Below are 57,671 nucleotides of genomic sequence, written 5' to 3'. Positions count from 1 at the left end.
CGTCGGCCCCGGCAAGGTGGGCAGCGCGCTGCTGGCGCAGTTGCGGCTTGCCGCACCACGCCTGCTCCGCGACTGCCGCCTCGAATTACGCCTGCGCGCGGTGAGCGACAGCCGCCACATGTGGCTGGACTGCGACGACGAGGCCCTCAATGGGCGCACGCATGGTGCGCAGACCTGGCGCCCGGCGGAACTCGACGAATTCGCGGCATACGTCGCAGGCGATGGCGGCGGCCCCGCCGTGCTTGCAGACTGCAGCGCCAGCGACTTCGTCGCCGACCGTTACGCGGGTTGGCTGGCGGCAGGCATCCACGTGGTGACGCCGAACAAGCGCGCCGCCAGTGGCCCGCTGGAACGCTGGCGGCGAATCGGCGCGGCGGCGGGAGCGAGCGGCGCACGGTTGCACTACGAGGGGACGGTCGGTGCCGGACTTCCGGTAGTGCATACGCTTCGCGACCTGCTCGACACCGGCGATGAACTGGTGTCCGTCGAGGGCATGCTCTCCGGCACCCTGGCCTGGCTGTTCCATCGCTTCGATGGCTCCCTCCCCTTTTCCGCCCTGGTTCGCGAAGCGCATGCCCTGGGTTACACCGAGCCGGATCCACGGGACGACCTGTCCGGCATGGACGTCGCGCGCAAGCTCGTGATCCTCGCCCGCGAGGCAGGGCTGCCGCTCTCGCTCGAGGATGTGCGCATCGGCGGGCTCGTGCCTGACGCCCTGGTTCACGGTGACCGCGAGATGTTCATGGACCACCTCGAGGCGCTCGACGCGCCGATGGCGGCCCTGCTTGCCCAGGCGCGCGCGGCCGGTGGCGTCCTTCGCCACGTGGCCCGGCTGCACGGCCGGAAGGCCTCGGTCGGCGTCGAGGCGGTGGCACCCGATCATGCCTTCGCCCATGCCCGCCTCAGCGACAATGTGGTCCGTTTCACCACCCGCCGATACTGCGACAATGCACTGGTCGTCCAGGGACCGGGTGCCGGTCCCGACGTCACGGCGGCGGCGGTGTTCGCCGACCTGCTGCGCGTGGCGGGCGCGATGGGAGTAAAACGGTGCGCATGCTGAAAGAAGAATCCTCGTCGCTCGTCCGTACGGATCTCGCCGTCGCGGAGGCGTACGCCAGTGTCGGCAACGTCGGCATCGGCTTCGACATCCTCGGGCATACCGTGGCGGGTGCCGGCGATCGCGCGGAAGTGCGCCGCATACCCGAGCGGGAAGTGCGTATCGCCGCGATACGCGGCGTCGTCACCGACCTGCCGCACGACGCGCCCGCCAACACCGCCGGCGCGGCGCTGCTGTCGATGATGCGGGGCCTCGACCTGCCCTTCGGCTTCGAACTCATCCTGCACAAGGGCATCGCGCTCGGCTCGGGCATGGGTGGCTCGGCGGCGTCCGTCGTGGCCGCCGTCGTCGCCGCGAACGCACTGCTCGACGAGCCACTGCCGCGCGAAGCCCTGTATCCGTTCGCGCTCGACGGCGAAGTCGTCGCCAGCGGCAGCCGGCATGGCGACAACCTGGGGCCGATGCTCATCGGCGGGCTCGTGCTCGCCACCCACGCTCGCCTCGTGCGCATCCCCGTGCCCGCCGAGTGGCACTGCGCGCTCGTGCACCCACACGTGGTACTTGAAACACGCCGGGCCCGGGCGGCGCTGGCCGGGCACTACGCACTCGACGAGTTCGTGGCGCAGAGCACGAACCTCGCGCTGGTGCTCGCCGGCTGCTACACGGGCAACGCGGCGCTTCTACGGGAAGGTCTTTCCGACGTACTGGTGGAACCGCGGCGCGCACCGCTGATACCGGGCTTCGCCCAGGTGAAGCAGGCCGCGCTCGACCATGGCGCCTTCGGTGCCAGCATTTCCGGCGCGGGACCCAGCGTTTTCGGGTGGTTCGCGGACCGCGCCTCGGCCGAGGCGGCGTCGCGTGACATGCGCGGAGCCTTCGCGGCGGCCGGCCATGGCAGCGATGCCCTCGTCGCACCGATCGACGGCCCGGCTGCCCGTCTCCTGTGAGCATGCGTTATGTCAGCACGCGCGGTGGTGCCGCGCCCGTGGGACTTTCCGCCGCCATAGCCGCCGGCCTCGCGCCGGATGGCGGTCTCTACGTGCCCGAACGCATGCCGCGCATCGGTGCGCCTCCGCTGGACGGCTATCTCGCCGGCACCGCCGTGCGCATGCTCGAGCCCTTCTTCGAGGGCGACGCGCTTGCGCCCGAACTGCCCGCCATCTGCGCCGAGGCGTTCGCGTTTCCGGCGCCCCGGCGTGAGCTGCGTATCGACGGGGCACACCTCCTGGAGCTTTTCCACGGCCCGACGGCGGCGTTCAAGGACTTCGGCGCGCGTTTCCTCGCCGCCTGCCTGCGCCGCTTGCGCGGAGCGGCCGACCGCCCCCTGACGATCCTGGTCGCGACCTCCGGCGATACCGGCGCGGCCGTGGGTGCCGCGTTCCATCGCGTGCCGGGCATGCGTGTGGCCATCCTCTACCCCGACAACCGGGTGTCGCCACGCCAGGCCCACCAGCTGGGCAGTTTCGGCGACAACGTGCGCGCCTTGCGCGTCGAAGGCAGCTTCGACGACTGCCAGCGCCTGGTGAAGGGGGCACTGGGCGATGCCGATCTCCAGGCGGCGGTACCGATGTCTTCCGCGAACTCGATCAGCCTGGGGCGACTCCTGCCTCAGATGGCGTATTTCGGTCATGCGTCGCTGCACGCGAACGGCCGCATGCATACCATCGTTCCCACGGGTAACCTGGGCAACGCGATCGCTTGCCTATGGGCACGTGAGCTGGGCCTCCCGATCGGGGACGTCGTCTTCGCCTGCAACGCTAACGACACGCTGCCGGAGTTCTACGCCGGCCTGCCCTACCGCCCGCGCGACGCGGTGTCCACCATCGCCAATGCGATGGATGTCGGTGCGCCAAGCAATTTCGAACGCCTGCGACACCTTTTCGGCAGCGATGAGGCAACGCGCCGGAGCGGTCAGGCCCAAAGCGTGGACGACGCGGAGATCCGCGCCACCATCCACCGCCACGCCGCCAGCGACGGCGAGGTCTTCTGCCCGCATACCGCCGCCGGGGTCCGCGTCTTCGAGCGCCTTCGCCTTGCCGGCGACCGCCGCGAGTGGACGATCGCCGCGACGGCGCATCCGGCCAAGTTCGAGAGCATCGTCGAACCGCTCATCGGTCGGCGTGTGGAGGTACCGGAGGTACTGGAAGCGATGCTTCTGCGACCCGCATCGGCCGAGCCCATGGCCGCGGACGGCCGCACGTTCGCTGATTGGCTGCGTGGATGGTGACGCGATACCACTTGCGCCCAGCCCAGTACGGGGGCCGTTTGCGCCTGCAAACCACCGATTCCCACGTTTAGCCGTCCAGACGTCCTAGGAAATAAGTTTCGAACGTAAGTGTTGACACTCGCCAACGAACTGACTTACGTTCGATCACATGACGCAGCGCAACACCCATGGCCGCTTTGCCCTGAACCGACTTACGTCGGTCTGCGCTGAGCTGCGTCTCGGCAGCGGCCTCCTTCTTATTAACCTTGTACTTATTACCTGCGGAGGTGCGGGCTGAGGGCAAGTGTCCAGGTGAAATAAGAAGCAAACCTGAAGACTCCCAAAGAACCCCGCACCCGGTAACGGATGCGGGGTTTTTTACTGCCCGGCCCGCCTCATTCACGAGCGGAGCCAGACATGAATCCAGCACACCAGGGCAACACGGACGCCGTCGAGAGCGACGTAGGCGAACGCGTGCGCATCTTCGACACCACCTTGCGCGACGGCGAACAGGCCCCGGGCTTCTCGATGGACCGGCGCGCCAAGCTGCGCATGGCGCACGCCCTGGAAGAACTGGGTGTCGACATCATCGAGGCCGGTTTCCCGCACGCCTCGCCCGACGATTTCGCGGCCGTGGCGGAGATAGCGAGGACGCTGAAAACACCCACGATCGCCGCGCTGGCACGATGTCAGGACGTCGACATCGACAGCGCGGGCAAGGCACTGCAAGGCGCCAGGCGTTCCCGGATCCACCTCTTCCTCTCCACCTCTCCCCTGCATCGCGAGCACAAGCTCGGCAAAAGCCGGCAGGAAGTCATCGACATCGCCGCCGCGGCCATCCGGCGCGCCAGTGCCCTCGCCCACGAAGTCGAGTTCTCCGCCGAAGACGCCCTCCGTACCGAACCCGATTTCCTCGCCGAGATCTTCTCCGTTGCCGTGGAATGCGGCGCCAGCGTGCTCAACGCGCCCGACACCGTCGGTTACGTCACCCCTTCCGAAATCCATAGCATGTTCACCTACCTGCGCGAACACGTGCGTGGAGCGGACAAGGCAATCTTCTCGACCCACTGCCACGACGACCTCGGCATGGCCGTCGCCAACAGCCTCGCCGCGATCGCGGCGGGCGCGCGCCAGGTCGAATGCACCATCAACGGCATCGGCGAACGCGCGGGCAACGCCGCCCTGGAAGAGGTCGTGATGGCGCTGCACACGCGTCGGCCCCTCTTCGGCGTCGATACCGGCATCGTGACCCAGCGCCTGTTCCCGACATCGCGCCTGCTCGCGGAAGTCACCGGGCAGGCGGTACCGCGCAACAAGGCCGTCGTCGGCGACAACGCCTTCGCCCATGAGTCCGGCATCCACCAGCACGGGATGCTGAAGCACCGCGGCACCTACGAAATCATGCGGCCGCAGGACGTAGGCGCCAAGACCTCGCTGGTCCTCGGCAAGCATTCGGGCCGTCACGCTTTGCGCCAGCGGCTGGAAGAGCTGGAGTTCGAGATTGACGAGCCCACGCTCGACGCCGTCTTCGAGAGCTTCAAGAACCTGACAGACAGGCAGCGCTCCATCACCAACGATGACCTCGTCGCGCTGATGGACAAGCACCAGAACTATCACCAGACCGCCGCCGTCGCGGTCCAGTCCTAAGGAGTATCCATGGAAGCCCCGACGCACCTCTGGCATAACGGCCGCATCAAGGCCTGGGCCGACGCCACCGTCCACGTGGGCGCGCATGCGCTGCACTATGGATCCTCCGTCTTCGAAGGCGTGCGCGTCTACGCGACACCAGACGGTCCGCGCTACTTCCGCCTGGAAGAACACACCGAGCGCCTGTTCCACTCGGCGCGCGTGTACGACCTCGTCATGCCTTACGACGCGGCCACGATCAATCGCGCCTGTCGCGAAGTCATCGTCGCCAACGGCCTGCGCTCCGCCTATGTACGGCCGATCGTCTTCCGCAGCGGCTTCACCTTCAGCCTGGCACCGTCGCTGGACACGCCGGTCGATGTCGCGGTCATCGCGTTGCCGTGGGGTGCCTACCACGGGGCCGACGCGATCGAGAAAGGCGTCGACGTCTGTGTCTCGTCGTGGAATCGCGCCGCGCCGAACACCTATCCCAGCGGTGCGAAAGCCGGCGGCAACTACCTCAACAGCCAGTTGATCGCTCGTGAGGCGGTGAACGGCGGCTTCGCCGAAGGCATCGCGCTCGGCACCGACGGCTTGCTGAGCGAAGGCGCAGGCGAAAACCTCTTCGTGGTGCGCAAGGGCGTGATCCATACGCCGCCCGCCGCGTCGTCCATCCTCTGCGGCATCACGCGCGACACCGTGCTCACCCTCGCACGGGAGCGCGGTTACGACGTCGTCGAACAGCCCCTGCCACGCGAGATGCTGTATTTCGCCGACGAGGTCTTCATGACCGGCACGGCGGCGGAAGTGACCGCCGTGCGCTCGGTGGATCGCAAGCCGGTGGGCACCGGTCGTCCCGGACCCATCACGCGACAGCTGCAACAGGACTTCTTCGGCCTGTTCGACGGGCGCACGGAGGATCGATGGGGCTGGCTCACACCGGTCGAAGACGCCACCGCGGGGAGGGTCGCCGCATGAGCGCTCGTACCTTGTTCGACAAGCTGTGGGACGCGCACCAGGTGAAGGCGGAAACGGAAAGTACGCCGGGCGTCCTCTATATCGACCTGCACCTCGTCCATGAGGTGACCTCGCCGCAGGCGTTCGATGAATTGCGCGGCCGTGGCTTGAAGGTGCGTCGTCCCGATCGCACGCTGGCCACCCTGGACCACTCCACGCCGACGTTGCCGCCGGATGCGGCGGGCAAGCGCCCGTACTACACGAAGGAAGCCGAGGCGCAGGTCGCGAAGCTCGAGGACAACGTGCATGAGTTCGGCATCGACCTCATGGGCTGGGACAGCCCACAGCGCGGCATCGTGCATGTGGCGGGCCCGGAAGTGGGTGCGACGCAGCCCGGCATGACCATCGTCTGCGGCGACAGCCACACCGCCACGCACGGCGCCTTCGGTGCGCTCGCGTTCGGCATCGGCACGACCGAGGTCGGCCACGTGCTGGCCACGCAGTGCCTGCTCCAGCGCAAGCCCAAGTCCTTCGCCATCCATGTGGACGGCGCGCTGCAGACGGGCGTCACCGCCAAGGACCTCATCCTGCACATCATCGGGCGCATCGGCATCGGCGGTGGCACGGGCCATGTGATCGAGTACACCGGCGAAGCCATCCGTGCGCTGTCGATGGAAGAGCGCATGACGGTGTGCAACATGTCCATCGAGGCCGGCGCGCGCGCCGGCCTCATCGCGCCCGACGAAACCACCTTCAGCTGGCTGGCCGGCCGGGAGCGCGTGCCGAAGGGCGAGGCCTGGGACCGCGCCGTCGCGCATTGGCGGACGTTGCCGAGCGACGAGGGCGCGTCGTACGACCGCGAGGTGCGTATCGACGCCTCGGCCATCCAGCCGTCGGTCACCTACGGCACGCATCCCGGCATGGTCGTTCCCATCCATGCGCCGGTTCCCGCCGCGGCGGATGCGCTGGAGCAACGCGCCCTCGATTACATGCAGGTCACCGCAGGCAAGCCGATCGCCGGCGAGGCGGTCGATGTCGTGTTCATCGGCAGCTGCACCAACGGCCGGCTCTCCGACCTGCGCGCCGCCGCCGAGATCCTGCGCGGTCGACGCGTGGCCGGCACCGTGCGGATGCTCGTGGTTCCGGGCTCCGAGCAGGTGCGGCGCGACGCGGAACGGGAGGGTCTGCACGAGATCTTCCGCGCCGCGGGCGCCGAGTGGCGTGAGCCAGGCTGCTCGATGTGCATCGCGATGAACGGCGACCTGGCACAGCCGGGGCAGCTCGTCGTCGCCACCAGCAACCGTAATTTCGAAGGCCGCCAGGGCAAAGGCGCGCGCACGGTGCTCGCCAGTCCGCTCGTCGCCGCCGCCTCGGCCATCGCCGGCCGCGTCACCGATCCCCGCGAATACATGAACCAGGAAGCTGCCGCATGAGTCCCACCAGCCGTCCGCTCGCTTACGTGCATTCCCGCACGGCGGTGCTGCGCAACGAGAACATCGACACCGACCGGATCATCCCGGCGCGGTTCCTCACCACCACCGAGCGCACCGGCCTCGGCCGGCACTGCTTCGAAGACTGGCGCTATGCCGCCGATGGCAGCGACGACCCGGCGTTCCCACTGAACGCGCCGCAGGCGCGCGGCTGCAGCATCCTCGTCGCCGGCCACAACTTCGGTTGCGGCTCGTCCCGCGAGCATGCGCCATGGGCGCTGCTGGATTACGGCATCCGCGCGGTCATCTCCAGCGAGATCGCGGACATCTTCCGCGGCAACGCGTTGAAGAACGGCCTCGTCGCCATCGTCGTCAGTGAAGCGGAACACCGCTGGCTGCTGGACAACCCGGGCGTCGAGCTGCGCATCGACATCGCCGAAGGCACGATCCGTCTGCCCGACGGCGGGGTGGTCCGTTTCGACCTCGATGCCTTCTCGCGGCACTGCCTCTTGAACGGCGTGGACCAGCTCGGGTTCCTGCTGCAGCAGGAACGCGACATCGCCGCCTATGAACAACGCACGGAGGAAGCCGCATGAAGGCCTCGATCGTCGTACTTCCCGGCGACGGCATCGGCCCGGAAGTGGCCGCTGCCGGCGTCGCCGTGCTGCGCCAGGTCGCGCAGCGCTTCGGCCACGATTTCACCTTTACCGAGCACGCCATCGGTGGCGACGCCATCGACCGCTTCGGCGACCCGCTGCCCCCCGATACCCGCGCCGCCCTGCTCGCCTCGGATGCCGTGCTGCTCGGAGCGGTCGGCGGCCCGAAGTGGTCGGACCCGAATGCGAGCGTCCGCCCGGAGCAGGGCCTGCTCGCCATGCGCAAGTTGCTCGGTGTGTTCGCCAACGTGCGTCCGCTGAAACTGCATCCACGCACCGCCGCGCTGTCACCGCTGAAGGCGGAGCGCACGAAGGGCGTGGACCTGGTCTTCATTCGCGAGCTCACGGGCGGGATCTACTTCGGGGCGAAGACGCGGAGCGACAGCGACGCCACGGACGAATGCCGCTACAGCGTCGCCGAGATCGAGCGCGTCCTGCGCCACGCCTTCGAGCTGGCCCGGACCCGGCGGCGGAAAGTCACCTCGGTGGACAAGGCCAACGTGCTGGAAACCTCGCGCCTGTGGCGCTCGGTGGCCACGCGGGTCGCCGCCGACTACCCGGATGTCGAGCTGGAACACCAGCTGGTCGATTCGATGGCGATGCACTTGCTGACCCGTCCGGCCGAATACGACGTGATCGTCACCGAGAACATGTTCGGCGACATCCTCACCGACGAGGCCTCGGTACTGGCAGGCTCGCTGGGCCTGTCGCCGTCGGCTTCCATCGGCGGACCGGGCGCCGGCGTGTACGAGCCGATCCACGGCTCGGCGCCGGACATCGCCGGGCAATCGGTGGCCAATCCGCTGGGCACCATCCTCTCGGCCGCCATGCTGCTGCGCCATTCGCTCGGCCTTGCCGAGGAAGCCGCCGTCGTGGAAGCCGCCGTGGACCACGTACTCGAGCACGCCAACCTCACTCGCGATCTCGGCGGCAGTGCCACCACCCATGCCGTCACTCGCGCCGTCCTCGATGCCTGCACCGCCAAAGCGGAGGCCGCATGACCACGAAGAAGATCCCGATACGCACGCTGCGCAGCGACGCGATCAAGAGCGGCCCCGACCGCGCCCCCGCCCGGGCCATGTTGCGCGCGACCGGCCTGGACGATGAGGCGATCGCGCGGCCCATGGTCGCTATCGTCCACAGTTGGTCCAACGTCTCCCCGTGCAACCTCAACCTGCGCGAGTTGGCCGAGGCCGCCGCCGAGGGCGTGCGGGCGGCCGGTGGTACCCCGGTCGAGTTCAACACGATCGCCGTCACCGACGGCATTGCCATGGGCACGCCGGGCATGCGCTCGTCCCTGGTGAGCCGCGAGCTGATCGCGGACTCCATCGAACTCGCGGTGGATGGCCATTGCCTGGACGCCATGGTGGTGCTCTGTGGCTGCGACAAGACCATTCCCGCCGCGGCGATGGCCCTCGCCCGCCTCAACGTTCCCGGCGTCGCGCTCTATGGCGGCAGCATCGCGCACGGCAGCCACAACGGGTGCCCGATCACGGTGCAGGAAGTGTTCGAAGCGGTCGGCGCGCACGGCGCCGGCAAGATGGGCGACGACGAACTCGACGCCATCGAACGCCACGCCTGTCCGGGCGCTGGCGCGTGCGGAGGCCAGTTCACCGCCAACACCATGGCCATGGTGCTGACCACGCTGGGCCTGTCGCCGCTGGGACTCAACGACATCCCCGCCACCGACCCGGCGAAGCGCGACGCCGCGTATCGCTGCGGCCAACTCGCCATGGCGTGCCTCGGGGCGGACCGCCGCCCCCGCGATGTGATGACCCGGACCGCCTTCGACAATGCGGCGCGCATGGTCGCCGCCACCGCCGGATCCACGAACGCCGTGCTGCACCTGCTGGCGATGGCCAACGAGGCACGCGTGCCGTTGTCCATCGAGGACTTCGAGCCCGCGTCCGCGCATACGCCCGTCATTGCCGACCTGAAACCGGGTGGACGATTCAGCGCGGTCGAGCTCACCGCCGCCGGTGGCACGGCGGTCGTCGCCCGCGAATTGCGCGAAGCCGGCCTGATCGCGGATACGCCGACCGTCACCGGGCGCAGCCTGTTCGCGGAACTCGACGCGGCCCCGCCCGCCAGCGAGGGCCAGCAGGTCGTGCGCTCCGTGGCGAATGCATTCAAACCTCGCGGCGGCTACAGCATCCTCTACGGCAACCTCTCGCCCGAAGGCTGCATCCTCAAGCTCGCCGGACACGGCCGCACCAGCCACGCGGGCCCGGCTCGCGTGTTCGAGAGCGAGGAAGCCGCCTTCGCCGCGGTACAGGCGGGGCGTATCCGCGCTGGCGACGTGATGGTGATTCGCAACGAAGGCCCTGCCGGCGGCCCCGGCATGCGCGAGATGCTGGCGGTCACCGCGGCACTCGTCGGCCGCGGCCTCGGAAACGATGTCGCGCTCATCACCGACGGCCGCTTCAGCGGCGCGACGCACGGCTTCATGGTCGGGCATATCGCACCGGAAGCTGCGCGCGGTGGCCCCATCGGACTGCTGCGCGAGGGCGATGCGGTGTTCATCGACGCCGCCACGCGCGAACTCCGCACGGACGCCGACCTCGCCTCCCGCAGGGCGGCATGGCGGCCGACGGCACCGAAGGTCACGCGCGGCGTGCTCGCCAAGTACGCCCGCCTGGTGGGGTCCGCCGCGGAAGGCGCGGTCACCCAGGCGTTCGACGACGCGCCCGTCATCGCATCACGCCCACGCCTCGCGTTCGAAGACGAAGACCTGACCCAGGAGCTGATCGGCAACTGACGACGATGGGCTTGGTGGGAGCCGACGCTGTCGGCGGATCCTGCGAAGCGCATCTTCCGAACCATCCGGCACACCCATCGCCGACAAGGTCGGCTCCCACCAAGCAAACGCACACCACGCTCAGGAGACAACCCCGTGACCGATACCCAAGCCACCACCACGCCCCTGCAGAACGCCCGTATCGCCGTGCTCGGCTACGGTAGCCAGGGCCGCGCGCATGCGCTCAACCTGAAGGACTCGGGCCTCGACGTGGTCGTCGGGCTGCGCCCCGGCGGCCCTTCGTGGCGGCGCGCCTACCTCGACGGCTTCGCCGTGGCCGAACCGGCCGATGCCGTTCGCGGTGCGGACCTCGTCGCCGTGCTGACGCCCGACATGACCCAGCCCGGCATCTACAAGGACGCTATCGAGGCGAACATGAAGCCCGGTGCCACGCTGCTGTTCGCGCATGGCTTCAACATCCACTTCGGCCAGATCGAGCCGCGCACCGACATCGATGTCGTGCTCGTCGCGCCGAAGGGACCGGGCGCGCTGGTCCGTCGCGAATACGAGATCGGCCGCGGCGTCCCCTGCCTGTATGCCGTGCACCAGGACGTCACCGGAAAGGCCACCGAACGCGCCACGGCGTACGCGGCCGGCATCGGTGGCGCACGCGCGATGCTCATCGAGACCGACTTCAAGGAAGAAACCGAAACCGACCTCTTCGGCGAACAGGCCGTGCTCTGCGGCGGCGCCTCGGAGCTGGTCATCAAGGGTTTCGAAACCCTCGTCGAGGCCGGCTACCGTCCGGAAATCGCCTATTACGAAGTGATGCACGAGCTGAAGCTGATCGTGGACCTGTTCTACGAAGGCGGCATCGCACGCATGCTCGAGTTCATCTCGGAAACCGCCCAGTACGGCGACTACACCCGCGGTCCCCGCGTGGTCGACGAAGGCACGAAGGAACGGATGAAGGCCGTGCTCAAGGACATCCAGGACGGCACGTTCGCCCGGGAATGGACGGCCGAATACAAGGCCGGGCTGCCGAACTACAAGGCGTTCAAGCAGCGCGACCTCGAGCATCCGATCGAGAAGGTTGGCGCACAGTTGCGTGCCCGCATGCCGTGGCTCGCGGCGAGCCAGCCGACACCGGCGGCGGAGCCGGTCAAGGCCGAGTAAGCCGAGCCAACCTTCGGTCAGGAGCGCGCTAGCGGGCTCCTGACCGAAGTTCACACGCGCAGCCCCGAAGGACTCACCCACAGGCCCCTCGGCCTTGCACGCAGCTAAAGGAAAACGACAGACCGTGAACGCTCAACTGGACACCGTCGGCGACATTCGCCCTCCCTCGACCCATCCCCTGGCCGGCCAGACCCTGACCGGCGCGGACATCGTCGCGCAGGTACTTGCCGACGAAGGCCTCGATGTCCTCTTTGGCTATTCCGGTGGCGCCATCCTCCCCGTCTACGACGCCGTGTTCCGCTACAACGCCGCGCATCGGCGCGAGGACGGCAGCGAGACGATGCCGCTCATCGTTCCCGCCAACGAGCAAGGTGCCTGTTTCATGGCCGCGGGTTACGCGCGCGCGTCGGGCCGCGTCGGCGTGGCGCTGGTGACCTCCGGACCGGGCGCGACCAACGCCGTGACGCCCGTGCGCGATTGCATGGCCGACTCCATTCCCCTGGTCGTGGTGTGTGGCCAGGTGCCCACGGCGGCCATCGGCACCGACGCGTTCCAGGAAGCCCCTGTCAGCACGATCATGGGGTCCTGCGCCAAGCACGTTTTCCTCGTGACCGATGCGTCCACGCTGGAAGCCACCCTGCGTACGGCTTTCCAGATCGCACGCAGCGGCCGTCCCGGCCCCGTTGTCATCGACATCCCAAAGGACGTGCAGAATGCGCCACTCGTCTTCCACGGGAGCCGCGAACTTCCCGTGCGCGGCTATCGCTCCCGCCTGCACGCAGTAGAGTCGGCAACGATTCGCGACGATGCGTGCGCACGCTTCTTCCACCTGCTCGGGCAGGCGCGACGTCCGCTGATCTATGCCGGGGGCGGTGTGATTTCCGCGGGTGCGACCGACGCGCTGCGTGACTTCGCACACGAACACGGCATTCCGGTGGTCACCACGCTGATGGGTATCGGCGGCTTCGACACCACCGACCCGCTCGCGCTGGACATGCTCGGCATGCACGGCGCGGCGTATGCCAACTACGCGATGGACGATTGCGACTTCGTCCTCGCGCTCGGCGCCCGGTTCGACGATCGCGTGGTGGGCATCCCCTCGAAATTTGCGCCAGCCGCGCGCGCCATCGCCCAGATCGACATCGATCCCGCGGAGATAGGCAAGGTGAAGCCCGTGGACTGGCACCACGTGGGCACACTGGACCAGTCGTTGGAACGACTGACCGCATACGGCAGGGACAAGGGAATCCGCAGTGACTTCGCGCCGTGGCATGCCCACGTGGCCGCGCTCAAGAGCCACCATGCCATGGATTTCTGCCGGGATGGCACGAGCATCCAACCCTGTGCCGTCATCGAGGCCATCAACCGCATCACCGATGGTCGCGCCATCATCACAACCGGCGTCGGCCAGCACCAGATGTGGGCGGCCCAGTATTTCGACTTCCGCGAACCGCGGCATTGGCTCACGTCCGGCGCCATGGGCACGATGGGCTTCGGCCTCCCGGCGGCGATCGGCGCGCAGTTCGCTCGCCGCGACCGCATCGTGATCGACGTGGACGGCGATGCCAGCATACGCATGAACATCGGCGAGCTGGAAACGGTCACGACATACAACCTGCCGGTGAAAGTGGTCGTTCTGAACAACAGCGGCGACGGAATGGTGCGCCAGTGGCAGAAGCTGTTTTTCAAGGGCCGCTTCTCCGCCTCGGACAAGAGCCTGCACAAGAAGGACTTCGTTCGCGCAGCGCAGGCCGATGGGTTCGAGTGGGCACGCCGGCTGGACGACCCGGCCCAGATCGACGCCACCATCGCCGACTTCCTCGCTTTCGACGGCCCCGCGTTCCTCGAGGTCGTGATCGATCCGGATGCCGGCGTCTATCCGATGGTCGGGCCGGGCGCGACCTATGCGGAAATGATCACGGGCGACTGGATTCCGAGCCGGCACGCTCCGCTGGCGCGAAGCGCCGAACCCACGGGCATGTTCTGACCATGCGCCGCCTCGTTTCCATGCTGCTGCAGAACGAAGCGGGCGCGCTGGCTCGGGTTGCCGGGCTGTTCGCGTCTCGCGGCTACAACATCGAGTCGCTCGTCGTGGCGGCCACGCAGGACGCCGACGTGTCGCGGCTCACCCTGGTGGTCGACGTCGACGACGCTGCCATCGAGCAGATCGTGAAGCAGTCCGCGAAGCTCGTCGACGTCATCGAGATCGCGGACCTGACCGGACTTGCCCATGCAGGCCGCGACCTCTTGCCTGAGTTCCTTGACGCCCTCAGGTTCGCCGGCGAGGTCGCCGATGATGGCCAACGGGTTTACCAGACCTTGTAGACCTGCCCCGTCTGCCGGCCCTCGACCGAGCGCGAGAAGGCGAGGGCCGCGCGTTTCACGGGCACGGGCTCGAAGCCACGGAAGAACGGCCCGTAGCTGCCCATCGATTCCTCGAACACGTTAGGGCTCACCGCATTGATGCGGATGCCGCGTGGCAGTTCGATGGCCGCCGCGCGGACGAAAGCCTCGACGGCACCATTGACCATGCTCGCGCACGCGCCCGCAACGATCGGTTGCTCGGTGAGGATGCCGGTGATGAGGGTGATCGAGCCGCCGTCGCGCAGGCACGGTGCGCCCGCCTGGACCAGGCGCACCTGGCCCATCAACTTGTCCTGCAGGCCGTCGAGGTAGTCCGCGTCGTCGAGGTCGGCCAAGGGCTTGAAAGGCACCTTCCCCGCCGTGCAGACGATGGCGTCGAGGTCGTCCACGTCGCGAAACATGGCGGCGATGCTGGCCGCGTCGCGCAGGTCCACGCGCACGTCGCCTCGCGAGCGTCCCGCCCGGACGATGTCGTGGCGCGCGCCGAGTTCATCCGACACGGCTTGGCCCAGCGTGCCGCCGGCACCGACTATCAGGATCTTCATGATCGCTTTCCTTTTTTGTGTGCAGCCGCGAAGGGTACGCCTCGTGCGATGAACACGGTCGGGCCGGTGGTCGACCGGCACCCAAGCCTCACCGTGGCTTTACGGACCGTACCCGGCGGTTTCACCCGAACCTGCCTAGGTTGGAATCCTCCCCGTCGCATCACGGAGCCTCCATGCCTTACACACCGACCAATCCGCAGCCCCCGATCGCCGAGCCCGGGAAGAACCGGCCGGAAGACGAGATCCGCCAGCCCGGGCATTACAAGCCGGAGCGCGACGCCGATCCGGAACCGCCGGTGGATGACGATCCGATCGAGCCGCTGGAACCCTGACCGGACCGGGGGTCGGCTAAACTTCACGGATGAGCCCGACCCCTCGCAAGCCCACGCCGCGACGCAAGAACCCGCCGTCCTCGCGTAAGCCGGCCGCGCCCGTCGCACGACCCGCCGATGCCTCCACCACCGCGGAGCGGGTGCTCGCCGTCCTGCTCAAGGGCGTTCCGGCAGCGAAGCGCGAAAAAATCCACGCCTACCTCGTGCTCACCCGCATGGACCGGCCAATCGGTGCACTGCTCCTGATGTGGCCGACCTGGTGGGCGTTGTGGCTCGCGGCGAAGGACTTCCCGCCCATCGGGCCGCTGGCGATCTTCACCCTCGGTGTTTTCGCCATGCGTTCCGCCGGCTGCGCGATCAATGACTATGCGGACCGGAAGCTCGACCCGCGGGTGGCGCGCACTGCCGGGCGTCCGATCGCCAGCGGCAGGGTCACGCCGCGCGAGGCGCTCTATGTCTTCGCCGGGCTGCTGGCGTTCTCCTTCGTGCTCGTCCTCTTCACCAACCGGCTCACCATCCTGCTGTCCGTCGCGGGCGCGGCATTGGCGGCCGTCTATCCTTTCAGCAAGCGCTATACGAGCCTGCCCCAGGTAGTGCTGGGGGCGGCGTTCGGTTGGTCGATCCCCATGGCCTTCGCCGCCGTGACCAACACCGTGCCGCCGCTCGCGTGGTTGCTGTTCATCGGCAACATCCTGTGGTCGGTGATCTACGACACCGAATACGCGATGGTCGATCGCGAGGAAGACATCAAGGCGGGCGCGAAATCCACGGCCATCCTGTTCGCCGACGCCGACCTCGTCATCATCGGCGTGCTGATGGGCACCTTCCTGCTCACCATGCTGCTGGTCGGCACGCGCGCCGGGCTCGCCTGGCCGTACTGGATCGGGCTGGCGACAACGACGGGCCTGTTCGCCTGGCAGCAGTGGATCATGCGCGACCGCGAACGCGCGGCGTGCCTCACGGCGTTCCGTCACAACAACTGGGTCGGCCTGGCGCTGTGGCTCGGCATCGTGGTGGCCCTCGCTTTGTGATCGTGATCACGGGGTGAGCTGCCAATGACCGTTTGCCTCGATTGAAATAGGGCGGTCATGAAACGTCAGCGTTCCCGTCATCGCTGACGCATAAGTTCCTCGGGGTCGCGGGCCCACGGAGTGGCCACGGGCGGGCGCATGTCGCACCGCCGTGGGGAGGGTTCGCGCAGCCCTTTCCCCGGAAGACACCCAACATGCGTCATACCCTGCTCAGCCGCGCCGTGCGCGCGGTTCTCGTCGGTGCGTTCCTTGTTTCCGCCGCGGCCCACGCCCAGGACAGTCATCCCGAAAAGAAGACGACCGATCTCGACAACGTCGTCGTCACCGCGCGCTCCGGCGTCGAGACGCGGACCAAGGCCGAAACCAGCTACTCGATCACCACCATCGACGAAGATCGCCTGCGCATGCAGGCGCCGACCAGCGTCACCGAAGCGGTGAAGTCGGTGCCGGGCTTCTGGGTGGAGTCGTCCGGTGGCGAAGCCTCCGGCAATATCCGCGCGCGCGGTATCCCTGTCGACGGCTATGGCTCCGTGACGTTGCTGGAAGACGGCATCCCCGTGCAGCATGACCCGGCCCTCGGCTACCTCAACGCCGACCAGGCGTTCCGCCTCGACGAGACGATCGAGCGCGTGGAGGTCGTCCGCGGTGGCCCCTCGTCCGTCTTCTATTCGAACGCCCCTGCCGGCGCGATCAACTTCATTCCGCGCAAGGTGGGCGACACGCCGGAAGGACTGGTGAAGTACACCGTCGGCAACTATTCGCTGAACCGCCTCGACTTCTGGTATGGCACGCCAGTCGGCGGCGGCTGGAAACTCGGCGTCGGCGGCTTCTGGCGCGTGGACGACGGCGTCCGGCGCCCGCAGTTCCATGCCGACGACGGCGGCCAGTTGCGGGCGACGTTGTCGAAGGAGCTGGAGCACGGCGATATCAGTTTCGACGTGAAGCACATGGACGACAAGGTCGCGCTGTACCTCGGCATCCCGATGCGCACGAACGCCAATGGCGACATCCGTCCCGTGCCCGGCTTCAACGGCAACTACGGTACGCTCGCCGGTCCGGAGACGGAGCACCTGCGCATGCGTGAGGGCAACGGCGGCCTCTACGACTTCGACAACACCGAAGGCACGCACGTGAAGCGCACGCAGGTGTCGTTCAAATTCGACCACGATCTCGGCGACGACTGGAAGCTGGCCGAATCGATGCGCTACAGCACCACCGACACGCAGCGAAACGGCGTGTTTCCCAACGCCTTGCAGAGCGCCAGCTCGTTCATTGCCCAGGACAGCAAGCGATTGTCCGCCATACCGGGGGCAACGGCCCTGCAGTTCCGCTACGTGGACAACCCGTCGCAGGTGTTCAACGTGGCCAACCAGAACGGCAACGGTCTCGTGGTGACCGGCGGCTTGCGCGGTGTGACGCTGCCGGTGGATGAGTTCATCAACGACACGCGCGTGTTGCGCAAGTTCGAGTTCGGCGAGCAGAGCCACGACGTGACGTTCGGGTACTACCATGCGAACTTCGAACAGGACTTCGACCGGTACTCGTCGACGGTGCTGACCGACGCGACCAACAACGCGCGCCTGCTCGACCTGGTGGGCGTGGACGCGAACGGCAACGTGGTCGGGTCACTCACCGACCACGGCTTCTATCGCTACGGCTACGAGTGGGAACACGCCAGCGGCAAGTCGAACACGAACGCCTTCTACGCCTCCGACGAGTGGCAGGTGACGCCTGAACTGCGGATCGACGGAGGCCTTCGCTACGAGAAGGTCAACGTCAAGGGTTTCACCGAAGGCAAGCAGACCGTCGACATCGGCGGCTCGCCGGCGGCGACCACCGTCATTACCGGCAACGGCATACTCACGCACTACGACCAGTCGTTCGACAAGACCGGCTGGACGCTCGGCGCCAACTGGCAGTTCTCCCCACGCCAGGGCCTGTTCGGCCGTTGGACCTCGGCCTTCCGCCTGCCCAACCTCAGCACGTACATCACCAGCCCGACCGCTACACCGCTGCTGCAAACGATGGACCTGGCCGAGGCGGGCTGGAAGTACAGCGACCGTTTCGTGGATCTGTACGCCACTGCGTTCTATACGAAGTACGACAACGTGAGCTTCACGAACAACGTCTTCGATCGCAACGGAAACACCTCCACGCCTCAGACCGGCTACGCCAGCACGAAGACCTATGGCCTGGAACTGGAGGGCACGCTGTATCCGACGAAATGGTTCGACGTCCAGTTCAACGCCACGTTGCAGGACCCCAAGTACAAGGGCCTGAGCTATACCGACGTGGTCGCGAACGCGCCCGTGCTGCGTGACTACGACGATAACCAGCTCATCCGCGTACCGAAGGTCAGCTACCGCATCGTGCCGGGCGTGAACCTGCTCGACGGCCGTCTTCGCCTGCAGGTGTCGTACGAACACGAAGGCAAGCGCTACGTCGACACCGCCAACTCGGTCGTGCTGCCGTCGTACCACGTCGTCGGTGCCAGCGCCCGTTACGATGCCACGCAACAGCTGTCGTTGTTCCTGTACGCCGACAACATCACCAATTCGCTCGGTCTCACCGAAGGCAACCCGCGCGCGGGTGAGCTGGCGAGTTCCGACGCGGGAGCCAACACGTTCATCGCACGCCCGCTGCTCGGCCGCTCGTTCCGCCTCGCCGCGATGTACCGGTTCTGATGCGCGCCCTGATCGGTATCGCACTCGCCTGCTTCGCCGCCCTCGGCACCGCGGCGGAGCGCACGCCTGACCTTGTCCTGCGGGGCCAGCTGTCCGGCGCGGACCAGCACACGTATCGCGAGGTGCCGTTCGACGTGCCCGCGGGGACCGCACGGATCACCGTCGATGTGGATTACACCGGACGCGACGAGAAGACGACCGTCGACCTGGGCCTGCTAGGCCCGGGTGGTTTCGAGGCACAGGACGGTTTCCGCGGGTGGAGTGGCGGCAGCAAGCACCGCTTCACCGTCTCGGCCACGGATGCCACGGCATCCTTCCTGCCCGGCGCCATCGCGCCGGGCAGGTGGCGGCTGCTGCTCGGCATCCCGAACATCCGCGCAACGTCGAAGGCGACATATACCGCGAAGGTGTGGCTGTCACGCGACGACGAGGGGTTCGGGCCAGAGCACGGCCTGACGGAACCCCTCGCCAGCGAAGACCGCTGGTATCGCGGCGACCTGCACATGCATACCGCGCACAGCGACGGCGGTTGCCTCAATCGTTCGGGGACGAAGAAAGTGCCCTGCCCGCTGTTCCTCACGGTCACATCGGCGGCGAAGCGTGGCCTGGATTTCATTGCGGTGTCCGACCACAACACGATGTCGCAAGTGTCCGAGCTGCGGGAGTTGCAGCCGTACTTCGACCGGATGCTGCTTATTCCCGCGCGCGAGATCACGACGTTCGACGGCCACGCCAACCTGTTTGGCGTCTCGCGAACCGTGGACTTCCGTGTGGGAACCAAGGACGTGCCGGACTGGAACGCGCTGCTCGCCGACGTCGCACGCGCGCATGGCGTCATCTCGATCAACCACCCGAACCGCCCGAACGACGAAACCTGCATGGGTTGCGGGTTCACTCCGCGGACGCCGGTGGACATGCGTGGCTTCCAGGCGATCGAGGCCGTCAACGGCGGGGATGCGACGCGCGCCGACACTGGCATCCCGTTCTGGGAAAAGCAGTTGGACGCCGGTCTGCGCATCACCGCGATCGGTGGCAGCGACAGCCACATCGGCGCCGACGACCCACGCGACGCCTTCGCCGGGACGATCGGTACACCGACCACCGTGGTCCATGCCCGCGATCTGTCCATGGAAGGGATACTCGACGGCATACGCGCCGGCCACGTTTTCGTGGACCTGGAGGGCACGCGTGACCGCTCGCTCGATGTGACGGCCAGCGTGGATGGAGCAAAGGCGCACATGGGGGACGCCGTTCCGGCGCCGGGTGGCGCGACCGTGCACGTGCTCGTGCACACGACGGCCGCACAGAGCCATGTCGTCGCCGTTAGCCTCGATGGCAGTTTGTTGGCATCCGCTAGCCAGCCGATCCCCGCGAGCGGCGACGTATCGTTCGATTGGACCAGCGACGGGAAGCCGCACTGGCTACGCGTGGACGTGCGCTCGCCCGAAGGGAAGCTGCTGATCCTGGGCAACCCGATCTACGTCAACCACTGACAGAGCGAAGGCTTAGTGATTCCCCGGCGCCGGCGTACGCGCCAGCGCCCATACATCGACACGCTCCACCCCTGCCGCCAACAATGCACGCGCGCATTCCGCGAGCGTCGCTCCAGTCGTCATCACATCGTCGACGATTGCCACATGCTTCTGCACCGGGACCCGTTGCACGGCGAAGGCTGCGCGTACGTTACTTGCGCGCGCGGCAGCGTCCAACTCAGTCTGCGCCCGGTTTTCCGCGCGCGCCCCAGCACGTCATGCGCCAAAGGCACGTCGAACCGCCGGGCCAGTGGGCGGGCGAGTTCCAGGGCCTGGTTGTAGCCACGCTTGCGCAGGCGCGATGGATGCAACGGCACCGGCACGATGAGCTCGGGCATGACCGGCGGGAGGCCGGTGGCTAGCCAACACGTGGCGAGCACGCGCCCGGCCGCAAGGTTGCCGGTGAACTTGAAGCGACTCTCCAGGACGTCGAGCGGCCACGCATAAACGAAAGGCACCCAGATGTCGTGCCATGGTCGCGGCGTGAGCTCGCACTGACCGCACACGGGCGTCGGCACGAGCAGCGGGACAGCGCAACGTCCGCAGCAAGCCACGTTGCGCATGAAGGACCCCAGGCATCCGTCGCACAGTTCCTGTGTGCCGCTGCCGGACCCCGCGCAGACGAGACAGCGGGCGGGCAGGATGAAACGACCCGCCGCGGCGATCCATGCTTTGAATGAGGACGCATCCATGCGTTGGCGAAGGCCTCAGTCGCGGCGGTAGAGCGCCGCATCCACGATCGACCACAAGTGGATGATCCACCCCAGCCAGATCACCCAGAGCACTGCGGCGAGCACGAACATGACCAGCGCCTTGAAGACGCGGCCCTGCACCAGCTGACCGAGGCCGGGGATGAAGAAACTGCAAATCGCGGCTAGCACGTTGCCGCTGCTGCCCTGTCCGGTGCTCATGCATGTACCTCCCGAGGTGTTGATTCCATCCTACGGCAGCCGACGGCGAGGCGATGTCAACTTGCGCTATGTCGTTAAGGTTGACAGTGGACGCGCGGGTTTCCACACTTCGCGCCTTCGCCCCTGGGATTCCACCATGACCGCAGCCCTCCGCCACGACTGGTCCCGCGAGGAGGTCGAGCGCCTTTTCGCCTTGCCTTTCAACGACCTGCTCTTCCAGGCGCAGACCGTCCACCGGCAATACCACGACCCCAACGCCGTGCAGGTCTCGACCCTGCTGTCGATCAAGACGGGCGGCTGTCCCGAGGATTGCGCCTACTGCCCGCAGGCCGCCCGCTACGCCACCGGCGTCAAAGCCGAGAAGCTGATGAGCGTGGACGCGGTGCTCGCCAGGGCCCAGGCTGCCAAAGACGCCGGTGCCAGCCGCTTCTGCATGGGCGCCGCATGGCGCTCCCCGAAGGACCGCGACGTCGCCAAGGTGGCCGAGATCGTGACGGCGGTGAAGTCGCTGGGCCTGCAGACCTGCGCGACACTGGGGATGCTCAGCCAACCGCAGGCCGACACGCTGAAAGCGGCTGGCCTGGACTTCTACAACCACAACCTCGACACCTCGCCGGATTTCTACGGCGAGATCATCCATACCCGCGAGTTCCAGGACCGCCTGGACACGCTCGAGCACGTGCGCGAAGCAGGCCTCAAGACATGTTGCGGTGGCATCGTCGGCATGGGCGAGTCGCGGGCGCAGCGTGCCGGGCTGCTGGCCACGCTGGCGAACCTCCCCGAGCATCCGGAGTCGGTGCCGATCAACCGCCTCGTGCAGGTCGCCGGCACGCCGCTGGCCGGTACGGAGGCGCTGGATCCGTTCGAGTTCGTGCGCAGTATCGCCGTCGCGCGCATCCTCATGCCGGCCTCGGTCGTGCGGCTGTCGGCGGGACGCGAAACGATGGACGACGCCTTGCAGGCGCTTTGTTTCGCCGCCGGCGCCAATTCGATCTTCTACGGCGAAAAGCTTCTTACGACGGGCAATCCCGACGTGGAGCACGATCGTCGCCTGTTCGACCGCCTCGGCCTGAAGCCGATGGAGGTCGAGATCGAGCCGGGCACCGTTCACGCCGATATCGTGGAGCCCGCCGAGGCGTGAACCGGCCCGACCTCCTCGCCCGCCTGGAAAGCGCACGCGCTGCGCGGGAACAGGCGGGACTGCTGCGCCGTGCGCGCACCTGCGACGCGCTCGGCGTGCGCCGTTTCGTGCGCGGCCGGGCGTTGACGGACTTCTGCGGCAATGACTACCTCGGGCTCGCCGGGCATCGCGACCTGGTGGCGGCACTGTCGCGTACCGCCGTGGCGGAGGGCGTCGGCGCGGGCGCGGCGCACCTGGTGTCCGGCCATCGCGGCGAGCACGCGGCACTGGAAGAGGAGCTCGCCGACTGGACCGGACGCGAGCGCGCGCTGCTGTTTTCCACCGGTGTCATGGCGAATCTCGGGACCCTGCAAGCCTTGCTCGGTGCCGGCACCCTGCCTGTCTGGGGGCGTGGTACGTCCCTCTGCGTGCAGGACCGGCTCAACCACGCCAGCCTGATCGACGGGGCGCAATTGGCGGGTGCCGAGTTGCGGCGTTACCCGCATGGCGACGCGGAGGGCGCGGCCCGCCAACTCGATGCGCGCCCGGGCCTGCCCGCACTGCTCGCCACCGACGGGGTCTTCAGCATGGATGGCGACGTGGCGCCCCTGCGGGCGCTGGCCGACGTTTGCCGTCCCCGGGGCGCGTTGCTCTACGTCGACGATGCGCATGGGCTCGGCGTCGTCGGGCCGCAAGGTGCCGGTTCGGTCAGCGCGGCTGGCCTCGGCACGTCCGACGTGCCCGTCCTGATGGGCACGCTCGGCAAGGCGGTGGGCTGCGCGGGCGCCTTCATCGCCGGCGATGCCGCCGTGATCGAAGGGATCACCCAGTTCGCCCGTACCTACGTCTATACGACCGCGATGCCGGCCGCTCTCGCGGCCGCGACCCGTGCCGCCGTCCGCCTGGCCCGCGTCGACAGGGACGGCCGCCGGGCGCGCCTGGCCGCCAACATCGCCCGGTTCCGCGCCGGCGCGGCGCAACTCGGCCTGCCGCTCATGGCGTCCGCGACCCCGATCCAACCGCTGCTCATGGGCACGCCCAGCGCGGCGACGGCCGCCGCGGCGGCGCTGGAGGCCGCGGGATTCCTCGTCGCCGCCATTCGTCCGCCCACCGTGCCGCGCGATGGCGCCCGCCTCCGCATCACCTTGTCGGCGCTGCATACGCCGGACCGGATCGACGGCCTGCTGGACGCCCTGGCACGGTTGCCCCGCCCGGTGGAAAGCGCGGTCGTATAATGACCGGTCGCAGTTCCCGGGGCCGCCCATGACGATCCTCAACATCTCCGCCTACAAGTTCGTCGCCCTCGACGACCTGGACGGTCTGCGGGCGCGGATCGTCGAGCGGTGCGAAGCCCTCGCATTGAAAGGAACGATCCTGCTCGCGCCGGAAGGCATCAACCTTTTCCTGGCCGCGAGGCGCGACGCGATCGAGGCCTTTCTCCACTGGCTGCGGGACGACCCGCGCTTCGCGGATATCGTTCCGAAGGAAAGCGTGTCCGACGAGCCGCCGTTCGCCCGCATGCGCGTGCGCCTGAAGAAGGAGATCATCACCATGCGCGCGCCGGCCATTCGCCCCTTCGAGGGACGGGCGCCGCATGTGTTGCCAGGCGACCTGCGCCGCTGGCTCGACCAGGGACACGACGACGACGGGCGGCCGGTGGTATTGCTCGACACGCGCAACGACTACGAAGTGGCGGCCGGTACGTTCGAGAACACGGTTGCTTACGGCTTATCGAGCTTCACCGGTTTTCCCGCCGCCGTCGCCGCCGATCGCGAGCGTTTCGAGGGCAAGACGGTGGTGTCGTTCTGCACGGGTGGCATCCGCTGCGAAAAGGCGGCCATCCACATGCGCGACATCGGCATCGAGAACGTGTTCCAGCTCGAAGGCGGCATCCTCAAGTATTTCGAGGACGTGGGCGGCGCTCACTGGCGCGGCGACTGCTTCGTCTTCGACGGGCGCGGCGCGCTCGACCCGTCGCTGTCACCGAGCGACGCGGCGTGAGCGACCTGCATATCGAGACCCACGGCAGCGGCGCGATCCCGCTGGTGATGATCCATGGCTGGGCCATGCACGGCGGCATCCTCGCCCCGCTGGTCGAGGCACTGGCCGACCGCTGCACGATGCACGTGGTCGACCTGCCGGGCCACGGATACTCGTGCCATTCCGACGTTCCGCTCGAGCCCCTCGCGTGCGCGCAAGCCATCGCCGCGGCGACGCCGCCTGCCGCGGCGTGGCTCGGCTGGTCGCTCGGCGGACTCGTCGCCCTGACGGCCGCGCTCGAGGTGCCCGACGCCGTACGTGTCGTCGTCCCGATGTGCTCGACGCCCCGCTTCGTGCGGAGCGACGACTGGCCGCATGGCAATGACGCCGCGATGGTCCGCCAGCTCGCGTCCGACCTCGAGACCGACTACAAGGCCACCGTGGAACGCTTCATCGCCCTCGAAGCCATGGGCAGCGCCGATCCGCGCGCGGAGGCGCGACGGTTGAAGGAAGAGGCTTTCTCGCGCGGCGAACCCGATCCGCGCGTGCTCATGGAAGGCATCCGCCTGCTCGAGGCGACGGACCTGCGACCGCGCCTGGCCGACATCCGGCAACCCAGCCTCTGGATAGCCGGCCGGCGCGACCGCATCGTGCACCCCGAGGCCATGCGCTGGTCCGCCGACGCGGCCGGCGGGCGGTTCGAGGAGATCGCCCATGCGGGACACGCCCCCTTCATCGGACACGCCGCCGTCGTGGCGGACGTCCTGACCCGGTTCATCGACACACTCCCATGAGCGACTTCCATTTCGACCGACGCCAGGTCCGACGCAACTTCAGCCGCGCCGCCGGCACTTACGAAAAGCACGATGCGCTCCAGCGCGAGGTGCAAGGCACCCTGATCGATCGCCTCGACATCTACGAACAGGTGCCGCAGGTGGTGCTCGACGTCGGGGCGGGGACAGGGCGCGGCAGCGCCGCACTGAAGAAGCGCTACCCGAAGGCGCAGGTCATCGCCATCGACCTCGCGCTCCCGATGCTCAGGCAGGCGAAGCAGCATGCGGGTTGGCTCAAGCCATTCGGACGCGTCGTGGCCGATGCCTACACGCTGCCCGTGCCTGACCACAGCGTCGACGTGCTGTTCTCAAACCTTTGCTTCCAGTGGTGCGAAGACCTGCCCCGTCTGTTTGCGGAATGCGCGCGGGTGCTGAAACCCGGGGGTCTGCTCACGTTCTCCACCTTCGGCCCCGACACGCTCACCGAGCTGCGCGCCGCCTGGGCGGAAGCGGACCAGCACGCCCACGTGGCGCGCTTCCTCGACATGCACGACGTCGGCGATGCGATGCTCGCACAGGGATTGAAGAACCCCGTTCTGTTCGCCGAGCGCTACACGCTCACCTACCCGACGCCACGCGCGCTGCTCGACGAGCTCAAGGGCCTGGGCGCGAACAACGCGGACGCGGAACGCCCGCGTGGCCTCACCGGTAAGCAGCACTACCGGCGCATGGTGGACGCCTACGAGGCCATGCGGAGCGATGGCGTCATCCCGTCGACATGGGAGGTGGTGACCGCCCATGCCTGGGGTCCGCCCGCCGGACAGTCGCGCCGCGAAGGCAGCGGTGAAATCGCCAGTTTCCCTATCGAGAACCTGCGTGGATCGCGGCGCAAGACGCCGTTCTGATCTCTAGAGCTTCTCGGTCAGCGCGTGCGCGTCGCGAGGCGCCTTCACCTTCATGTCGTTGTCGAAGTAGACATAGACATCGCGCGACGCGCGCTTCGGTGGCGCCGACCGGGCGATGCGCGGATCCTTGGCGGGTTGGGCGCCACGGCACCAGGCGCGAATGCGCCGGGCCCAGTCGTCCAGCACCTGATCGCTGTACCCGCTGGCATACAGTTGCTTGTCGCCGTGAAGGCGCACGTACACGAAGGGCGCGGTGACGTCGAAATAGCGGGGGAACTTGCCCGCGGTATCCGCGACCACGAAGGCCACGCCGTATTTGCGCAATAGTGAGACGAAGGCGGGATCGACGAAGCTTTCGTGCCGGATCTCCACGGCGTGGCGCAGCCGATGGCTGCGCCCGACCTCCAGGTACGCCGCGCGCTTCAGGTGTGCGTCGTGCCCCTGCCCCATCGCCGCCGCGGCCAGCGTCGTGCGCGGAAGAAGGGCAAGGAAGGCTTCGAAGACCTCCGGGTCGAAGCGGAAATTGGGCGGGAACTGCCAAAGGATGGGACCGAGCTTCTCGCGCAACGCGAGCACGCCCGAGGCGAAGAAGTTCGCCATCGGTTTCTCGATGTCGCGGAGCCGCTTGTTGTGCGTGATGAAGCGCGGTCCCTTGACGGCGAAGACGAAGCCGCGCGGTGTGTCCTCATACCACGAGCGATAACTCTCGGGCCGCTGCAGGGAATAGAACGACCCGTTGAGCTCGATGGTGGGGAACTGCCGCGATGCGAAGGCCAACTCGTCGCGTTGGACGAGGTCCTTGGGATAGAAGACGCCACGCCACGGGGCATAGCGCCAGCCGGAGATGCCGATCCGTGCCTTAGCCATGCGCGCATGGCAGCGCGGCACGGGTGGAGCCACGGTGAATGCGACGTCAGGATCGACGAAAACACGCGAGGGCATGGTCGTCGACCATGCCCGCCGACTGCATCGTGGCGTAGCAGATGGCCGTGCCCGCGAAGCGGAACCCGCGCTCGCGCAAGGCCGCGCTCATGCGGTCGGATGCGTCGTCGAAGACGGGCAAGGGCTCGCCTTCGCGCCGCACGTTCACCTTGGGCACCCCGTCGACGAACGACCAGAGGAATGCGGCGAGCGATCCCTCGTCCTCGATCAGGCGCAAGGTGAGGCGCGCATTGGCACGGATCGCCTCGATCTTGAGACGGTTCCGTATGAGGGCGCGGTCCGCCAGCACGGTGGCGATCGCTCCATCGCCCATGGCGGCGACACGGGCGATGTCGAAGCCATGGAACGCGCGACGAAATGCCTCCCGCTTCGTCAACACGATGCGCCAGGCGAGACCTGCCTGGACTCCACGCAACGCAAGCACCTCGAAAAGCAATCGGTCGTCATGAATGGGAACGCCCCATTCGGTATCGTGATAGACGCGTTCCGCGTCGCTCTGCTCGGCCCATGCACAGCGCATAGCCACCTCGCGAACATCTGAAGGGAGGTGGAGGTTAGCGACGAGTCGTGTTTGGGGATGTCCGTTCGGGACGAAACCATACGTGCGCGTACATGGGATCATCTGATGAAACACGCTGTCATCCCCGTTGGGCGCGACCCACAGGATGCGGTATCCGCTACCAGGGCAACGCATCCAGGTCGACGTTGCCGCCGGTGAGCACCGCTCCGACTCGACGGCCTGCGAACACCTGCGGATAGCGCAACACGGCGGCCAGGACGGTGGCACTGGATACTTCGACGACGATGCGAAGTTCGCTCCAGAGCAGCTTCATCGCCTCGACCGCCTCCGCGTCGCTCACTCGCAGGGCGCTGACGCCGTGATCGCGCAACGCATGGAAGTTGGGCTCGCCGACCAGCGTGCGCAGGCCGTCGCAGATGGTGTCGGCGACGAACGGGCCGACACGTTCGTCGGCCTCCAGTGAGCGCGCCGCGTCGTCCGCCCCTTCCGGCTCCGCGCCGAACAGCGCCATCCCGGGATCGATGCCATGCGCCGCGATCGAACAGCCGGAGGCGAGGCCGCCGCCGCCGATCGGAAAAAGAAGCGTATCCAGGCCCGGCGCCTGGCGCAGGAGTTCGGGTACCAACGTGCCCTGGCCGGCCATGACCCGAGCATCGGCATACGGATGGACCAGGGTGGCACCCGTCCGGGCCTGGACCTCCGCCGCCGCCGCCTCGCGCGCGGCGGTCGTCGGAGCACAACGATGCACGGTCGCACCGGCGGCCACGATCGCGTCGACCTTCGCTTTCACCGCACCTTCGGGAACCACGACATGCGCTGGAATGCCGCGTGTACGCGCGGCCATCGCGAGCGCATTGCCGTGGTTGCCGGACGAATGCGTAACGACGCCGTTCGCCGCCTCCTCGTCCGTGAGCGACCACACCGCGTTGGTGGCGCCGCGGAACTTGAAGGCACCGCCACGCTGCAAGTTCTCGCATTTGAAGACGATGGATGCCCCGGCGAGTGCATCGATACGATCGCTCCGCAACACCGGGGTGACCAGCGCATGCGGCGCGATACGCGCGGCGGCATCGCGTATCTCGGCAAAGCTCGGCAATCCGCTCACTTGTCGAACTCCACGCCGCAGACGAAGCGGCGTTCTTCGCCTGGCGAGAGCGCGATGAGCGGCGCGCAGTCGTCGCGGTTGAACGCATCGGCCATGCACTCCATCGGCTCCAGGGCCACGGACTTGCGCGCATCGCGTTCGGCCGTATCGGCCGTGAAGACGAGCATCACGCCTTTTTCCTGCCACACGGCAATGCCGCGCCCGCTCTTCCGGTCACGCAGGTACGTCCGTGCGCGCCCGTCGGCATCGAGCTGGAGGTCGGCATACGTGTTGTTCAACGCGGTGTTGCCGATAACGCGCGGCTTGCGGAAATCGAGCGACGGGTCCGCCTTGTCCAGCGCCTGCCACGCGCGGGTCCCCGGCAGAGGGATGAAATCCTCGCCGGTGGCGATCACCGTGTCCGCGGGCACCTGCAGTTCCCAGCCTTCGATGGGATTGTCCGAGAGCCGGAAGTAAGGATGCCAGCCGAAGAATGTGGGTGCGGTGTGGTCCCCGACATTTCGCGTCTTGGCTTCCACGGACAAGCCCTTCTCGTCCAGCGTGAAGGTGATCGACACGTCGAGTGCGAACGGGTAACCCGGATACGCACCGGGCCGTATCGCGCTGGTGACCAGCGTGACGGAGGCGCGCCCATCGTCGGCGTGCTCCCTCTGGATGACGTACTCGACCGCGCGCAGGAAGCCGTGGCGGATGGCGCGGTCGGCACCGACCGCATCGGGTTGCAGGTCGTAGGATTTTGCTTCGAACGTGTAGCGCGCATCGTTCACGCGGTTGGCGAACGGCGTCATGATCGCGAAGCGCGAATCCTTGTGCCTGAGCAGGTCCTTCTCGTCGGGGAAGCCGTCCGCGAGGTCGTGCCTCGCTTCCGGCGGGCAGGTCATGATCGACAGCACGGTAGCGCCACGGCGGGCGATGCGGACCTCGCGATCCGCATCCGCGTCGACCAGAACCACCAGCTCCTGGGCGCCCAATGTTGAGCGCGTGACGGTGAAACGAGACATGGATGCCTTCCTTTTGACGGATTCGGACGCATGTTAGCCTGCCTGCCAGACCAAACGACGTTGTCCCGCCATGAGCGATCGTTCCGACGCCCCCACCGCCGTCATCCACCTTTCCGACTATCGGCCGCCGGCCTGGACGGTCAACCACGTGGACCTGGTGTTCGACCTGGGTATCGACCGGACCGAGGTCGCCGCCACGCTGCAGATGGTGCGCCAGGCCGATGAGCCGGTGCGCCTGGACGGCGAGGGGCTGGAACTGCTCGAGCTGTCGGTGGACGGCCGGCGCCTCGGCGAGGGCGAATACATCCTCACGGACGGCGTCCTCGAAATCGCCGTGGACGCCCCCCGGTGCACCATCACCACGCGCGTCGCCATCCGCCCCGCGGAAAACACCGCGCTCGAGGGACTCTATCTTTCCGGCAACCGCGAAAACGGGTTCCTGCTCACGCAGTGCGAAGCCGAAGGTTTCCGTCACATCACCTACTTTCCCGATCGTCCGGACGTGCTCTCCCGGTATTCGGTGACGCTCCGCGCCGACAAGCAGCGCTTCCCGGTCCTGCTGGCCGGCGGCAATCCCGATGGCTCGGGCGAGCTGGACGGTGGGCGGCATTGGGCCCGCTTCGTCGACCCGCACCCGAAGCCCAGCTACCTCTTCGCCGTGGTGGCGGGTCGCCTGGAGCGCATCAGTCATGACTACACCACAGCGGACGGCCGCGCCGTCGCCCTGCATATCTGGGCCGAAGCGGACGTCATCGACCGCTGCGGTTATGCGATGGATTCGCTGATTCGCTCCATGCAATGGGACGAGCGCGCCTACGGGCGAAACTACGACCTCGACGTGTTCCACGTCGTCGCGACGCATGACTTCAACATGGGCGCGATGGAGAACAAGGGCCTCAACATCTTCAATGCGAAGTACCTGCTGGCGGACCCGGACTCGAGCACCGACGACGAATACCGGCACGTGGAAGCCGTGGTGGCGCACGAGTATTTCCACAACTGGAGCGGCAACCGCGTCACCTGCCGGGACTGGTTCCAGCTCAGCCTCAAGGAAGGCCTCACCGTGTTCCGCGAGCAGAGCTTCTCGGCGGATATGAATTCGGCGCCGCTCAAGCGTATCGAGGACGTCGCGCTGCTGCGCCGCGCGCAGTTCCCCGAAGATGCGGGTCCCCTCTCGCATCCGGTGCGGCCGTCGCAGTACAGCGAGATCAACAACTTCTACACCGCCACCGTCTACGAGAAAGGGTCGGAGCTTGTGCGCATGCTGGCCGGGCACCTCGGCCAAGACGGCTTCCGCAAGGGCATGGACCTGTACTTCGAACGTCACGACGGGCAAGCCGCGACGATCGAGGATTTCCTCGCGGCGCTTGGCGATGCGAACGACGCCGACCTCTCCTCGTATCTCGCCTGGTACGGCCAGGCGGGCACGCCCCGGTTGACCGCGGAAGGCCGCTTCGACGAGGCACAGCACCGCTATCGGCTCACGCTTCGCCAGCGCACGCCCGCGACGGCGGGCCAGCCGACAAAGCAGGCGCTGCCGATCCCCGTGCGCCTGTCGCTGTTCGATGCCTCCGGCACGGCGGTGCCGCTCCGCGTTGAAGGCGAGGCCAGCGCCGGGGCGTCCGAGCGCACCGTGGTGCTGGAAGGCCCGGAGCAGAGCTTCGTGTTCGAAGACATCGCGGCCGCACCGGTGCCCTCCCTCCTGCGTGGCTTTTCCGCCCCGGTGATCCTGGAATGCGACTACCTTCCGGGCGAACTGGCGATCCTGCTCCGGCACGACCCGGACGGCTTCAATCGCTGGGAAGCCGGGCAGCAGCTTGCCGGCCTTGCCTACGACGACTGCCGGGACGGGAACGTGGACGGTTCGGCACTGCGCGCGTGGACGCGGGCCCTGGCCGACCTCTTCACCGGTGGCGCACTGGACGATGCGCTGCTGGCCGAACTGCTCACACCTCCTGGCGAAATCGAGCTGGTCGAGCGCCAGGCCGAACGCGACCCCGAGCGCATCCGCATTGCGCGGCAGGCGATGCTGCGGGCACTGGCGAGTCGTATCGGCGTGGACGCGCTGCGCACGCGGTACGAGCAGTTGCGTGGGGCCACCAGTGCCGCGCTGGACGCGCCGAGCCAGGCGCGGCGGCAGCTCAAGCGCCGCGTCCTCGACCTCCTGGCCCTGGTGGACGTCGCCGGGGCGACCGATCGGGCCCTGGCCCAGTACGAGCAGGCGCCGGGCATGACCGATCGTCTCGCCGCGCTCACGACGCTGGCGATCTACGCGCCGGCCGTCGCCGAGGCACCCATCGCGCACTTCCGCCAACGCTATGAGGGCAACGCGCTGGCCCTCGACAAATGGTTCGCCATGCAGGCCTTGCTCCCGGGCGCCGACGCCCTGGCGACCGTCCAGGCACTCGAGGACGACCCGGCCTTCATGTTGAAGAATCCCAATCGCGTGCAGTCCCTGCTCGGCAGCTTCGCCCGGGCGAACCCGACCGGCTTCCATCGCGCGGACGGTGCCGCCTATCGCTGGCTGGCGGACCGGCTGGTGGCGATCGACGCGCTGAACCCGCAGGTGGCCGCGCGGATCGCGACGGCGTTCAATGGCTGGAAGCGACTGGAACCGGTGCGCCGGGAAGCCGCGCACCTGGTAGTCGCGGAACTGGCGGCGCGGAAGGATTTGTCACGCGACCTCACGGACATCCTGGCGCGCGTCGCCCTCGGGTGACCCAGCTACGAAAAAACTGACGTACTGCGTCACCAATTGCCGAAACAGAGTAACTTTTTGACGTAAAAGTCACATTTGGTTCATTCGGAAAGTGTAGTGTTGGCCCCAACGAAGAAAGCCGCGGTCAAGGCCGCGACTCTTTGTGCCAGTCACTCGGTTTCTGGCGCCCGGCAGCACGGTCATCCTGGATTCCCCCTGTTCCTGAGACCGCCGGGCGCCAGATCTCATTCGAACCGAATGGGGCATCCCTGCCCGCATCCCGCTTCCTTCTCCGGCACACGGCCAAACCCCTGTGTTCGACCTCGGCGCGCGGATGATCGCGCTGCGTCTGCCCGGATGAAGTGCGAGGACAGCCAAGCACGACCCATGCCACCCCGGGTTCGCCGGACGGCGTAAAATCCCGCTTTCGGCACTCGAAGCCAGTCCAGACCATGTTGCATAACGAAACCTACGACGTGATCGTGGTCGGTGGCGGACACGCCGGCACCGAAGCGGCGCTCGCCTCGGCACGCGCCGGCGCCCGCACGCTGCTGCTAAGCCATAACATCGAGACGATCGGCCAGATGAGCTGCAATCCGGCCATCGGCGGCATCGGCAAGGGGCACCTGGTCAAGGAGATCGACGCCCTCGGCGGCGCGATGGGCATGGCGGCGGATCGCGCCGGCATCCAGTGGCGCACGTTGAATGCCTCGAAAGGGCCGGCGGTACGCGCCACGCGGTGCCAGGCGGACCGCGCCCTCTATAAGGCTGCCATCCGCTCGCTCGTGGAGACGCAAGCCAACCTCGTGCTGTTCCAGCAAGCGGTCGACGACATCCTCCTGGTCGACGGTCGCGTGGCGGGCGTGCGCACGCAGATGGGCCTGGATTTCCACGCGCCCGCCGTGGTGCTCACCGCCGGTACCTTCCTCGCCGGGAAGATCCATATCGGCCAGGCGCAGTACGCCGGCGGTCGCGCCGGTGATCCGCCCGCGTCCACGCTCGCCGCGAAGCTGCGCGAACTGCCGGTGGCCGCCGACCGCCTGAAGACCGGCACGCCGCCGCGCATCGACAGCCGCAGCGTCGATTTCTCCGTGCTGGAGGAGCAGCCGGGTGACGATCCGATGCCGCATTTCTCCTTCATGGGATCGGCCGCGGACCATCCGCGCCAGGTGAGCTGCTGGATCACCCACACGACCGAGGCGACGCACGACCTGATCCGTGGCTCGCTCGATCGCTCGCCCCTGTACAGCGGTCAGATCGAAGGCGTCGGGCCGCGTTACTGCCCCTCGATCGAGGACAAGGTCGTTCGCTTCGCCGACAAGACCTCGCACCAGATCTTCGTCGAGCCGGAAGGCCTCGACACATTCGAGATCTACCCCAACGGCATCTCCACGTCGCTGCCGTTCGACGTGCAGTACGCGCTCGTGCGCTCGATTCCCGGCTTTGAGCGTGCGCATATCACCCGCCCCGGCTACGCCATCGAGTACGACTACTTCGACCCGCGCGGGTTGCATCCGTGGCTGGAGACCAAGGGTATTCCGGGACTGTATTTCGCCGGACAGATCAACGGGACCACGGGTTACGAGGAAGCCGGCGCGCAAGGCTTGATCGCCGGCATGAACGCGGCGCTTGCCGTGCGCGGCGACGCTCCCTGGTACCCGCGCCGCGACGAGGCGTATGTCGGCGTGCTCATCGACGACCTCACGACGAATGGCACGATCGAGCCCTATCGCATGTTCACCTCGCGCGCCGAGTACCGATTGCACCTGCGCGAGGACAATGCCGACCTGCGCCTGACACCGCAGGGGCACGCCCTGGGCGTGGTGCCGGACGCGCGCTTCCGTCGCCTGGAAGCGAAGCGCGATGCCGCCGAGCGTGAGGGCGCGCGACTGCGCGGGCTCTGGGCGGCACCGACGAATGCGCTGGGCGCGGCCATAGAGCGCTCCCTCGGCATCGCCGTGAGCCGCGAAACGCACGCCCTCGACCTGCTGCGCCGCCCCGAAATGGACTACACCACGCTAACCACGGTCCCTGAGCTCGGGCCACCGGTGGACGATGCGGAAGTCGCCACGCAAGTGGAAGTGCAGGCGAAATACGCGGGTTACCTCGAGCGCCAGCGCGAGGAAATCGAGCGCCAGCGGCGCCACGAGTCCACGGCGATTCCCGAGGGGTTCGACTATGACCGGGTGCGTGGGCTCTCGGCGGAAGTGCTCCTGAAACTCAAACGCTCGCTGCCGGCCACCATCGGCCAGGCCTCGCGCATCAGCGGCGTGACGCCCGCGGCGATTTCGTTGCTCCTCGTCCACCTCAAGCGGCGCGCGGCCTGACAGTCCATCTGGCATCATTCCGGCATCGAGCTATCGAACGGAAGGAACACCATGCAGGTCTGGATCGGACGGAACGGCGAGCGCTTCGGCCCCTATGAAGAGGCGGAGGTCCGGCAGTGGCTGCGCGACGGCACCTGCCGTCCCGAGGAGCTGGGCTGGCACGAAGGCATGACCGACTGGCGCCCTCTCGGGGAGCTTTTCCCGGGAGAGCGTCCCGCAGCCGGCAGCGTGCCGCCGATGCCCCCTTCGCCGCCGCCGTTCATGAGTGTGACCGATGTCGCCGAACCCGAGTACGCGGGCTTCTGGCTGCGCTTCGGCGCCTGGGTGATCGACTACCTGATCCTCATGGTGCCTTACACCGTGATCAGCCTCAGCATGGGCCTGGGCGCGGCGATGACCACCCTGCTCGCCAAGCTGGAATCCGACCAGACCGCCGCCATTGCCGCCTACGCCGATGCGGTGCAACCGATCACGTACGTCCTGCTGGTGATCGGCTTCGTCTACTACGCCTTCTTCGAGAGCTCGAAATGGCAGGCCACGCCCGGCAAGATGGCTGTCGGTATCCGTGTCACCGACACCGAAGGCCGCCGCATCAGCGTGGCGCGCGCCGCAGGTCGCAACGCGGTCCGCCTGGTGAACGCGTTTACCTTCCTCATCCCGATGGTCTTCTACATCACCGCGGCCTTCACCCAGCGCAAGCAGGGCGTGCATGACCTCCTCGCGGGCACGTACGTGCTGACCGGTCGCGCCGACAAGCCTGCCGTGGCCCCCGCCCCACGCAGCGGTCCGGGCGGCAGCTTCGACGCCTGAGGCCTTCCGTGTGTGGGCGCTCCCCACACCGGGAATCGCCCTGGGGCTCACTTGCTATCATCGGCGGCCCGGCCTCACGGCCGGTCGGCAGAGCAAGTGACAGGAAACCCATGCAGAGCATCGAACAACGTATTGCCCAGGACATCGCCGCCAAGCCCGAACAGGTGCGCGCGGCGGTGGAGCTCCTCGATGGCGGCGCCACCGTGCCGTTCATCGCGCGCTACCGCAAGGAAGTGACCGGCGGCCTCGACGACACCCAGCTGCGCCTGCTGGAAGAGCGCCTGCGCTACCTGCGCGAACTCGAGGACCGGCGTGCAGCGATCCTGGACAGCATCGCCGAGCAGGGCAAGATGACCGACGCGCTTCGCGCCGACATCCTGGGCGCCGACACCAAGGCGCGCCTGGAAGACCTCTACCTGCCGTACAAGCCCAAGCGCCGCACGAAGGCGCAGATTGCGCGCGAGGCGGGCCTCGAGCCGCTGGCCCTCGGCTTGCGCGAGGATCCCACCCACGATCCGGAGACCTTCGCCGCCGGCTTCGTCGACCCCGAAAAGGGTGTCGCCGACAGCAAGGCCGCGCTGGACGGTGCACGCGCCATCCTCATGGAGACGATCGCGGAAGACGCCGCGCTCGTCGGCGAGCTGCGCGACTGGCTTTGGGAAAAGGGACAGATCCGCGCCACGGTGGTCGCCGGCAAGGAGAACGAGGGCGCGAAGTTCCGCGACTACTTCGACCACGTCGAGCCGGTCGCAAAGATTCCGTCGCACCGTCTGCTCGCACTGATGCGTGCCCGAAACGAAGGCATCCTCGAAATCGACCTTAACCCGGGTGTCGACGCCGACCAGGGACATGCCGAAGGCGAGGGCCGCGTCGCCGCGCGTGCCGGCATCGTCGCTCGCGGTCGCCCCGCCGACGCGTGGCTGCGCGAGACCGTGCGCCTCACATGGCGCGTGAAGCTGCACCTGCACCTCACCCTCGACCTCTTCGGCCGCGTGCGCGAAGGTGCCGAAGACGAGGCCATCCGCGTGTTCGGCGACAACCTCAAGGACCTGTTGCTCGCGGCCCCCGCCGGCACGAAGACGGTCATGGGCCTCGATCCCGGCATCCGCACCGGCTGCAAGATCGCCATCGTCGATGCGACCGGCAAACTGCTCGCGTACGACACCATCTACCCGCACGAACCGCGCAACCAGTGGGACCAATCCATCGCACGCATCGCGCAGCTGTCGAAGCAGCACGGCGTGAACCTCGTCGCGATCGGCAACGGCACCGCCTCGCGCGAGACGGACAAGCTCGTGGGCGAAGTCATCCGCAAGCACGGCGACCTGGGCCTGTCGAAAGTGGTCGTGAGCGAAGCCGGTGCGTCCGTCTATTCCGCCTCCGAGCTCGCGGCGAAGGAATTCCCGGACGTCGACGTGTCGATCCGCGGCGCCGTGTCCATCGCGCGCCGCCTGCAGGATCCGCTCGCCGAACTGGTGAAGATCGAACCGAAGGCCATCGGCGTCGGTCAGTACCAGCACGACGTGAACCAGGTGAAGCTGGCGCGCGCGCTGGATGCTCGCGTCGAAGATTGCGTGAACGCCGTCGGCGTCGACGTGAACACCGCTTCGGCACCGCTGCTCGCGCGCGTCGCCGGCCTCTCCGCCAGCGTGGCGGAGAACGTCGTCAAGCATCGCGATGCGAACGGCCCCTTCCCCAGCCGCAAGGATCTCCTGAAGGTGCCTCGCCTGGGCGACAAGGCCTTCGAGCAGTGCGCGGGCTTCCTGCGCATCACCGGAGGGAGCAATCCGCTCGATGCGAGCTCCGTGCATCCGGAGGCCTATCCCGTCGTGGAGCGCATCCTGAAGCAGTGCGGACGGGAAGTGAAACAGGTCATCGGCGACACGTCCTTCCTGCGCGGACTGATGGCCGAGGAGTTCACCGACGAAACCTTCGGCGTGCCGACGGTGCGCGACATCCTGAAGGAGCTGGAGAAGCCGGGTCGCGACCCCCGCCCCGAGTTCGTGGCGCCAACCTTCGCCGAGGGCGTCGAGGATCTGAAGGACCTCGAGGTCGGGATGGTGCTGGAAGGCCGCGTGACCAACGTGGCGGCCTTCGGCGCCTTCGTCGACATCGGCGTGCACCAGGACGGCCTCGTCCACGTGTCGGCGCTTTCGCACACCTTCGTCAAGGACCCGCGTGACGCGGTCAAGGCGGGAGACATCGTCAAGGTGAAGGTCATGGAGATCGACCTCCCGCGCAAGCGCATCGCCCTCAGCATGCGCCTGGACGACGTGCCGGGCGAAGCCCGCACTGGACGTCCGGCATCGCGCGACGACGGGCCCGGCGGCGGCAATCGCCGTGGCGGCGGTCAGGGCGGTCGCCCGCCGCAGCCGCCGAAGGCGACGCCAGCGCCAACCAACAGCGCCTTTGCCGACGCGTTCTCCCGCGCACTTAAGAAATAACTGAGGGCCTGGGGGTGCCTCTTCTCCCGTGGGAAGCGCGCTGGCGCGCTTCCCACAACCGGTTGTCCATGCCTCTTCACGAGTACCGCAGCGCAGCATGCGCTGCCGTATGGCTTTCCATTACCGTAACGTTTCTCTAACGCCCCACACGGAGTGTCCTCATGCGAATTCGTCATCTTGCAGGTGCCATTGGTGCCGCCCTTCTCTTCAGTGCCGGGGCGCACGCCGACGGGTACCAGCAGGTCGTGTCCTTCGGCGACAGCCTGAGCGACAACGGCAACGTTGCCCTGCTTTCCGGCTCGCCGGTGATCACCCGCTTCACGACGAACCCGGGCACCGTGGCCGTCGAGAACATCGCCAGCCACTTCAACCTGACGCTGACGCCGTCGCTCCAGGGCGGCACGGACTATGCGTTCGGCGGCGCACGCGCCGCGATCGCCAACCCTGTCCCGGCCACGTCCACCCAGGTCCAGCAGTACCTCGCGGCCAACGGCGGCAAGGCCAACCCGAACGCGCTCTACACCATGTGGATCGGCGCCAACGACCTGCTCGCCGCCGTGCAGAACCCGGCCACCGCCCAGGTGACCGTGGCGACCGCCGCGACGAATGAAGTAGGCCAGATCAAGGCGCTCCAGGCCGCCGGCGCGAAGACCATCGTCGTCTTCAACCTGCCGGACGTGGGCAAGACTCCGGCCGCCATGTCCCAGGGCGCCGCCGCCTCGGCAGGGATCACCCAGCTGACCCAGGTCTACAACGGCATCCTCAGCGGCGGCCTGGCCTCGGCCAACCGTGGCATCGTGCCGATCGACACCTACGCCCTGCTCAACGAGGTCATCGCCAGCCCGAGCACCTACGGCTTCACCAACGTGACCGTGCCCGCCTGCACCACCGCCAGCTCGATCACCTGCTCGCCGGCCACCCTGCGCGACCCGAACGCGGCGAGCACCTACCTGTTCGCGGATGGCATCCATCCGACCACGGCAGCGCACGCGCTGCTCGGACAGTACGCCATCTCGGTGATCACGGCTCCGCAGCAGATCTCGCTGCTCGGCGAAGCTGGCCTCGCCTCGAACGCCGCGCACGTGCGCACGCTGCGCAACCAGATGATGGCCGACAACTTCGGCGCCGACTCGCGCTTCTTCGCCGCGGTCGACTACGGCCAGCAGAAGTTCAAGAACACCGATACCTCGCCCAAGACCGATAGCGACAACGTCAACCTGACGATCGGTGCCGACGCCCGCGTGAGCGACCATGTGTCGATCGGCGTGGCGATGGGCGTCGCCCAGTCCAAGGCCGACTTCCAGGGCGGTGGCGGCTACAAGATGCAGGACATCGCCGGCTCGGGCTACGCCTTCTACCACAACGGCGGTGGCTACTTCGGCGGCTTCGCCAGCTTCGGCCAGCTCAGCTTCACCGACATCGACCGTCGCATCGATCTCGGTGCCGCACGTCGCACGGAATCGGGCAAGACCGACGGTTCGCATGTCGGTGCCGGCCTGAGCGGCGGCTGGTGGTTCGGCAGCGAGACGTTGAAGACCGGCCCCTTCGTGTCGGTGGAATGGCAGCAGCTGCGCGTGTTCGGCTACACCGAGCGCAACGACACCAGCACCGCGATGCACTTCGGCAAGCAGATCCGCAATGCGCGCATCGAGACGGCCGGCTGGCGCCTGCAGGGTGCCTGGCAGTCGGGTAACACCACGCTGCATCCCTTCGCGGAAGTGGCGTACAACCACGACGGTCGCGCCGAAGACCGCTACGTCACCGCGGGCCTCACGAACATGGCCGGCCAGTTCAGCGTGCAAGGCTTCTCGCCGGACAAGACCTGGATGACCGCCGACCTCGGCGTCACCGCCGACTTCAACCAAAGCTGGAGCGGTTGGGTCAGCTACTCCGGACGCTTCGGCGATGACACCCAGCGTTACAACGGTTTGAACCTGGGTGTGAAGCTGGCGTTCTGATCGGGCGTTTCTTCGACGCAAGGAAGGCCGGCTACATGCCGGCCTTCTTTTTTCACGGACTAAGGGTTAGTCCAGGTCCATCCCTTGTCGTTGAGACGCTCTGGCTCAGAAACCCCGAGCGGCTCGCATTCTGCGATCCCGCAGGCGGTGCTGATCGGAAGGAATCCAGGGAGCGTGTAGCTGGTGATGATGGTGTTGGGGACGACATAGCGCAAACCCGGATTGGTACCGCAGTTCACTTCCTCCGTGATGCTGTACGCCGTGTGCGTATTCCCAGCGTGATAGGTCAGCGCATTGCATAGGCGGATGAACTGACCAACAATGGCGCCGTTTTCATCGAAGTACTTGATGGATGTCGTGTTCAGCGCGAGCGCGTAGGCATTGCCCACGACACCCAGCAGGGGGAATGCGACGAAAGCGAGCTTTGTAAATAACCGCTTCATGAACTTCTCTCCTTGACGCGAAGCACGGTCTAGTTGACCGCGCGCTCAACACTAGTCTTCTACGCCGGCAAGTACTGTAAGCAGCGAGAGCGTGTTCGCGTAGGACACCACCTACAATCAACCTTGCGGTATTCGCACTTTCTTGCATACCCGCAAAAAAAAACGCCGGCGCTAGGCCGGCGTCTTCCGATTGACGGACGGCTTTACTTCTTGCCGCCCGCCTTCGCATACATGGCTTCGGCTTGCTTCTTCAGGGTGTTGGCATCGTCGTCGGAAAGCACATCGACCTTGCCACCGGCTTCGTTCTGCTTCAGCACCAGTTCGCCGGCATCGTTCCAGCCCGCGCGCTCGGTAGAGTTGGGCTTGGCGTCCTTGCTCGACTTCTTCTCCTGCACGATGACCCAGGGCTTTCCGTCCTTGTAGGCATAGTTCGTCGAGGTGAAGCCCTTGTCGCCGTAGTCGACCAGTTCGATGACGAACTGGACGTCCTTGCCCTTGCGGAAGATCTGCCAGCCGCGGGACTCGCCTTCCTTCAGCGCGGTGCCTTGCGTGACCTTCATGCCGCCGATGTTCTTCTTGAGGCTGTTGTAACCGGCCAGTTCCTTCTCGCCCGGGGTGGCTTCACCCACAAGCTGGATGGTGACGGCGTTCTTCGCGCCCTTGGTCAGCACCGGCGTCTTCAGCGGCGAGGAATAGTGGCGCTCGCCGTCCTGCAGCGAGACGTCCACGATGTACATGTCGTTCGGATTCAGGTCCGAAGCGGCGAAGTCCAGTTGGAACGATTGCGGCATGGTGACCGGCGCGATCGTCTTGGCGGCAAGCGGCTGCGAGCCTTCGGCGGAAACGTCGATCAGCTTGATGTCGAGCTTGGCATCAGGACTCAGCTGGGCGCCTGCGTCGCGCAGGCTGATCGTGCCCGTCACGGCATTGGCCGGCGCTGCGTTGGCATTCGCGTTGGCGTTGTCGGTGCCACCCGGGGCAGCGGCCTGCTGGCCGTTGGTGTCGGAGCCGCCGCTGCAGCCGGCGAGGGCCGCCATGGCGGCCACGGATGCGAGCGACAAGAGAATCCTGCGCATGGTCGAACCTCGTAACGAATGAAATGGTCGTGGGTCACGGAAGATACGCACGCGCATGGCGCCGAGCCTCCCGGGGGGAACTTGGGAGAATACCGGCAAATGGGCCGTCAGAAAAGTCAAGTGACGAACTAGACAGGAATAGCGTTTTTAAGCCGGCTGGCTAGCTGGCAGTCAGACTTGCCGGAAACGGGCAATCGCTTGGTTTTGCGAAACGTTTTTCCGCGCTCCGAAAAGCAGAACGCCACCCGAAGGTGGCGTTCTGTCGTCCCAGCGCCACGCTCTGACGAGCGTGACGCTGCCTTCGACCACGATGATCAGTAGTCGTAGGTCACACCGAAACGCACCGACCGCGGGGTCTGGTACGTGAGCGCGCGACGGAACTCCGGATTCGGAGCATCGGACACGCCGTAGTACGGGTAGGACTGCGTCTTCTGCTGCTCGTTGAGCAGGTTGAAGACTTCGAGGCTGAAGGCCAGCTTGTGGTCGGCGAACGCCGGACGATATTCCGTGCTCAGCGAGACGGTGTGCGTCATCGGCAGGCGGCTGCCCTTGCCCGGAGGCGACGGCAGGCCACCGCAGAAGTGGTACGACTCGACGCCGTAGCCCGCATCTTCCTCGTTCGCACCGAAACCGCCGTAGCAGTTGCGCGGCGCACCCGACACGATGGCGATGTTGCCCGCGACCATCCACTCCGGGGTGATCTGGTAGGCACCGAACGCCTTCAGCGCGTGGGTGTGGTCGTTGGCGAGTTCGCCGTTCGAGTACACCATCAGCGGGGCGTTATCCCACGACTGCGTGACCGACGGCGAGCTGCGCGTACCGGCATCCGTATCGACCTGGCCTTCCGAATTGCCATACAGGCGCGAGTACGTGTAGCTGACCGTACCCCACCAGTTGCCGTCACCCTTCTGGCGATCCAGGTGGAGCTCAGCAGCGTAGTAGTGGCGCTTCAGGTGCGGGAAGCCGAGGTCCTTGTTCGACAGCGAGATCGAATCGTAACCGCCGGCAGCGTTGCCGACCTGGAAGGTGTTGGCGCGACCCGGATTGAACAGGTAGCAGCCCACGGCATTCCAGTTCTGCGAGTCGACGTCGTAGCCCTTCGCCGCGAACGCATCCTGCACGACGCCGGTGTCGCAGAAGTCGTCGATCGCGTTGCCGAGCTTGCGGTAGGTCAGCTTCGCACCGTAGGTCCAGTTCGTGCCGAGGGTCTTGTCGAAGCCTGCGATGAACTCATCCTGGTACTCGGCCTTCACGCCACGCGCCGTGACGACGTTCGGATCCGGCGTCTGGCCGTATTCGTTGTTCGTCGAGATCGGGGCGCCCGGGCCACGCACGGTGTTGAGCGGGGTCAGACCGGTCGGGTACCCGTTGGTCGGATCGATGCCCGTGTACGAGAAGTAGGTGTTCGTGTAGTACGAAGCCGAAGCACCGCGCAGCGCCGGAGCGGCCGGCAGGGCGAGGTAGTAACGGCCGGCGTTGGCGTACACCTTGAAGGTGCTGTCGCCGAAGACGTCCCAGCTACCGCCCAGACGCGGGGCCCACTGCGGCTTGGTCTGCGTGATGTAGGCCTGACCGCTGCTGTTGTAGTTGGTGAACTGGTCGTTGCGCAGACCGATCGACAGCAGGATGTTGTCGTTCAGCTGCCACTTGTCTTCGATGTACTGGGCGCGCTGCTTCACCTGCACGCTGGCGGCCGTGACGAGGCGATACTGCGCGACGTAGTACGGCGTGCCGACCGGCGCGGCGACCTGGCCACCGGCGATGCTGCTCGCACCTTCGGCGACGGTGCCGTACGACCACGAGTAACCATTGTTACCGTAGATGAAGGTACCGTCGTTGTTGTCCTGCGTGGTCTGGTTGTCGATACCGAACGTCAGGGTGTGGTCGCCGAGCGTCCAGGCCAGGTCGACGCGGTAGTTCGAGCCCTTGCTCTCGTGGCGCGGATCGTCGATGTCACGCAGGTTCTGCGCATTGGCGATACCGCCGGCCACGCCACCGTTCAGCGCCGGATCCTGGTTGCCCGCACCGGTGATGTAGATGAGGTCCGGATCGGTCGCCGCCGGCTGCGTGTAGAAAGCGGTCTTCTGCTTGCCGTACTGCGCCGTCAGGGTCAGGGTGTCGGTCAGGTAGCTGGTGTATTTCGCCAGCCACATGGTCTGCTTCGTGTTCTCGATCGTCGCCGCGTTACGGTAGGCGCCACGGGTGTTCGTGTCGTTGTCGTAAGCGTAGATGCCGCCGGAGTATTCGTCCTTGTACGACGCACCCGTCAGTTCGAGGATGTTGTTGTCGTTGATGTTCCAGTCGATCTTGCCGTACAGCTTCGGATCGTCGTAGCGATACTGCGTGGTGCGCGTCGTCGAAACGGAGCCGACGTTCGTGCCCTCGCGGCGCGCGCCTTCGACGGCGATGAACGCGAACAGCTTGTCCTTGATCAGCGGGCCGCCGGCGTAGGCCGAGGCAACCGCTTCCCAGTCCTTGTTGTCGCGGCGGTACTGGTACAGCTCACCTTCGCTGGGCGAACCCTTCGCGAAGTTGATGTTCTTCGGGTCAGCCTTCGCCCACTTCGGGGTGAAGAGCAGCTGACCACCGAAGTGGAAGTCGTTCGTACCGCGACGACCCACGACGTTGATGACGCCACCGGCCGAGCGGCCGTACTGGGCGCCGTAGCCGCCGGTCAGGATTTCCTGCTGGTCGATCGCGCCGTACGGAAGGACGATACCGCCGTAACCGTTGATCGGATCGGTGGTGTTCATGCCGTTGACGTAGTAGGCATTTTCGTTGACCGAGGAACCGGCGAACGAGATCAGCGCCTGGCCGGTCGGGCTCGCGATGCCCGTTCCGGTCGCACCCGGCGTGACGCCCGGGGCGAGCAGTGCGATGGCTTCGGCGCTGCGGCCGAGCGGCAGCTGCTTCAGCTGGCTCTGGGTGATGACGGTGCGCGAGTCGACCGACGAGACGTCGATCGGCGGTAGCGCCGTGCCGACGACGGTCACGCCTTCCAGGTTGGAGGCGTTGCTGGCAGTGGCGGCCGCGGCATTGAACGACACGTCCGTACCGGCGTTGACGCGCAGTTCGACGTTGTCGCGCGAATCGACGACGGCGCCGTCCTTCAGCAGGCTGACCTTGTAGCTGCCGAGCGGCAGGTTGCCGAAGGCGTAGCGGCCATTCTCGCCGACCGTGGTCGTGCGAGTGACACCAGTGGCGCTGGTGATCTGGACGGTTTCACCGGGTTGGGCCTGGCCGAAGAGGCTACCGGTGGTTGCCTGGGCGAACACGGTACCCGTGAGGCCCATGCCCATCGCCAGCGCGAGCGCCAGCGAGGAACGACGCAGGACAGATGCCTGCCGGATGCTGCGAGAACTCATTGCAAATCTCCCCAGATCAGCCCTAACCGGGCCTGAAAACGAGCAAAACCGACCGAAGCCGGAAAAAAAGGTGGCTCACTCGGTGCACGTTGCGGGGGATGCTGCTGACGCGGTCCTCTCTCCCAGAGTGGTGCGTCGCCCTGCGTACCTGCTTCCGACAAGCCATGGACTTGCTGAACCGAACCTGCCTCGAGTCTTCGGGGAAGGTTCTTTCAGAATCGTCGACGCCGAATCTAGGCTTACGCTGAGGCCCGTGTCAACAAATTATTTACATGGGATCGTCGGTTTTTCTTACGTTTTCTTCGGCAAGCGCCTCTTGCAAGCGCAAGATATTCGGGGAATTTTGCTTACGAGTGAAACAGTTCCGTAAAAAAAGCGCCCCCGGCCGCGAGGCAGGGGGCGATCTGGGGAGGCATGATGCCTTTGTCGCGGGAGCCCTCCTTTGCCCCCGTGACCTTCTCTTGTTTTAGCTGTTCTTTTGCTGCCCTAGCTTAGAAGTCGTAGGTGATGCCTACGCGCGCGTAGCGGGGCGTGGTCTGGTAGATCGGCACGCCGTAGCGCGGGTTCGGGCTGGCTTCGCTGCCATGGATCGGATAGATCTGCGTTTCCTTGCGCTGGTTGAACAGGTTGAACACCGTGAGGTTGAAGGCCAGCTTGCTGTCGGCCCAGACCGGACGATATTCCACCGCGCCCGTGACGATGTACGTCCAGGGGTTGTGACCCGCGTCGCCAGGAGGCGACGGCTGGCCGTTGCACCAGTGGTAGTACGAGCCATAACCCAGGTTCGGGTTGGTCTCGTCCGGGCCAAAGAAGCCCAGGCAGCTCTTCGGCGCACCCGACGAGAGCAGCGCGTTCGCCGAGACCAGCCATTCCGGAGCGAGCTGGTAGGAACCGTAGATCTTGAACTGGTGCTTGCGGCTGTTGGCCAGTTCGCCGTTCGAGTACTGCATGACTTCGGAGTAATCCCAGTCGACCGTGGCCGACACAGTGTCCTGGCGAATGTCGGAGCGCACCTGGCCTTCCGAATTGCCGTAGCTCTTCGAGTACAGGTAGTCGAAGCGGACCTGGTACTTGCCGTCCCACGCGTGGTCGAGGTACAGGTTCAAGCCGTAGTAGTTGCGCTTGCTATGCGGGAAGCGGAAGTCCTCATTGTTCATGTCGACGCTGTAGTAGCCGCCGTTGACGTTCGGGATGAGGAAGGTGTTCGCGCGGCCCGGGTTGAACAGGTAGCTACCCTGGATGTCGCCGATGGTGGCCGGGTCGATGCCCATGCGCTCCATCTTGTCCAGGATGGCACCGCTGTCGCCGACGTCATCGATCGCGTTGCGCAGCTTGCGCACCGTGGCCTTGGCACCATACGTCCACTTGTCGGTCAGCATCGCGTCGAAGCCGAGGATGAACTCGTCCTGGTACTCCGACTTGATGTTCGTACCGGCGGCGGTCGCGGGATCGCGCGGAATGCCGTACTCGCGGTTGGCCGAGATCGGGCCGCCCGTGCTGCTGAAGATCGGCGTGAGGCCCTGCGGGATACCGTTGCCGTCGATGCTGGTGTAGTTGAAGTATTCGCGCGTGTACAGCGAGGCACCCGCCGAACGAAGCGCGACCGAGGCCGGCAGCGCGAGGAAGTAACGACCCGCGTTGGCATAGATCTTCAGGCTGGAGTCGCCGTTGACGTCCCAGGTGGCACCGAGGCGCGGGGCCCACTGCGGCGTGGTCAGGCGCAGGTACGCCTCGCCATTCTGGTTGTAGTTGGTGAACTGGTCGTTACGCAGGCCGATCTTCACCAGCCAACGGTCGTTGACCTGCCAGGAATCCTCGATGTACTGCGCGCGCTGCGTGGTGCGGACCGAGGCAGCGGTGCTGTACACGTAACGGGCGACGTAGTAACCCTCGCCACCCGGCGGGGCGACATAGGCCGCATCCGTCGGGGCTTCACCGATGATCGGCGTGCCTGCGTCGGTGTGGTTGTATTCCCATGCATAGCCGGGACCCGACGTGGTCACACCGTCGTTCTTGTCGAGCACCTTCTGGTTATCGATACCAGCGGTGATCGTGTGATCGCCGATGTGGTAGCTCAGGTCGACGCGCAGGTTGGTGTTGGTCGACGTGTGGCGGGGGTCCGCGATCTGAGCCGAGGGATTGGCATTGGTGATCGGCGAGCCGCCGTTGAGCGCCGGATCCTGGAAGGTCGGCGTCAGGATCGACGGCAACGTCGTTTCGCCAGCCGTCGCGGTGTAATACGTGCCCTTCATCTTGCCGTACAGCGCGGTAAGCGTCAGGTCGTCGGTGATGTAGCTGGTGAACTTCGCGGAATACACGTCGGCACCGGACTTGTTCTGCGGCGCGCCTGCCGTGTCCTTGCCAACGAAGTCACCGCGGGTGCGGGTGTCGTAGTCGTATTCGAAGATCGAGGCGTCGTATTCCTGCTTGTTGGACGCGCCCGTCAGTTCGAGGATGTTGCTGTCGTTGATGTTCCAGTCGATCTTGGCGTAGTACTTCGGGTTACGGTAGCTCTGCTTGTACACGAACGGGGCATTGACGTTCGTGATCTGCGAGCCTTCGCGACGCTCCTGCTCCGCGGCAAGGAAGACGTACAGCGTGTCCTTGATCAGCGGGCCGCCCGCATAGGCGGAATACGTCGTGCGCCACAGCTTGTCGGTGTCGTTCCGGTCGAAGATTTCACCGGCCTCGGGTCCGACCTGGCGGTAGAAATTCATCGGCGAAGCCTTGGCGCCGTTCGGCTCCCACAGCACCTGCCCGCCGAAATGCCATTCGTTGCTGCCGCGCTTACCGACCTGGCTGATGACGCCGCCCGACGAGCGGCCGTATGCCGCGCCGTAACCACCGGCAAGGATTTCCTGCTGGTCGATGGCACCGTACGGCAGCGTGATACCGCCGAAACCACTGAGAGGATCAGTGGTGTTGAAGCCGTTGATGTAGTACGCGTTCTCCGTCACGGCGCTGCCGGCGATCGAGACGAGCGGGTTACCGGTGGGGCCAGTGAAGAAGGAGCTGCCGGCGACCGCGCCGGGCGCAAGCAGGGCGATCGCTTCCGCCGTGCGCGCCAGAGGCAACTTCGAAAGCTGCTCGGACGTGATGACGGTGCGCGAGTCGACGGAGCTGACGTCGATCGACGGCAGCGCGTTGGCGGACACGGTCACGCCTTCCAGGCTCGACGCCTGCGAGGCCGAAGCCGCTCCACCGAAGCCAACTTCCGTACCCGCGCCGACACGCAGGGTGACGTTGGCACGCGAGTCGACGGCGGCACCGTCGCGGTTGAGCGTGACCTTGTAGTTGCCCAGGGGCAGCTGGCCGACGTTGTAGCGCCCGTCGTCATTGACATTGACGGTACGGGTGACGCCGGTGTCACTGGTGACGGTGACGGTCTGGCCGGCACCGGCGGGTGCCTGGCCGAAGATCGAGCCGGTGGTCGCCTGCGCGAACACGGCGCCTGAGACGGTGCCCAGGCTGATCGCCAGGGCCAGCGCACTCCGGCGTCCCAGCGATGTAGCGCGGAAATGACGTGAACTCATCGAATGCTTCTCCCCATGAAAAGCCGCTTCGCAATTAAATGCGATATGGCGGCAAGCCGAACCCGCCCCGACGGCGCCGGGGTAGCTCGTTGCTTGGTCTTGGAATCTCTCTACAAAAACAACGGAATCCAAGAAAGGATCCCGCCCCCGAAGCATCACCGTGTAGGTGATCACCTACAGGTATACGCAAGGCGTCATCGGCCTGCAATATGAAAAACTCACATGTTTTTTACCTGTCTGCGCAATTACCTGCGTGACAAGGTCACGCATTGGCTGAGGCAATCACGAACAGGGTCAAGCACTTGCGAGGGACCAGAATCGTGACTTCTGGGCTATATGGGACTTTTACCTAGGAAACGTTCCTAGTAGAAATAGCCCCTGATCCGGCCGCTCCTAACATTGGCATCGGAAATCCCATGCGGACACTTCGCGCGATGAAAGGCTTTCGAAGGCAAGTTCCTGTACACCGAAAGCCCAACTCGCGCGTTGGATCGCGAATCGCCGGGGGGCGGTCTTTTGATAACGAGGTTCCATTCGCATGAACGACAACTCACGGGAATCCGTCCTGGCCGATGCCTCCCGAGGGGGATTGGATATCGCCCTTCCGGATACCTCGGTCCAGCCTTCTTCGTTTGCCAGCCGCGTGCGCGCGGTCATCAAGATGTCCGGCAGCGTGAGTGAGATCGCGCGCCGCTGCGGGTTCTCCGAAGGCGTGGTACGCAGCTGGCGGGACGGCAATACCGATCCCTCCCGCGGCCGCTGCGTCACGATGGCCAAGACTCTTGGACTGTCTCTCGTATGGCTCGCCGCGGGCGAAGGTCCGATGATGCTCGACGGGTCCGCTGAGAGCTCCGCCTCGCGAACCAGCGCCGCCGACGGGGGAAAGGGCCGCGAGGCCACGGCTAACCGGGGTGCCACCCTGGACCCGAGCCGGCTCGCCGCTGCGATGAAGCTGCTGCAATCGGACATCGAGATGACCGGTAGCCGTTTCTCGCCAGTACGTCACGCCGATCTCGTCGCCGAGATGTATTCGATCCTGGCGCGCTCGGGCGAAGCGGATTACGCCGATCGCATGGTGGCTTTCCGTCGGACGCTCATGTCACGGATCCAGGACGATCAAGGCGTGGCGGCCTGATCGTCCCCTAGCGCGCTTCAGAAGATCGAAGATTCTTGTGGGAAGCGCGCTCGCGCGCTTCCCACGCGGATATAGCTCAGAGCCGCGAGATGTCCGCGATGGCGCCGAAGCTGGCCTTCAACTGCGCGAGCAGGGCAAGCCGGTTCGCGCGCACTGCGGGATCCTCGGCGTTGACCAGTACATCGTCGAAGAAGCGGTCCACCGGCGCCTGCAGCGCCGAGAGGCGGGCCAGCGTGCCGGTGTAATCGCCCTTGGCCAACAGGCCCTGCGTTTCCGTCCGTGCGGACTCGAGCGCCGCGTGCAACTCCCGTTCGGCATCGGATTCGAAGTGCGCAGGATCGACGTTCCCCTTGATGGGGGCGGCATCCGCTTCCTCGGCCTGCTTGCGCAGGATGTTCCCTACCCGCTTGTTCGCTGCAGCGAGGCTGGCGGCTTCGGGGCGACGGGCGAATTCGCCCACCGCGCGTAGGCGGCGATCGAAGTCGGGTAGCGTGGCCGGCGCCACGGCGAGCACGGACTCGAACTGGTCGGCAGAGAAGCCCTGGTCGGCGTAATAGCCGCGCAGGCGCTCGAGCACGAAGGCGTGAACCTCGTCGCTCAGCTCCCGGCGCCGGGCGCCGATGTCCACTACCGGGGGCTTGCCGTCCTTGCCCGGCTTTACGCCAGCGACGACGGCTGCCTCCGGAACGAGCTCGAAGGCTTCCGTCAACGCGGCGCGCAAATCGATGTCCAGGCCACCCTCGATCAGGGTGCGCGCCAAGCCAAGCGCGGCGCGACGAAGTGCGAAGGGATCCTTGTTGCCGCTCGGCTTGAGGCCCACGGCGAAGATGCCGGCGAGGGTGTCGAGGCGCTCCGCCACGGCCAGCACCCGACCCACGGGGCCCGCGGCGATGGCATCACCGCCGAACCGCGGCTGGTAGAAGCTGTCGAGCGCATCCGCCACGTCGGCCGGAATGCCCTGGCGCGTGGCGTAGTAACGGCCCATGACACCCTGCAACTCCGGGAATTCGCCGACCATCCGTGTAAGCAGGTCGCACTTCGCCAGCGCGGCGGCATGGGTCGCCTGGCCAGCGTCGACGCCAACGCGGTTGGCGACGACGCGCGCCAGTTCGGCCACGCGCACCGTCTTGTCCCACAGGCTGCCCAGCGACTGTTGGTAGGTAACGTTCTTCAGGCCGTCCTGGTAGTCGGCCAGCGGCGTCTTCAGGTCTTCGTCCCAGAAGAACTTGGCGTCCGCGAAGCGCGGACGGATCACCCGTTCGTACCCCTTCCGGATTTCCGCCGGATCGCGGCTTTCGATATTGGCGACGCCGATGAAGTGTTCGGTGAGCCGGCCCTCCGCATCGAAGACCGGAACGAACTTCTGGTTCGTCTCCATCGTCGTGACCAGCGCTTCCGGCGGCACGTCGAGGAATTCGCGTTCGAACGTGCAGGCGATGGCCACGGGCCATTCGGTCAGGTTGACGATCTCGTCGAGCAGGTCGTCGGAGAGTCGCGGCACGCCGCCCGTGGCCACGCGCGCGACTTCGTCGCGCACGCGCTCGCGCCGGGCCGCGGGGTCCGCGATCACGTGCGCATGGAACAGCGCGTCGACCCAGCTGTCCGCGTCGGCAACGTGCACCGGCTTCGGATGGTGGAAACGGTGGCCGATGCTGAGGCGGCCGCTTTTCAAGCCAAGCAATTCTCCGTCGACGATGTCCGCACCGTGCAGCATCAGCAGGCTGTGGACCGGGCGCACGAAGGATTCCTCCCGGTCGCCCCAGCGCATGGCCTTGGGAATCGGCAAGCCCTTCAACGCCTCTGCCACGATGTCCGGCAGCAAGGCGGCCGTGGGCTGTCCCGCCTTCACCGCGCGGAACACGAACCAGGCGCCCTTGTCGGTCTCGAGCTTTTCCAGCGCCGCGACGTCCACACCGCAGGACTGGGCGAATCCGAGCAATGCCTTGCTCGGCTCGCCATCGGCTCCGAGGCTCGCGGCGATCGCCGGGCCGCGGCGCTCGACCGTCTGCTCCGGCTGGGCCGTGGCGACCGCCGGCACGTGCACGGCGAGACGGCGCGGCGACGCGTAGGTCTTCGCTGCAGCGTAGTCCGCGGCAATGCCGCGCTTTTCCAGGCCTTCGACGACACCGCGCGTGAATGCGCCGGCGAGGTCGTCGAGCGCCTTCGGCGGAAGTTCTTCCGTACCCAGCTCGATGAGGAGCGGCAGTCGTTTATCAGCCATGGACGGCCTCCTTGTCTTTCTTCAGGCCCGGGAAGCCGAGCTTTTCCCGTTGTGCCACGTAGGCCTCCGCGACACTGCGTGCCAGCGTGCGAACGCGCAGGATGAAGCGCTGGCGCTCCGTCACGCTGATGGCTCGACGCGCGTCGAGCAGGTTGAAGGCGTGGCTCGCCTTGCACACCTGCTCATAAGCGGGAAGCGGCAATCCCGCGGCGATCAGCTTCCCCGCCTCGCCCTCGCAGACGTCGAACCAGTGGAAGAGCTCCGGCACGTTCGCGTGTTCGAAGTTGTAGGTGCTCTGTTCCACCTCGTTCTGGTGGAACACGTCGCCGTAGGTGACCACGCCGTGCGGCGCGTGCGTCCAGACGATGTCGTAGATGCTGTCGACGTTCTGCAGGTACATCACCAGGCGTTCGAGCCCGTAGGTGATTTCGCCCGTGACGGGTCGGCATTCGAGGCCGCCGGCCTGCTGGAAATAGGTGAACTGGGTCACCTCCATGCCGTTCAACCAGACTTCCCAGCCGAGGCCCCAGGCGCCGAGGGTCGGCGATTCCCAGTTGTCCTCGACGAAGCGCAGGTCGTGCACCAGCGGGTCGATGCCCAAGGCCTTCAAGGAGCCGATGTAGCGCTCCAGGATGTCGTCCGGGTTCGGCTTGAGGACCACCTGGTACTGGTAGTAGTGCTGCAGGCGGTTGGGATTGTCGCCGTAGCGCCCGTCCGTCGGTCGACGGCAGGGTTGCACGTAGGCCGCCGCCCAGGGCTCGGGTCCGAGCGAACGGAGGAAGGTCGCCGGATGAAACGTACCCGCGCCGACCTCGGTGTCGAGCGGCTGGACCAGCACGCAGCCCTGCTCCGCCCAATAGCGGTTCAGGGTCTGGATCACGTCTTGGAAGGTGGGCGCGGACATGGTTCCCGGGTCCTTGAGAAAGCGGGCTAGTATAGCGGCGTGGGCTTAATACAGGGCTTCAGGCAATGGCAGTCAATCCGACACACGGCGCCCTCCTCGGCCGTCGTGGCAGGCTGGAACTTGACGAGGTGCTCGCGTCCCTCGTGGTGGACGGCTACCTGGTCGGCGACGACGCGAAGCGTGTGCGCATGGGTTCGCGCAGCGGCAAGTCGGCCATCGAGCTGCACCCCCTCGTCCTGATCGCCAACGCGAAGATCGAGAACCGGCGCGACCCGGGCCGCCCGCTCAGCCTGGAAACGATGGTGGAGTGGCTGGCCGGGAAGGCCGACCTGCCCTACCTGAAGATCGACCCGATGAAGGTCAACGTGGCCCAGGCCACTCAGGCGGTCAGCAGCGCCTACGCGCAGCGCCACCGGATCCTGCCGGTCGCGGCCTCCCCCATGGAGGTCACCTTCGCCACGGCGGAACCCTTCGACACGGGCTGGGCGAACGACCTCGCCCACATGCTCCGTCGCGACGTTCGCCGCGTGGTGTCGAGCCCGATCGACATCAACCGTTACCTGCTCGAGTTCTACGGCGTCCAGCGTTCCATCCAGCTCGCACAGGATGCCAAGACGGGCGAGCCGTCGAAAATCATCAACTTCGAACAGCTGGTCGAACTGGGCAAGACCGGCGAGGTCGGCGCGGACGACCGCCACGTCGTGCACATCGTCGACTGGCTGCTGCAGTACGCGTTCGAGCAGCGCGCGTCGGACATCCACCTCGAGCCGCGGCGCGACGCCGGGCAGATGCGGTTCCGCATCGACGGCGTCATGCAGAAGGTGTTCGAGCTGCCACCGCCGGTGATGACCGCGGTGACCGCGCGCGTCAAGATCCTCTCGCGCATGGACGTCGCCGAGAAGCGACGCCCTCAGGACGGTCGCATCAAGACGCGCTCCGCCGGCGGACGCGAGGTCGAACTGCGTATCTCCACCATGCCGACGGCGTTCGGCGAGAAGGTGGTGATGCGTATCTTCGACCCAGACCTCGTCATGAAGGATTTCAGCCAGCTCGGGTTTTCCGTCGAGGAAGACAGGATCTGGCGCGGCATGGTGGAGCGGCCACATGGCATCGTGCTGGTCACCGGTCCCACCGGCTCCGGCAAAACGACGACGCTGTACTCCACGCTGAAGCACCTGGCCCGGCCGGAGCTCAACGTCTGCACGGTCGAGGACCCGATCGAGATGGTCTCGCCGGACCTCAACCAGATGCAGGTGCAGCCGGCGATCGACCTCGACTTCGCCGCCGGTGTCCGTACGCTGCTGCGTCAGGATCCCGACATCATCATGATCGGTGAGATACGCGACCTGGAAACCGCGCAGATGGCGGTGCAGGCTTCGCTCACCGGCCACATGGTGCTGTCGACACTGCATACCAACGATGCGCCCAGCGCGGTGACCCGTCTGCTGGATCTCGGCGTGCCGCACTACCTCATCCAGTCCACCCTCGCCGGCGTGGTGGCGCAGCGCCTCGTGCGGACACTATGCCCTCACTGCAAGGTCGCCTCGACGCAGGCTCCCGATGCCTGGGGCGTGCTCACCCACGGGTGGGACATTCCCCTGCCCGAGCGGGTGTTCGAGCCGGTCGGCTGCCTCGAGTGCCGCAAGACGGGCTTCCTCGGTCGTACCGGCGTTTACGAGATGATGCCGATGTCCGCGCGCTTGCGCTCGATCATTTCAGCCGAGCTCGACCTTGGCCGCTTCGGCGGCGAAGCGCTACGCGAAGGCATGAAGCCCCTGCGCATCTCGGCGGCGATGCAGGTCGCCGCCGGCCTTACCACCGTTCGCGAAGTGCTCAACGTGCTTCCCCCGACCGAGATCGACGAAAGCACCCCACCATGAAGCCCGTTCTCATTGTTCGTACCGGCCGCGCACCCGACACCATCAGTCGTCGTCATGGGGATTTTCCCCGTTGGTTTCGCCTCGGCCTGCGCCTGCACGAAGCGCGCCTCCGCATCGTCGACGTGGAACACGGCGACAGCCTGCCGGATCCGGAAGATTGCGCCGGCGCCGTCATTACGGGCTCCGCGTCGATGGTCACCGAGAAACTGCCATGGAGCGAACGCACCGCGGGATGGATCCGTAACGCGATGGATATCGACCTGCCGCTACTGGGTGTCTGCTACGGGCACCAGTTGATGTCGCACGCGCTCGGCGGCGGCGTGGACTACCTTCCCGGCGGTCGGGAAATGGGCACGCTGCGCATCGATACGCATGCCCATGCGGTCAAGGATCCGCTTGGCGTTGCCCTGCCAACCGCGTTCCATGCCCATGCGACCCACGAGCAGAGCGTCTTGGAATTGCCGCGCGGCGCGGTGTCGCTCGCGCGGTCCGACCGGGACCCGCACCACCTCGTTCGTTACGGCAAGCATGCGGTGAGCACGCAATTCCATCCCGAGTTTTCAGCAACGGTGATGCGTGCATACATCGAGCGCAAGCGCGACGCGCTGCGCGAGGAAGGCCAGTCACCGGAGGCCTTGCTGGCCGCCGTGGCGCCGACACCGCATGCCGGCATGCTGTTGCGCGGTTTCGTCCGCGAGCACCTGCTGGCACCGCGCGAAATGTCAGCCGCGTAAACGGCGCGCGATCGCGCCGCGCGAAAACAGGGCGAACACGATGCCAAACAGGAAGCCGCCGATGTGCGTCCACCACACGACGGCGCCGTAGCTCGCGCCGGCATAGCTGAAGAGCAATTGCACCAACGCCCAGATGCCGATCAACACGAAGGCGGGCACGCGCACGAACTCGAGGTACAGGCCAAGCGGCAGCACGAGACCCAACTTCGCCCGCGGGAACAGCGTGACATAGGCACCCACGACGGCGGAGACGGCACCGCTGCAGCCGATGATCGCGACACGCACGCCCGTGAGCGAGACCGCACCAATCAGGTTCGCCACGACGCCGCCGAGCAGGAAGAGCAGCAGGAAGCGCGGTGAACCGAGACTGCGTTCGGCCGGCAGGCTGAAGATCACGAGGAAGAGGAGGTTGCTGAGCAGGTGCAGCCAGCCCGCGTGGATGAACGTGGCCGTGAACAGTCGCAGCAGGGCCGGGTCACTCACCTGCTCCAGGAAAGGCAGACCGGTGCCGAACAGATGGGCGGGCACGGTGCCCCAGTGCAGCATGATGGATGTTCGTTCGGCGCGGCTGGCAAGGGCCAGGGCGACGAAGCAGACGACGCACACGATCACGACGAGCATCGTCGCCCAGCACAACCGTGAGCGTCGTCGGGTGTCGACGTGGACGAACATGCTCAGGGAACGCCGCGGGCGAGGTGCGGGCCTTCCGCTTCCAGCGACGACAACGCGAACATCGTTTCAGGACCGACGACGCCGTCGGCGGCGATGCCGAAGCGCTGTTGGACGGCGAGCACGCGGGCCTCCACCGAGCTATCGAAGGTTGTCGGTGTCGTGGCGTTGGCGTTGGGATTGGCAGGAAGCCTGGCCAATATCCAGGCCAGCCCGTTCCCGCTGTCGCCTCGCGACAGCTTGGCCGGCATGGCGGGGTCGACCCGGAACACGGCGTAAAAGCGGCCATTCCAGACGTGCTGGAAGGCTTCGCGCGTCAGGTCGACATATTTTCCACCGAGGTACAGGCGTACTGCGTCGGTACCCGCGCCGACCAGCAATACCTGCTGCTTCGCATTGGCGTCGTCCAGTTCGAGAACGAGCGGGCGGTCGAAGCGACGAAGCTGGTCCAGCGAGCCTCGACCGCTCACGCAGGCGAAGCCGGGGAAGATGGTCGCATCGCAATTGATGGCATTGCCGACCGACGTCTCCTTCGATGTCACCTGCCAGCGCGCGAGCAGTTCACCCCATACACGCAACCTGCCCACATCCGGCGCAGGCAAGGCGTCATGGAACTTAGCCAGCGCCTGCTCAGGGCTGACCGTGACGAGGTTCTTCGGCCGGGAAGGGCTGTGCCCCGTCAGGAACCAGGTCGCCACGCCGCCGACGAAGAGGATGGCGATCATCACGCTTACGGCGATGATCGGTCGGCGGAAGCGCCTCAGCCAGTAGCGCGCATGTTGCGGCAAGGCCTCACGCACGACGAACCCCAGGGCGCGCTCGCCGATGGATTTCTCGCCCCGCTCGGAGGCGCGCTCGAGGGCGCGGTGCGCGAGGGTATTGAGGCGACGTGGATTGCCCTTGCCGTCATCGCGCAGGCTGCGCAGCCCGAGCCGGCTGAACGGCATCTGCGTCGTACCTGCCACATGGAGGCGATGCCGCACGTAGCGCTCGCTTTCTTCCGCATTGAGCGGAGCCAGTGGCAGACGGCTGCGAATGCGAGCGGCCAAGGGAGGCGCGTCGGCGCCCGCAAGCCGCTCGCGCAGCGAAGGCTCGCCGGCAAGGACGATGTGGAACGGCGCCCCCGCCTTCTCGCAAGCCACCAGCAGGCGCATGGCGATCGACAGGTCGTCATCCGAGAGCTCGTGGGCGTCGTCGAGGATCCAGAGGAATCGGTGACTGACGTGATGGGTCAGCCGCCCCAGGCCGGCCGCGAGCCCGTCTACCAGGTGGTCTTGCGTGTTCGCGTCGGCGCTCAACGGAAGGGGCAGGCCGAATCCGGCATAGAGGGCGCGCAGCCACGCCGTGGTCTCCAGCGCGTAGTCACCCGCCCCCTGGCGCACGGCGCGCACCCCGTGGTTCGGCGCGTCGGCCTCGATCAGCATGCAGAGCAACGTCTTTCCGATACCGCGCTCGCCTGTTACCAGAGTAACGCTGGACTGATCGGCGCCGACCTCGTATTCCACGTGCGCCAGGACCTCCCGCTCGCGTGGAAACAAGCACGCAAAGCGCGGATCCGGTGCGTCGCCGAACGGCGGTTCGCGAAGGCCGAAAGTCTGTAGATACATGGGCCTACTGTAGCCGATCAGCCGGTTGTGCGTGCCCTGCGGGCACGACGGCAAAAGAAAAACCCGGCCTCTTTCGAGACCGGGTTTTTGGATAAAGCCCCTGGCGGTGACCTGTTGCTGTGCGTGCCCTGCGGGCACGACGGCAAAAGAAAAACCCGGCCTCTTTCGAGACCGGGTTTTCAGGATAAAGCCCCTGGCGGTGACCTACTCTTGCATGGCTTGAGCCACACTACCATCGGCGCATGCGCGTTTCACTTCTGAGTTCGGGATGGGATCA

44 protein-coding genes, 1 rRNA gene and 1 pseudogene (1 of these 46 running past the window's edge) are annotated in these 57,671 nt (G+C 66.6%); 29 read left to right on the top strand and 17 right to left on the bottom strand.

The genetic code is table 11. The annotated features are described in order from the left end of the window. The 12 genes and pseudogenes from ACQKIE_RS17385 to ilvN all read left to right on the top strand — a co-directional run. On the top strand, positions 1 to 1,060 hold the 3' portion of the coding sequence (locus ACQKIE_RS17385) for a homoserine dehydrogenase (RefSeq protein ID WP_427461451.1). The gene continues 89 nt to the left of window position 1, outside the view; the window shows 1,060 of its 1,149 coding nt (coding positions 90-1,149); the start codon falls outside the window, past its left edge; it ends in the stop codon at positions 1,058 to 1,060. Next, complete coding sequence (locus tag ACQKIE_RS17380) at positions 1,054 to 2,004, top strand: homoserine kinase (RefSeq protein ID WP_427461548.1); 951 nt, start codon at positions 1,054 to 1,056, stop codon at positions 2,002 to 2,004. The genes ACQKIE_RS17385 and ACQKIE_RS17380 overlap by 7 nt, the downstream gene beginning before the upstream one ends. 2 nt (positions 2,005 to 2,006) lie before the next feature. Continuing rightward, positions 2,007 to 3,284 (top strand): threonine synthase, encoded by a 1,278-nt coding sequence (thrC, locus tag ACQKIE_RS17375; RefSeq protein WP_427461449.1) that lies wholly within the window; start codon positions 2,007 to 2,009, stop codon positions 3,282 to 3,284. Between the two features lie 396 nt (positions 3,285 to 3,680). Next, a pseudogene (locus ACQKIE_RS17370) lies at positions 3,681 to 4,868 on the top strand (2-isopropylmalate synthase); the annotation flags it as partial. A gap of 51 nt (positions 4,869 to 4,919) precedes the next feature. Beyond that, entirely contained in the window at positions 4,920 to 5,867 is a 948-nt protein-coding gene (locus ACQKIE_RS17365) for a branched-chain amino acid transaminase (protein ID WP_427461447.1), read from the top strand. Next, the gene (gene leuC, locus ACQKIE_RS17360; protein WP_427461445.1) at positions 5,864 to 7,279 is read left to right on the top strand and encodes a 3-isopropylmalate dehydratase large subunit; all 1,416 of its coding nucleotides are present in this window, start codon (positions 5,864 to 5,866) and stop codon (positions 7,277 to 7,279) included. Before ACQKIE_RS17365 ends, leuC begins: the two co-directional genes overlap by 4 nt. Continuing rightward, on the top strand, positions 7,276 to 7,872 hold the full coding sequence (gene leuD / locus ACQKIE_RS17355; RefSeq protein WP_427461443.1) for a 3-isopropylmalate dehydratase small subunit: 597 nt from the start codon (positions 7,276 to 7,278) through the stop codon (positions 7,870 to 7,872). Before leuC ends, leuD begins: the two co-directional genes overlap by 4 nt. Then, entirely contained in the window at positions 7,869 to 8,933 is a 1,065-nt protein-coding gene (leuB, locus tag ACQKIE_RS17350; protein ID WP_427461441.1) for a 3-isopropylmalate dehydrogenase, read from the top strand. The genes leuD and leuB overlap by 4 nt, the downstream gene beginning before the upstream one ends. Before the next feature lie 26 nt (positions 8,934 to 8,959). Beyond that, entirely contained in the window at positions 8,960 to 10,690 is a 1,731-nt protein-coding gene (gene ilvD / locus ACQKIE_RS17345) for a dihydroxy-acid dehydratase (protein WP_427461546.1), read from the top strand. Positions 10,691 to 10,825: 135 nt separating this feature from the next. Beyond that, complete coding sequence (ilvC, locus tag ACQKIE_RS17340; RefSeq protein ID WP_427461439.1) at positions 10,826 to 11,845, top strand: ketol-acid reductoisomerase; 1,020 nt, start codon at positions 10,826 to 10,828, stop codon at positions 11,843 to 11,845. Between the two features lie 124 nt (positions 11,846 to 11,969). Further along, positions 11,970 to 13,832: a biosynthetic-type acetolactate synthase large subunit gene (ilvB, locus tag ACQKIE_RS17335; protein WP_427461437.1), complete on the top strand. Its 1,863-nt coding sequence runs from the start codon at positions 11,970 to 11,972 to the stop codon at positions 13,830 to 13,832. Between the two features lie 2 nt (positions 13,833 to 13,834). Then, complete coding sequence (ilvN, locus tag ACQKIE_RS17330) at positions 13,835 to 14,170, top strand: acetolactate synthase small subunit (protein ID WP_427461435.1); 336 nt, start codon at positions 13,835 to 13,837, stop codon at positions 14,168 to 14,170. Here ilvN and ACQKIE_RS17325 read toward each other — a convergent pair. Further along, positions 14,155 to 14,754 carry a short chain dehydrogenase gene (locus ACQKIE_RS17325; protein ID WP_427461433.1) on the bottom strand — a complete coding sequence of 200 codons (600 nt, stop codon included), beginning with the start codon at positions 14,752 to 14,754 and terminating at the stop codon, positions 14,155 to 14,157. The genes ilvN and ACQKIE_RS17325 overlap by 16 nt on opposite strands. A gap of 173 nt (positions 14,755 to 14,927) precedes the next feature. Between ACQKIE_RS17325 and ACQKIE_RS17320 the strand changes: the two genes are divergently transcribed. From ACQKIE_RS17320 to ACQKIE_RS17305, 4 genes are all read left to right on the top strand, one after another. Continuing rightward, positions 14,928 to 15,086, top strand: a complete 159-nt coding sequence (locus ACQKIE_RS17320) for a hypothetical protein (protein WP_427461430.1) — start codon at positions 14,928 to 14,930, stop codon at positions 15,084 to 15,086. A gap of 29 nt (positions 15,087 to 15,115) precedes the next feature. After that, positions 15,116 to 16,117 carry a 4-hydroxybenzoate octaprenyltransferase gene (gene ubiA, locus ACQKIE_RS17315; protein WP_427461428.1) on the top strand — a complete coding sequence of 334 codons (1,002 nt, stop codon included), beginning with the start codon at positions 15,116 to 15,118 and terminating at the stop codon, positions 16,115 to 16,117. Between the two features lie 194 nt (positions 16,118 to 16,311). Then, entirely contained in the window at positions 16,312 to 18,801 is a 2,490-nt protein-coding gene (locus ACQKIE_RS17310) for a TonB-dependent receptor (RefSeq protein ID WP_427461426.1), read from the top strand. Further along, positions 18,801 to 20,294 (top strand): CehA/McbA family metallohydrolase, encoded by a 1,494-nt coding sequence (locus ACQKIE_RS17305; RefSeq protein WP_427461424.1) that lies wholly within the window; start codon positions 18,801 to 18,803, stop codon positions 20,292 to 20,294. The genes ACQKIE_RS17310 and ACQKIE_RS17305 overlap by 1 nt, the downstream gene beginning before the upstream one ends. Positions 20,295 to 20,306: 12 nt before the next feature. Here ACQKIE_RS17305 and ACQKIE_RS17300 read toward each other — a convergent pair whose 3' ends face one another. Genes ACQKIE_RS17300 through ACQKIE_RS17290 form a run of 3 tightly spaced genes read right to left on the bottom strand, consistent with a single transcriptional unit; the run spans position 20,307 to position 21,244 of the window. Next, entirely contained in the window at positions 20,307 to 20,417 is a 111-nt protein-coding gene (locus ACQKIE_RS17300; protein WP_427461544.1) for a ComF family protein, read from the bottom strand. Then, positions 20,417 to 21,025, bottom strand: coding sequence for a ComF family protein (locus ACQKIE_RS17295; RefSeq protein WP_427461422.1), 609 nt, complete (start codon positions 21,023 to 21,025; stop codon positions 20,417 to 20,419). The genes ACQKIE_RS17300 and ACQKIE_RS17295 overlap by 1 nt, the downstream gene beginning before the upstream one ends. A 15-nt stretch (positions 21,026 to 21,040) precedes the next feature. Beyond that, the gene (locus tag ACQKIE_RS17290; RefSeq protein WP_427461420.1) at positions 21,041 to 21,244 is read right to left on the bottom strand and encodes a hypothetical protein; all 204 of its coding nucleotides are present in this window, start codon (positions 21,242 to 21,244) and stop codon (positions 21,041 to 21,043) included. A gap of 136 nt (positions 21,245 to 21,380) precedes the next feature. Between ACQKIE_RS17290 and bioB the strand changes: the two genes are divergently transcribed. From bioB to bioC, 5 genes are read left to right on the top strand one after another with little or no spacing between them, the layout of a single operon-like run. Beyond that, positions 21,381 to 22,385 carry a biotin synthase BioB gene (gene bioB, locus ACQKIE_RS17285; RefSeq protein WP_427461418.1) on the top strand — a complete coding sequence of 335 codons (1,005 nt, stop codon included), beginning with the start codon at positions 21,381 to 21,383 and terminating at the stop codon, positions 22,383 to 22,385. Continuing rightward, a complete protein-coding gene (locus tag ACQKIE_RS17280) occupies positions 22,382 to 23,599 on the top strand; it encodes an aminotransferase class I/II-fold pyridoxal phosphate-dependent enzyme (protein WP_427461416.1) in 1,218 nt (405 codons plus the stop codon). The genes bioB and ACQKIE_RS17280 overlap by 4 nt, the downstream gene beginning before the upstream one ends. 28 nt (positions 23,600 to 23,627) lie before the next feature. After that, positions 23,628 to 24,365 (top strand): sulfurtransferase, encoded by a 738-nt coding sequence (locus ACQKIE_RS17275; RefSeq protein ID WP_427461414.1) that lies wholly within the window; start codon positions 23,628 to 23,630, stop codon positions 24,363 to 24,365. A gap of 47 nt (positions 24,366 to 24,412) precedes the next feature. Then, a complete protein-coding gene (gene bioH, locus ACQKIE_RS17270) occupies positions 24,413 to 25,138 on the top strand; it encodes a pimeloyl-ACP methyl ester esterase BioH (RefSeq protein WP_427461542.1) in 726 nt (241 codons plus the stop codon). Then, positions 25,135 to 26,022: a malonyl-ACP O-methyltransferase BioC gene (bioC, locus tag ACQKIE_RS17265; RefSeq protein WP_427461412.1), complete on the top strand. Its 888-nt coding sequence runs from the start codon at positions 25,135 to 25,137 to the stop codon at positions 26,020 to 26,022. Before bioH ends, bioC begins: the two co-directional genes overlap by 4 nt. Before the next feature lie 3 nt (positions 26,023 to 26,025). Here bioC and ACQKIE_RS17260 read toward each other — a convergent pair whose 3' ends face one another. The 4 genes from ACQKIE_RS17260 to ACQKIE_RS17245 form a co-directional block, all read right to left on the bottom strand. After that, positions 26,026 to 26,889: a DUF72 domain-containing protein gene (locus tag ACQKIE_RS17260; RefSeq protein ID WP_427461540.1), complete on the bottom strand. Its 864-nt coding sequence runs from the start codon at positions 26,887 to 26,889 to the stop codon at positions 26,026 to 26,028. Between the two features lie 46 nt (positions 26,890 to 26,935). Then, positions 26,936 to 27,484: a DNA-3-methyladenine glycosylase I gene (locus ACQKIE_RS17255; protein ID WP_427461410.1), complete on the bottom strand. Its 549-nt coding sequence runs from the start codon at positions 27,482 to 27,484 to the stop codon at positions 26,936 to 26,938. Between the two features lie 157 nt (positions 27,485 to 27,641). Beyond that, on the bottom strand, positions 27,642 to 28,589 hold the full coding sequence (locus ACQKIE_RS17250) for a threonine ammonia-lyase (RefSeq protein ID WP_427461408.1): 948 nt from the start codon (positions 28,587 to 28,589) through the stop codon (positions 27,642 to 27,644). Further along, positions 28,586 to 29,590 carry an aldose 1-epimerase gene (locus ACQKIE_RS17245; RefSeq protein ID WP_427461406.1) on the bottom strand — a complete coding sequence of 335 codons (1,005 nt, stop codon included), beginning with the start codon at positions 29,588 to 29,590 and terminating at the stop codon, positions 28,586 to 28,588. Before ACQKIE_RS17245 ends, ACQKIE_RS17250 begins: the two co-directional genes overlap by 4 nt. Positions 29,591 to 29,660: 70 nt before the next feature. On the opposite strand from ACQKIE_RS17245, the gene pepN reads away from it, so the two are divergent. The 5 genes from pepN (at position 29,661) to ACQKIE_RS17220 (ending at position 39,827) form a co-directional block, all read left to right on the top strand. Continuing rightward, positions 29,661 to 32,309, top strand: coding sequence for an aminopeptidase N (pepN, locus tag ACQKIE_RS17240; protein WP_427461404.1), 2,649 nt, complete (start codon positions 29,661 to 29,663; stop codon positions 32,307 to 32,309). Between the two features lie 431 nt (positions 32,310 to 32,740). Further along, positions 32,741 to 34,615: a tRNA uridine-5-carboxymethylaminomethyl(34) synthesis enzyme MnmG gene (gene mnmG, locus ACQKIE_RS17235; RefSeq protein WP_427461401.1), complete on the top strand. Its 1,875-nt coding sequence runs from the start codon at positions 32,741 to 32,743 to the stop codon at positions 34,613 to 34,615. A gap of 51 nt (positions 34,616 to 34,666) precedes the next feature. After that, entirely contained in the window at positions 34,667 to 35,425 is a 759-nt protein-coding gene (locus ACQKIE_RS17230) for an RDD family protein (RefSeq protein ID WP_427461399.1), read from the top strand. Positions 35,426 to 35,535: 110 nt separating this feature from the next. Next, the gene (locus ACQKIE_RS17225) at positions 35,536 to 37,869 is read left to right on the top strand and encodes a Tex family protein (RefSeq protein WP_427461397.1); all 2,334 of its coding nucleotides are present in this window, start codon (positions 35,536 to 35,538) and stop codon (positions 37,867 to 37,869) included. Positions 37,870 to 38,030: 161 nt separating this feature from the next. Beyond that, positions 38,031 to 39,827, top strand: coding sequence for an autotransporter outer membrane beta-barrel domain-containing protein (locus tag ACQKIE_RS17220; RefSeq protein ID WP_427461395.1), 1,797 nt, complete (start codon positions 38,031 to 38,033; stop codon positions 39,825 to 39,827). Between the two features lie 59 nt (positions 39,828 to 39,886). On the opposite strand, the gene ACQKIE_RS17215 is transcribed toward ACQKIE_RS17220, so the two are convergent. From ACQKIE_RS17215 to ACQKIE_RS17200, 4 genes are all read right to left on the bottom strand, one after another. Beyond that, positions 39,887 to 40,270 (bottom strand): hypothetical protein, encoded by a 384-nt coding sequence (locus ACQKIE_RS17215; RefSeq protein WP_427461393.1) that lies wholly within the window; start codon positions 40,268 to 40,270, stop codon positions 39,887 to 39,889. Positions 40,271 to 40,473: 203 nt separating this feature from the next. Then, a complete protein-coding gene (locus ACQKIE_RS17210) occupies positions 40,474 to 41,346 on the bottom strand; it encodes a DUF1481 domain-containing protein (RefSeq protein ID WP_427461391.1) in 873 nt (290 codons plus the stop codon). A gap of 314 nt (positions 41,347 to 41,660) precedes the next feature. Beyond that, positions 41,661 to 44,711, bottom strand: coding sequence for a TonB-dependent receptor (locus tag ACQKIE_RS17205; RefSeq protein WP_427461389.1), 3,051 nt, complete (start codon positions 44,709 to 44,711; stop codon positions 41,661 to 41,663). Between the two features lie 491 nt (positions 44,712 to 45,202). Next, positions 45,203 to 48,244: a TonB-dependent receptor gene (locus ACQKIE_RS17200; RefSeq protein WP_427461387.1), complete on the bottom strand. Its 3,042-nt coding sequence runs from the start codon at positions 48,242 to 48,244 to the stop codon at positions 45,203 to 45,205. A gap of 538 nt (positions 48,245 to 48,782) precedes the next feature. On the opposite strand from ACQKIE_RS17200, the gene ACQKIE_RS17195 reads away from it, so the two are divergent. Next, complete coding sequence (locus ACQKIE_RS17195; protein WP_427461385.1) at positions 48,783 to 49,379, top strand: helix-turn-helix domain-containing protein; 597 nt, start codon at positions 48,783 to 48,785, stop codon at positions 49,377 to 49,379. Positions 49,380 to 49,455: 76 nt separating this feature from the next. Here the strand turns inward: ACQKIE_RS17195 and glyS are convergent, their stop codons facing one another. After that, a complete protein-coding gene (glyS, locus tag ACQKIE_RS17190) occupies positions 49,456 to 51,600 on the bottom strand; it encodes a glycine--tRNA ligase subunit beta (protein WP_427461383.1) in 2,145 nt (714 codons plus the stop codon). Then, the gene (glyQ, locus tag ACQKIE_RS17185; RefSeq protein WP_427461381.1) at positions 51,593 to 52,504 is read right to left on the bottom strand and encodes a glycine--tRNA ligase subunit alpha; all 912 of its coding nucleotides are present in this window, start codon (positions 52,502 to 52,504) and stop codon (positions 51,593 to 51,595) included. Before glyQ ends, glyS begins: the two co-directional genes overlap by 8 nt. Positions 52,505 to 52,569: 65 nt before the next feature. Here glyQ and ACQKIE_RS17180 point away from each other — a divergent pair, with 65 nt between their 5' ends. Together ACQKIE_RS17180 and ACQKIE_RS17175 are read left to right on the top strand one after the other, a co-directional pair. Beyond that, positions 52,570 to 54,384 carry a GspE/PulE family protein gene (locus ACQKIE_RS17180; protein WP_427461379.1) on the top strand — a complete coding sequence of 605 codons (1,815 nt, stop codon included), beginning with the start codon at positions 52,570 to 52,572 and terminating at the stop codon, positions 54,382 to 54,384. Continuing rightward, positions 54,381 to 55,118: a glutamine amidotransferase gene (locus tag ACQKIE_RS17175; protein WP_427461377.1), complete on the top strand. Its 738-nt coding sequence runs from the start codon at positions 54,381 to 54,383 to the stop codon at positions 55,116 to 55,118. Before ACQKIE_RS17180 ends, ACQKIE_RS17175 begins: the two co-directional genes overlap by 4 nt. Here ACQKIE_RS17175 and ACQKIE_RS17170 read toward each other — a convergent pair. The 3 genes from ACQKIE_RS17170 to rrf all read right to left on the bottom strand — a co-directional run. Continuing rightward, positions 55,107 to 55,790 carry a rhomboid family intramembrane serine protease gene (locus ACQKIE_RS17170; protein WP_427461375.1) on the bottom strand — a complete coding sequence of 228 codons (684 nt, stop codon included), beginning with the start codon at positions 55,788 to 55,790 and terminating at the stop codon, positions 55,107 to 55,109. The two genes, ACQKIE_RS17175 and ACQKIE_RS17170, sit on opposite strands and share 12 nt — an antisense overlap. Before the next feature lie 2 nt (positions 55,791 to 55,792). Then, entirely contained in the window at positions 55,793 to 57,394 is a 1,602-nt protein-coding gene (locus ACQKIE_RS17165) for an AAA family ATPase (RefSeq protein WP_427461373.1), read from the bottom strand. 191 nt (positions 57,395 to 57,585) lie between these two features. Next, positions 57,586 to 57,671, bottom strand: a 5S ribosomal RNA gene (rrf, locus tag ACQKIE_RS17160); the annotation flags it as partial.

It is taken from the genome of Luteibacter sp. NPDC031894 (assembly GCF_050273135.1).
GTDB lineage: Bacteria > Pseudomonadota > Gammaproteobacteria > Xanthomonadales > Rhodanobacteraceae > Luteibacter.
The sequence above is the reverse complement of the archived record's forward strand: the minus strand, read 5'-3'. Positions and strand labels throughout refer to the sequence as shown.

What these genes read in the sequence shown, in the direction of transcription:
- ACQKIE_RS17170 (WP_427461375.1), bottom strand. Translation starts at nt 55,790, where the DNA reads ATGTTCGTCCACGTCGACACCCGACGACGCTCACGGTTGTGCTGGGCG.
- ilvN (WP_427461435.1), top strand. Translation starts at nt 13,835, where the DNA reads ATGCGCCGCCTCGTTTCCATGCTGCTGCAGAACGAAGCGGGCGCGCTG.
- ACQKIE_RS17245 (WP_427461406.1), bottom strand. Translation starts at nt 29,590, where the DNA reads ATGTCTCGTTTCACCGTCACGCGCTCAACATTGGGCGCCCAGGAGCTG.
- thrC (WP_427461449.1), top strand. Translation starts at nt 2,007, where the DNA reads ATGCGTTATGTCAGCACGCGCGGTGGTGCCGCGCCCGTGGGACTTTCC.
- ACQKIE_RS17305 (WP_427461424.1), top strand. Translation starts at nt 18,801, where the DNA reads ATGCGCGCCCTGATCGGTATCGCACTCGCCTGCTTCGCCGCCCTCGGC.
- ACQKIE_RS17220 (WP_427461395.1), top strand. Translation starts at nt 38,031, where the DNA reads ATGCGAATTCGTCATCTTGCAGGTGCCATTGGTGCCGCCCTTCTCTTC.
- ACQKIE_RS17325 (WP_427461433.1), bottom strand. Translation starts at nt 14,754, where the DNA reads ATGAAGATCCTGATAGTCGGTGCCGGCGGCACGCTGGGCCAAGCCGTG.
- ubiA (WP_427461428.1), top strand. Translation starts at nt 15,116, where the DNA reads ATGAGCCCGACCCCTCGCAAGCCCACGCCGCGACGCAAGAACCCGCCG.
- ACQKIE_RS17275 (WP_427461414.1), top strand. Translation starts at nt 23,628, where the DNA reads ATGACGATCCTCAACATCTCCGCCTACAAGTTCGTCGCCCTCGACGAC.
- leuD (WP_427461443.1), top strand. Translation starts at nt 7,276, where the DNA reads ATGAGTCCCACCAGCCGTCCGCTCGCTTACGTGCATTCCCGCACGGCG.
- ACQKIE_RS17255 (WP_427461410.1), bottom strand. Translation starts at nt 27,484, where the DNA reads ATGCGCTGTGCATGGGCCGAGCAGAGCGACGCGGAACGCGTCTATCAC.
- ACQKIE_RS17380 (WP_427461548.1), top strand. Translation starts at nt 1,054, where the DNA reads ATGCTGAAAGAAGAATCCTCGTCGCTCGTCCGTACGGATCTCGCCGTC.
- ACQKIE_RS17205 (WP_427461389.1), bottom strand. Translation starts at nt 44,711, where the DNA reads ATGAGTTCTCGCAGCATCCGGCAGGCATCTGTCCTGCGTCGTTCCTCG.
- ACQKIE_RS17300 (WP_427461544.1), bottom strand. Translation starts at nt 20,417, where the DNA reads ATGACGACTGGAGCGACGCTCGCGGAATGCGCGCGTGCATTGTTGGCG.
- ACQKIE_RS17195 (WP_427461385.1), top strand. Translation starts at nt 48,783, where the DNA reads ATGAACGACAACTCACGGGAATCCGTCCTGGCCGATGCCTCCCGAGGG.
- ACQKIE_RS17365 (WP_427461447.1), top strand. Translation starts at nt 4,920, where the DNA reads ATGGAAGCCCCGACGCACCTCTGGCATAACGGCCGCATCAAGGCCTGG.
- ACQKIE_RS17230 (WP_427461399.1), top strand. Translation starts at nt 34,667, where the DNA reads ATGCAGGTCTGGATCGGACGGAACGGCGAGCGCTTCGGCCCCTATGAA.
- glyS (WP_427461383.1), bottom strand. Translation starts at nt 51,600, where the DNA reads ATGGCTGATAAACGACTGCCGCTCCTCATCGAGCTGGGTACGGAAGAA.
- ACQKIE_RS17175 (WP_427461377.1), top strand. Translation starts at nt 54,381, where the DNA reads ATGAAGCCCGTTCTCATTGTTCGTACCGGCCGCGCACCCGACACCATC.
- ACQKIE_RS17310 (WP_427461426.1), top strand. Translation starts at nt 16,312, where the DNA reads ATGCGTCATACCCTGCTCAGCCGCGCCGTGCGCGCGGTTCTCGTCGGT.
- bioC (WP_427461412.1), top strand. Translation starts at nt 25,135, where the DNA reads ATGAGCGACTTCCATTTCGACCGACGCCAGGTCCGACGCAACTTCAGC.
- ACQKIE_RS17260 (WP_427461540.1), bottom strand. Translation starts at nt 26,889, where the DNA reads ATGGCTAAGGCACGGATCGGCATCTCCGGCTGGCGCTATGCCCCGTGG.
- leuB (WP_427461441.1), top strand. Translation starts at nt 7,869, where the DNA reads ATGAAGGCCTCGATCGTCGTACTTCCCGGCGACGGCATCGGCCCGGAA.
- bioH (WP_427461542.1), top strand. Translation starts at nt 24,413, where the DNA reads ATGATCCATGGCTGGGCCATGCACGGCGGCATCCTCGCCCCGCTGGTC.
- ACQKIE_RS17165 (WP_427461373.1), bottom strand. Translation starts at nt 57,394, where the DNA reads ATGTATCTACAGACTTTCGGCCTTCGCGAACCGCCGTTCGGCGACGCA.
- ACQKIE_RS17225 (WP_427461397.1), top strand. Translation starts at nt 35,536, where the DNA reads ATGCAGAGCATCGAACAACGTATTGCCCAGGACATCGCCGCCAAGCCC.
- ACQKIE_RS17295 (WP_427461422.1), bottom strand. Translation starts at nt 21,025, where the DNA reads ATGGATGCGTCCTCATTCAAAGCATGGATCGCCGCGGCGGGTCGTTTC.
- ACQKIE_RS17180 (WP_427461379.1), top strand. Translation starts at nt 52,570, where the DNA reads ATGGCAGTCAATCCGACACACGGCGCCCTCCTCGGCCGTCGTGGCAGG.
- ACQKIE_RS17320 (WP_427461430.1), top strand. Translation starts at nt 14,928, where the DNA reads ATGCCTTACACACCGACCAATCCGCAGCCCCCGATCGCCGAGCCCGGG.
- ACQKIE_RS17210 (WP_427461391.1), bottom strand. Translation starts at nt 41,346, where the DNA reads ATGCGCAGGATTCTCTTGTCGCTCGCATCCGTGGCCGCCATGGCGGCC.
- ACQKIE_RS17215 (WP_427461393.1), bottom strand. Translation starts at nt 40,270, where the DNA reads ATGAAGCGGTTATTTACAAAGCTCGCTTTCGTCGCATTCCCCCTGCTG.
- pepN (WP_427461404.1), top strand. Translation starts at nt 29,661, where the DNA reads ATGAGCGATCGTTCCGACGCCCCCACCGCCGTCATCCACCTTTCCGAC.
- ACQKIE_RS17200 (WP_427461387.1), bottom strand. Translation starts at nt 48,244, where the DNA reads ATGAGTTCACGTCATTTCCGCGCTACATCGCTGGGACGCCGGAGTGCG.
- leuC (WP_427461445.1), top strand. Translation starts at nt 5,864, where the DNA reads ATGAGCGCTCGTACCTTGTTCGACAAGCTGTGGGACGCGCACCAGGTG.
- mnmG (WP_427461401.1), top strand. Translation starts at nt 32,741, where the DNA reads ATGTTGCATAACGAAACCTACGACGTGATCGTGGTCGGTGGCGGACAC.
- bioB (WP_427461418.1), top strand. Translation starts at nt 21,381, where the DNA reads ATGACCGCAGCCCTCCGCCACGACTGGTCCCGCGAGGAGGTCGAGCGC.
- glyQ (WP_427461381.1), bottom strand. Translation starts at nt 52,504, where the DNA reads ATGTCCGCGCCCACCTTCCAAGACGTGATCCAGACCCTGAACCGCTAT.
- ACQKIE_RS17290 (WP_427461420.1), bottom strand. Translation starts at nt 21,244, where the DNA reads ATGAGCACCGGACAGGGCAGCAGCGGCAACGTGCTAGCCGCGATTTGC.